General features: G+C 70.8%; 54 protein-coding genes, 1 other RNA gene and 3 pseudogenes (1 of these 58 only partly in view). 52 read left to right on the plus strand and 6 right to left on the minus strand.

Features of this window, described 5'->3' with window-relative positions; genetic code table 11:
• Nucleotides 1–146: 146 nt before the first annotated feature.
• Complete coding sequence (locus EFK10_RS31220) at nt 147–668, minus strand: ATP-binding cassette domain-containing protein (RefSeq protein WP_240677586.1); 522 nt, start codon at nt 666–668, stop codon at nt 147–149.
• A gap of 161 nt (nt 669–829) precedes the next feature.
• On the opposite strand from EFK10_RS31220, the pseudogene EFK10_RS53530 reads away from it, so the two are divergent.
• The 7 genes and pseudogenes from EFK10_RS53530 to EFK10_RS31255 all read left to right on the plus strand — a co-directional run.
• Nucleotides 830–1,003, plus strand: a pseudogene (locus EFK10_RS53530) (EamA family transporter); the annotation flags it as partial.
• A gap of 115 nt (nt 1,004–1,118) precedes the next feature.
• Nucleotides 1,119–1,524: RNase P RNA component class A (rnpB, locus tag EFK10_RS31230), an RNA gene on the plus strand.
• A gap of 300 nt (nt 1,525–1,824) precedes the next feature.
• Nucleotides 1,825–2,580 carry an HAD family phosphatase gene (locus tag EFK10_RS31235; RefSeq protein ID WP_206305653.1) on the plus strand — a complete coding sequence of 252 codons (756 nt, stop codon included), beginning with the start codon at nt 1,825–1,827 and terminating at the stop codon, nt 2,578–2,580.
• Nucleotides 2,570–3,340 (plus strand): glucose 1-dehydrogenase, encoded by a 771-nt coding sequence (locus EFK10_RS31240; RefSeq protein WP_127359010.1) that lies wholly within the window; start codon nt 2,570–2,572, stop codon nt 3,338–3,340. Before EFK10_RS31235 ends, EFK10_RS31240 begins: the two co-directional genes overlap by 11 nt.
• Before the next feature lie 136 nt (nt 3,341–3,476).
• Nucleotides 3,477–4,142, plus strand: a complete 666-nt coding sequence (locus tag EFK10_RS31245) for a ScbR family autoregulator-binding transcription factor (RefSeq protein WP_127359011.1) — start codon at nt 3,477–3,479, stop codon at nt 4,140–4,142.
• Between the two features lie 248 nt (nt 4,143–4,390).
• Entirely contained in the window at nt 4,391–4,981 is a 591-nt protein-coding gene (locus tag EFK10_RS31250; RefSeq protein ID WP_164836220.1) for a ScbR family autoregulator-binding transcription factor, read from the plus strand.
• Between the two features lie 263 nt (nt 4,982–5,244).
• Entirely contained in the window at nt 5,245–6,078 is an 834-nt protein-coding gene (locus tag EFK10_RS31255; protein ID WP_127359069.1) for an AfsR/SARP family transcriptional regulator, read from the plus strand.
• Between the two features lie 133 nt (nt 6,079–6,211).
• Here EFK10_RS31255 and EFK10_RS31260 read toward each other — a convergent pair whose 3' ends face one another.
• Entirely contained in the window at nt 6,212–7,153 is a 942-nt protein-coding gene (locus tag EFK10_RS31260) for a ScbA/BarX family gamma-butyrolactone biosynthesis protein (protein ID WP_127359013.1), read from the minus strand.
• Between the two features lie 758 nt (nt 7,154–7,911).
• Between EFK10_RS31260 and EFK10_RS31265 the strand changes: the two genes are divergently transcribed.
• The 16 genes from EFK10_RS31265 (at nt 7,912) to EFK10_RS31340 (ending at nt 23,085) form a co-directional block, all read left to right on the plus strand.
• Nucleotides 7,912–8,733 carry an AfsR/SARP family transcriptional regulator gene (locus tag EFK10_RS31265; protein ID WP_127359014.1) on the plus strand — a complete coding sequence of 274 codons (822 nt, stop codon included), beginning with the start codon at nt 7,912–7,914 and terminating at the stop codon, nt 8,731–8,733.
• Nucleotides 8,734–8,827: 94 nt separating this feature from the next.
• Complete coding sequence (locus EFK10_RS31270; RefSeq protein ID WP_127359015.1) at nt 8,828–9,565, plus strand: thioesterase II family protein; 738 nt, start codon at nt 8,828–8,830, stop codon at nt 9,563–9,565.
• Between the two features lie 77 nt (nt 9,566–9,642).
• Nucleotides 9,643–9,909 (plus strand): phosphopantetheine-binding protein, encoded by a 267-nt coding sequence (locus EFK10_RS31275; RefSeq protein WP_127359016.1) that lies wholly within the window; start codon nt 9,643–9,645, stop codon nt 9,907–9,909.
• Between the two features lie 202 nt (nt 9,910–10,111).
• Nucleotides 10,112–11,068, plus strand: a complete 957-nt coding sequence (locus EFK10_RS31280) for an aromatase/cyclase (RefSeq protein WP_127359017.1) — start codon at nt 10,112–10,114, stop codon at nt 11,066–11,068.
• Nucleotides 11,065–12,921 carry an acyl-CoA dehydrogenase family protein gene (locus EFK10_RS31285; RefSeq protein WP_127359018.1) on the plus strand — a complete coding sequence of 619 codons (1,857 nt, stop codon included), beginning with the start codon at nt 11,065–11,067 and terminating at the stop codon, nt 12,919–12,921. The genes EFK10_RS31280 and EFK10_RS31285 overlap by 4 nt, the downstream gene beginning before the upstream one ends.
• Nucleotides 12,918–13,805 (plus strand): 4'-phosphopantetheinyl transferase family protein, encoded by an 888-nt coding sequence (locus EFK10_RS31290; RefSeq protein WP_127359019.1) that lies wholly within the window; start codon nt 12,918–12,920, stop codon nt 13,803–13,805. Before EFK10_RS31285 ends, EFK10_RS31290 begins: the two co-directional genes overlap by 4 nt.
• Before the next feature lie 178 nt (nt 13,806–13,983).
• Nucleotides 13,984–14,202: a DUF6059 family protein gene (locus EFK10_RS31295; protein WP_240677587.1), complete on the plus strand. Its 219-nt coding sequence runs from the start codon at nt 13,984–13,986 to the stop codon at nt 14,200–14,202.
• The gene (locus EFK10_RS31300; RefSeq protein WP_127359020.1) at nt 14,199–15,767 is read left to right on the plus strand and encodes an acyl-CoA carboxylase subunit beta; all 1,569 of its coding nucleotides are present in this window, start codon (nt 14,199–14,201) and stop codon (nt 15,765–15,767) included. The genes EFK10_RS31295 and EFK10_RS31300 overlap by 4 nt, the downstream gene beginning before the upstream one ends.
• Before the next feature lie 20 nt (nt 15,768–15,787).
• Entirely contained in the window at nt 15,788–15,985 is a 198-nt protein-coding gene (locus tag EFK10_RS31305) for an acyl-CoA carboxylase subunit epsilon (RefSeq protein ID WP_127359021.1), read from the plus strand.
• 132 nt (nt 15,986–16,117) lie between these two features.
• Nucleotides 16,118–16,486: a hypothetical protein gene (locus EFK10_RS31310; RefSeq protein ID WP_127359022.1), complete on the plus strand. Its 369-nt coding sequence runs from the start codon at nt 16,118–16,120 to the stop codon at nt 16,484–16,486.
• 64 nt (nt 16,487–16,550) lie between these two features.
• Nucleotides 16,551–17,993: an FAD-binding oxidoreductase gene (locus tag EFK10_RS31315; RefSeq protein WP_127359023.1), complete on the plus strand. Its 1,443-nt coding sequence runs from the start codon at nt 16,551–16,553 to the stop codon at nt 17,991–17,993.
• On the plus strand, nt 17,990–18,763 hold the full coding sequence (locus EFK10_RS31320) for an SDR family NAD(P)-dependent oxidoreductase (protein ID WP_127359024.1): 774 nt from the start codon (nt 17,990–17,992) through the stop codon (nt 18,761–18,763). Before EFK10_RS31315 ends, EFK10_RS31320 begins: the two co-directional genes overlap by 4 nt.
• Nucleotides 18,764–18,827: 64 nt before the next feature.
• Complete coding sequence (locus EFK10_RS31325) at nt 18,828–20,081, plus strand: cytochrome P450 (protein WP_127359025.1); 1,254 nt, start codon at nt 18,828–18,830, stop codon at nt 20,079–20,081.
• 6 nt (nt 20,082–20,087) lie between these two features.
• Nucleotides 20,088–20,294: a ferredoxin gene (locus tag EFK10_RS31330; protein WP_127359026.1), complete on the plus strand. Its 207-nt coding sequence runs from the start codon at nt 20,088–20,090 to the stop codon at nt 20,292–20,294.
• A gap of 130 nt (nt 20,295–20,424) precedes the next feature.
• Nucleotides 20,425–21,387, plus strand: a complete 963-nt coding sequence (locus tag EFK10_RS31335; RefSeq protein ID WP_127359027.1) for a GNAT family N-acetyltransferase — start codon at nt 20,425–20,427, stop codon at nt 21,385–21,387.
• 81 nt (nt 21,388–21,468) lie between these two features.
• Nucleotides 21,469–23,085 carry an FAD-dependent oxidoreductase gene (locus EFK10_RS31340; RefSeq protein ID WP_127359028.1) on the plus strand — a complete coding sequence of 539 codons (1,617 nt, stop codon included), beginning with the start codon at nt 21,469–21,471 and terminating at the stop codon, nt 23,083–23,085.
• A gap of 18 nt (nt 23,086–23,103) precedes the next feature.
• On the opposite strand, the gene EFK10_RS31345 is transcribed toward EFK10_RS31340, so the two are convergent.
• Entirely contained in the window at nt 23,104–23,625 is a 522-nt protein-coding gene (locus tag EFK10_RS31345) for a MarR family winged helix-turn-helix transcriptional regulator (RefSeq protein ID WP_127359029.1), read from the minus strand.
• A gap of 137 nt (nt 23,626–23,762) precedes the next feature.
• Between EFK10_RS31345 and EFK10_RS31350 the strand changes: the two genes are divergently transcribed.
• From EFK10_RS31350 to EFK10_RS31370, 5 genes are all read left to right on the plus strand, one after another.
• Nucleotides 23,763–25,298 carry an FAD-dependent monooxygenase gene (locus EFK10_RS31350; protein WP_127359030.1) on the plus strand — a complete coding sequence of 512 codons (1,536 nt, stop codon included), beginning with the start codon at nt 23,763–23,765 and terminating at the stop codon, nt 25,296–25,298.
• 133 nt (nt 25,299–25,431) lie between these two features.
• Complete coding sequence (locus EFK10_RS31355; protein ID WP_127359031.1) at nt 25,432–26,409, plus strand: quinone oxidoreductase family protein; 978 nt, start codon at nt 25,432–25,434, stop codon at nt 26,407–26,409.
• A gap of 177 nt (nt 26,410–26,586) precedes the next feature.
• Complete coding sequence (locus tag EFK10_RS31360; RefSeq protein ID WP_240677588.1) at nt 26,587–28,182, plus strand: MDR family MFS transporter; 1,596 nt, start codon at nt 26,587–26,589, stop codon at nt 28,180–28,182.
• A 196-nt stretch (nt 28,183–28,378) separates the two neighbouring features.
• Nucleotides 28,379–29,413, plus strand: coding sequence for a methyltransferase (locus EFK10_RS31365; protein ID WP_127359032.1), 1,035 nt, complete (start codon nt 28,379–28,381; stop codon nt 29,411–29,413).
• Nucleotides 29,410–31,062: an FAD-dependent monooxygenase gene (locus EFK10_RS31370; RefSeq protein ID WP_127359033.1), complete on the plus strand. Its 1,653-nt coding sequence runs from the start codon at nt 29,410–29,412 to the stop codon at nt 31,060–31,062. Before EFK10_RS31365 ends, EFK10_RS31370 begins: the two co-directional genes overlap by 4 nt.
• A 74-nt stretch (nt 31,063–31,136) precedes the next feature.
• On the opposite strand, the gene EFK10_RS31375 is transcribed toward EFK10_RS31370, so the two are convergent.
• The gene (locus EFK10_RS31375) at nt 31,137–32,726 is read right to left on the minus strand and encodes an FAD-dependent monooxygenase (protein ID WP_127359034.1); all 1,590 of its coding nucleotides are present in this window, start codon (nt 32,724–32,726) and stop codon (nt 31,137–31,139) included.
• Nucleotides 32,727–32,956: 230 nt separating this feature from the next.
• Between EFK10_RS31375 and EFK10_RS31380 the strand changes: the two genes are divergently transcribed.
• The 15 genes and pseudogenes from EFK10_RS31380 (at nt 32,957) to EFK10_RS31445 (ending at nt 45,635) form a co-directional block, all read left to right on the plus strand.
• The gene (locus EFK10_RS31380) at nt 32,957–33,409 is read left to right on the plus strand and encodes an anthrone oxygenase family protein (RefSeq protein WP_127359035.1); all 453 of its coding nucleotides are present in this window, start codon (nt 32,957–32,959) and stop codon (nt 33,407–33,409) included.
• Entirely contained in the window at nt 33,406–33,957 is a 552-nt protein-coding gene (locus EFK10_RS31385) for a hypothetical protein (RefSeq protein ID WP_127359036.1), read from the plus strand. The genes EFK10_RS31380 and EFK10_RS31385 overlap by 4 nt, the downstream gene beginning before the upstream one ends.
• Nucleotides 33,954–35,831, plus strand: a complete 1,878-nt coding sequence (gene asnB / locus EFK10_RS31390; RefSeq protein WP_127359037.1) for an asparagine synthase (glutamine-hydrolyzing) — start codon at nt 33,954–33,956, stop codon at nt 35,829–35,831. The genes EFK10_RS31385 and asnB overlap by 4 nt, the downstream gene beginning before the upstream one ends.
• Nucleotides 35,832–35,922: 91 nt before the next feature.
• A complete protein-coding gene (locus EFK10_RS31395) occupies nt 35,923–36,294 on the plus strand; it encodes a TcmI family type II polyketide cyclase (RefSeq protein ID WP_127359038.1) in 372 nt (123 codons plus the stop codon).
• Nucleotides 36,291–36,722 carry a cupin domain-containing protein gene (locus EFK10_RS31400; protein WP_127359039.1) on the plus strand — a complete coding sequence of 144 codons (432 nt, stop codon included), beginning with the start codon at nt 36,291–36,293 and terminating at the stop codon, nt 36,720–36,722. The genes EFK10_RS31395 and EFK10_RS31400 overlap by 4 nt, the downstream gene beginning before the upstream one ends.
• Complete coding sequence (locus EFK10_RS31405; RefSeq protein WP_127359040.1) at nt 36,719–38,002, plus strand: beta-ketoacyl-[acyl-carrier-protein] synthase family protein; 1,284 nt, start codon at nt 36,719–36,721, stop codon at nt 38,000–38,002. Before EFK10_RS31400 ends, EFK10_RS31405 begins: the two co-directional genes overlap by 4 nt.
• Nucleotides 37,999–39,258: a ketosynthase chain-length factor gene (locus EFK10_RS31410; RefSeq protein ID WP_127359041.1), complete on the plus strand. Its 1,260-nt coding sequence runs from the start codon at nt 37,999–38,001 to the stop codon at nt 39,256–39,258. Before EFK10_RS31405 ends, EFK10_RS31410 begins: the two co-directional genes overlap by 4 nt.
• Before the next feature lie 71 nt (nt 39,259–39,329).
• Nucleotides 39,330–39,785 (plus strand): annotated as a pseudogene (locus EFK10_RS51105) (SRPBCC family protein); the annotation flags it as partial.
• A gap of 36 nt (nt 39,786–39,821) precedes the next feature.
• Nucleotides 39,822–40,538 (plus strand): annotated as a pseudogene (locus tag EFK10_RS31415) (SDR family NAD(P)-dependent oxidoreductase); the annotation flags it as partial.
• Between the two features lie 32 nt (nt 40,539–40,570).
• Entirely contained in the window at nt 40,571–41,320 is a 750-nt protein-coding gene (locus tag EFK10_RS31420; protein WP_127359043.1) for an SDR family NAD(P)-dependent oxidoreductase, read from the plus strand.
• 2 nt (nt 41,321–41,322) lie between these two features.
• Nucleotides 41,323–41,646, plus strand: coding sequence for an antibiotic biosynthesis monooxygenase family protein (locus EFK10_RS31425; protein ID WP_127359044.1), 324 nt, complete (start codon nt 41,323–41,325; stop codon nt 41,644–41,646).
• Entirely contained in the window at nt 41,643–41,951 is a 309-nt protein-coding gene (locus EFK10_RS31430; RefSeq protein WP_127359045.1) for an antibiotic biosynthesis monooxygenase family protein, read from the plus strand. Before EFK10_RS31425 ends, EFK10_RS31430 begins: the two co-directional genes overlap by 4 nt.
• A gap of 106 nt (nt 41,952–42,057) precedes the next feature.
• Nucleotides 42,058–43,056, plus strand: a complete 999-nt coding sequence (rfbB, locus tag EFK10_RS31435) for a dTDP-glucose 4,6-dehydratase (protein WP_127359046.1) — start codon at nt 42,058–42,060, stop codon at nt 43,054–43,056.
• Between the two features lie 110 nt (nt 43,057–43,166).
• A complete protein-coding gene (locus tag EFK10_RS31440) occupies nt 43,167–44,756 on the plus strand; it encodes an MDR family MFS transporter (RefSeq protein ID WP_206305654.1) in 1,590 nt (529 codons plus the stop codon).
• A gap of 42 nt (nt 44,757–44,798) precedes the next feature.
• On the plus strand, nt 44,799–45,635 hold the full coding sequence (locus tag EFK10_RS31445) for an NAD(P)H-binding protein (RefSeq protein WP_127359048.1): 837 nt from the start codon (nt 44,799–44,801) through the stop codon (nt 45,633–45,635).
• Nucleotides 45,636–45,717: 82 nt separating this feature from the next.
• Here the strand turns inward: EFK10_RS31445 and EFK10_RS31450 are convergent, their stop codons facing one another.
• Complete coding sequence (locus tag EFK10_RS31450) at nt 45,718–46,974, minus strand: glycosyltransferase (RefSeq protein WP_127359049.1); 1,257 nt, start codon at nt 46,972–46,974, stop codon at nt 45,718–45,720.
• Nucleotides 46,975–47,190: 216 nt separating this feature from the next.
• On the opposite strand from EFK10_RS31450, the gene rfbA reads away from it, so the two are divergent.
• From rfbA to EFK10_RS31490, 8 genes are all read left to right on the plus strand, one after another.
• On the plus strand, nt 47,191–48,081 hold the full coding sequence (gene rfbA / locus EFK10_RS31455; protein ID WP_127359050.1) for a glucose-1-phosphate thymidylyltransferase RfbA: 891 nt from the start codon (nt 47,191–47,193) through the stop codon (nt 48,079–48,081).
• A gap of 9 nt (nt 48,082–48,090) precedes the next feature.
• On the plus strand, nt 48,091–49,428 hold the full coding sequence (locus tag EFK10_RS31460; protein ID WP_127359051.1) for an NDP-hexose 2,3-dehydratase family protein: 1,338 nt from the start codon (nt 48,091–48,093) through the stop codon (nt 49,426–49,428).
• Nucleotides 49,429–49,507: 79 nt separating this feature from the next.
• Nucleotides 49,508–50,134: a dTDP-4-dehydrorhamnose 3,5-epimerase family protein gene (locus EFK10_RS31465; RefSeq protein WP_127359052.1), complete on the plus strand. Its 627-nt coding sequence runs from the start codon at nt 49,508–49,510 to the stop codon at nt 50,132–50,134.
• Entirely contained in the window at nt 50,131–51,132 is a 1,002-nt protein-coding gene (locus tag EFK10_RS31470; protein ID WP_240677589.1) for a Gfo/Idh/MocA family protein, read from the plus strand. The genes EFK10_RS31465 and EFK10_RS31470 overlap by 4 nt, the downstream gene beginning before the upstream one ends.
• A 172-nt stretch (nt 51,133–51,304) precedes the next feature.
• Nucleotides 51,305–52,825, plus strand: coding sequence for a peptide MFS transporter (locus EFK10_RS31475; protein WP_164836222.1), 1,521 nt, complete (start codon nt 51,305–51,307; stop codon nt 52,823–52,825).
• A 338-nt stretch (nt 52,826–53,163) separates the two neighbouring features.
• Complete coding sequence (pcaDC, locus tag EFK10_RS31480; RefSeq protein ID WP_127359054.1) at nt 53,164–54,429, plus strand: bifunctional 3-oxoadipate enol-lactonase/4-carboxymuconolactone decarboxylase PcaDC; 1,266 nt, start codon at nt 53,164–53,166, stop codon at nt 54,427–54,429.
• A 39-nt stretch (nt 54,430–54,468) separates the two neighbouring features.
• The gene (locus tag EFK10_RS31485) at nt 54,469–55,116 is read left to right on the plus strand and encodes an MBL fold metallo-hydrolase (RefSeq protein ID WP_127359055.1); all 648 of its coding nucleotides are present in this window, start codon (nt 54,469–54,471) and stop codon (nt 55,114–55,116) included.
• Between the two features lie 47 nt (nt 55,117–55,163).
• Nucleotides 55,164–55,943: an exodeoxyribonuclease III gene (locus tag EFK10_RS31490; protein ID WP_127359056.1), complete on the plus strand. Its 780-nt coding sequence runs from the start codon at nt 55,164–55,166 to the stop codon at nt 55,941–55,943.
• On the opposite strand, the gene EFK10_RS31495 is transcribed toward EFK10_RS31490, so the two are convergent.
• Nucleotides 55,910–56,698 carry a hypothetical protein gene (locus EFK10_RS31495; protein ID WP_127359057.1) on the minus strand — a complete coding sequence of 263 codons (789 nt, stop codon included), beginning with the start codon at nt 56,696–56,698 and terminating at the stop codon, nt 55,910–55,912. The two genes, EFK10_RS31490 and EFK10_RS31495, sit on opposite strands and share 34 nt — an antisense overlap.
• Nucleotides 56,699–56,797: 99 nt before the next feature.
• Between EFK10_RS31495 and EFK10_RS31500 the strand changes: the two genes are divergently transcribed.
• Nucleotides 56,798–56,841, plus strand: partial view of a DUF6278 family protein gene (locus EFK10_RS31500; protein ID WP_127359058.1) — the beginning only. The gene runs 406 nt beyond the window's last position; the window shows 44 of its 450 coding nt (coding positions 1–44); its start codon is at nt 56,798–56,800; its stop codon lies beyond the right edge, outside the window.

Genomic DNA, 56,841 nt, shown 5'->3' on the forward strand with positions numbered 1-56,841 from the left:
AGCAGGCATGATGGGACAGCGGGCACGGACCCTCCTGTGACTACGAAGCGTGAAGAACTCCATAGTCGCCAGGTTCGTGCCCGCGCCTATCAACACCCTTGCCTGCAAGTCGACTTCGGACACCTATCCTCGGTCGCTCTAAACGATCACGTTCGGAAAGCGGATGGCTTCTTAGCCAACAAGGTGTTCAAACCGCTGCGCAGCCCGTCGATGACCTCGTCGGCGCCTGCGGCATGCGCCGCGGCGAGCACCGCGGCATCCCCGTCCTCGGTGGCCTGGCCGAGGGTGATGTTCTCCCTCGCTGACAGGGGCCAGTTCGCGTAGGACTGCGGTACGACGGCGACACGCTCCCAGGTGGCATGCGCGTCCAGGTCTCTGGTGTCGGTGCCGTCCCAGGTGACGGCTCCTCCCTGATCGGGAAGGTAGAGAGCCGACAGGATCTTGCTGAGGGTGGTCTTGCCGGAGCCGTTCTCGCCCACCAGTGCGACGACTTCGCCGCGCCGGACCTCCAGGGAGACGTCGTTGAGGGCAGGGCGGTCGGCGCTCGGGTACTGGAAGGTGATGTTCTCGGCGCGTACGAGAGTGGGCGCGGCCGGCGTCCCGGGGCCGCGGTCGATGCGGTGGCCGCCGGCTTCGTCGATGAAGTCCGCCCAGTCGTCCAAGTACATGCCGGTACGGAAGAGTTGGGCTCCGTAGCCGACGATCCCGTCCAGTCCTGCGCTGACGCGGCCCAGGGCGAGGAACGCGGTGCCGAGGGCGGATCACGCCCTGCCTGACGCTGGCGGCCGTCGTCTACGCCCCGGCGGCCTTCCTGACCAGGCCGGCCACCATGCCGTCGGGCGAGGTCCTGGCAGCCCTCGCCGGCCTGGGAGTGGTCTGCACCGCGATCGCGTTCGTGGCCTTCCTGGAGCTGATCAAGGATATCGGCCCGACCCGGGCCGGCGTGATCACCTACGTCAACCCGGCGGTCGCCGTCGCCGCGGGCACCCTCTTCCTGGACGAGGAGCTGACCCTCGGCATCGGCGTCGCCTTCACCCTGATCCTGGTGGGCTCGGTGCTGGCGACGGCCGCGGCGCCGAAGCGGGACGCCCGCCGGGTACCATGGTCGACACGGCAGACAAGCCGGGCGGACGGCCGCGTGGAGTCCCCCTAATGGGGAGCTCCCCGAGGAACGTCCGGGCTCCACAGGGCAGGGTGGTGGCTAACGGCCACCCGGGGTGACCCGCGGGACAGTGCCACAGAAAGCAAACCGCCGGGGACCTCGGTCCTCGGTAAGGGTGAAACGGTGGTGTAAGAGACCACCAGTGCCTGGGGTGATTCAGGCAGCTAGGTAAACCCCACCCGGAGCAAGGTCAAGAGGGAGCACCTCGGTGCTCCTGCGCGGACGATCGAGGGCTGCCCGCCCGAGTCCGCGGGTAAACCGCACGAGGCCGGTGGCAACACCGGCCCTAGATGGATGGCCGTCGCCCCGGCTCCCGCGAGGGAACCGGGGAACAGAACCCGGCGTACAGCCCGACTCGTCTGCCGCCCGCATCGCCGCTGCGGGCGATGACCTCACCGGGATCTCCACTGCTGAGTGAAGAGATCGTGGACGTACGGTAAGGCAGAATACGTACCTACCGGTTTTCTTCTCAGCCAAGGCCAGGTCAAAGTACGTTAAAAAGCTCGGAGTCCGGCATTCCGAATATGGGGAAATGGTGATGCGTCTTGCGGCTGCTCCCATGATTCTCGAAGGCTTGGCCAAGCAGCCGTCGCAGCAGCGATATCGCTCCTGAAGATGTTCGTCCACTCCCCGAGTCCGCCGAGCAGAACGAAAGAGGGGGGATGGACGTGTCCACCGCCTTGAAGCACCTGCGTCTCGCGGCCGTCAACATCGACGGCGTCCTGCTCAACGACACCTTCAGTCCGGTGATCCGCGAGATGGTGATCGACCACGGCGGCGACTACACCTCCGAGGTCGAGTACGCACTCTTCTCCCAGCCGCAACTCGCCGCCGCCGCAGTCTTCGCCGAGGTGACGAAGACGGAAGTGACTCCTCGTCAACTGGTGGCCGACTACCTCGCCCGGCGGGAAGAGTACGTGGCACGACATCCGGTGCGTGTCCTCGACGGCGCGGGCGATCTGCTGCGGCTCCTGCGCCGCCTGGGCCTCCAGGTGGTGTGTTACGGCGGTTTGGACCGATCCCATTTCGACCGCCACCTCGACGAGTTCACCGACCTCTTCGACCCTCCCGGCTACGTGTGCACGGACGGCTTTCGCCCGGGCATCCACGAAATCATCCGCGACGTCTTCGGACTCGAGTACGACAGAGCGGTCTTCATCGACGACGTGGCGAAGGTGGCCGAGGTCGCTCGGTCCCTGGGAGTGCCGTTCATCGGGCATCCCAACACCGAGGCCCAGTACCAGCGGAGCCTCATGACCCGGGCGGGCGTACGGCACGTGGTCCGCGCCCTGAGCGACATCGACGAGGACCTCCTGCGAACCCTGGACCACGAGGCGTCGACCGGCGTCGTGTGGGACACCACCGAGTCCCCCGCACACGCCGGGACGCGACAGGAAGGAGTGAGCAATGAGCGATGAACGGGGGCCGTTGGCCGGGAAGATCATCCTCATCACGGGAGCCAGCAGCGGCATCGGCGCAGCGGCGGCCCGCGTCTTTACCCGGCAGGGAGCCGGCGTGGTCCTCGCGGCACGCCGCGAAGCCCGCCTGCGCGACCTCGTGGACGAGCTGCGGGACATGGGCGCCACGGCAAGCTTCTTCACCGCCGATGTCTCCGACCCCGCCGACGCCCGGGCGATGGTCGAATGCGCGGTCTCACGGCACGGCAGGCTGGACGCCGCCTTCAACAACGCGGGCACAGGTATCGAGAAGACCCCGCTGCACCTCACCGACGACGAGGCCTACAAGCGGGTCATGGACGTCAACGTGACCGGTGTCTGGAACTGTCTGCGACATGAGATCACGGCCATGCTGCCGACCGGGGGCGGCTCCATCGTCAATACCAGCAGTGTCGGGGGACTCGTCGCCACGTCGGTCGCGGCCCCGTACATCGCCTCGAAGCACGCCGTCGTCGGGCTGACCAAAGCCGCCGCCGTCGAGTACGCGGAGCACGGGATCCGGGTCAACGCGATTGCTCCGGGCCTGACACGCTCCGAGCTGGTGGACCAATGGTTCACGCTGCACCCCGAGGCCGAGCAGAGAGCCTTCCGCTCCGCTCCGCAGCAACGTGCGGCGGAACCCGAGGAGGTGGCTGAGGCAGCGGCGTGGCTGTGCAGCGACCGGGCCTCGTTCGTCACCGGATCCTGCCTCGCTGTGGACGGCGGGCGAACCGCTTGGTAGAAGTTCCGTACTCCTGCGAGGCAGGCCGCGAATCCGCACGAACGGCACAAGGGTCGGTGGAAGATCCCGCCTCGGAGAGAGTAGTCGTGCGCTAAAGTACGTCCCATTCGGTTTTGTTCTGTCTCTGGGGGGTTCCGTGGCTCAGCAGGAGCGCGGTCTACGGACCCGCCGTGCCGTCCTCGAGGCAGCAGCGGCCGTCTTCGCCGAGCGCGGTTACGCGGCAGCCACGATCAATGAGATCCACAGCCGCGCCAACGTGACCAAGGGCGCCCTGTACTTCCACTTCGATTCCAAGGCGGCCCTCGCCCAAGGCGTGCTCGAGGCGCAGATCAGCAGTGAGTACCACCTGCCCCGCGAACTCAAGCTGCAGGAATGGGTGGACGCGGGCCTGACGCTCGCCGCGCGGCTGCCGCGGGAACCTCTGCTCCTCGCCGGCGTCCGGCTCTCCGCGGACCTCCAGGGCCGTGATGTCTTCGGCAGTGCCTGGCCCGCCTGGACGGACCTCACGACGCAGTTCCTCTCCGAGGCCAAGGCGAGGGGCGAGGTCCTCCCGCACGTCGTGCCGGAAAGGACGGCCACGGTCTTCCTCGGTGCCTGGATCGGCGTCCAGTTCGTCTCGCAGGCCGCGTCCGACTGGGCCGATCTGAGCCTGCGCATGTCCGAGCTGTTCGACCACATCCTTCCGGCCATCACCGCCCCCGCCGTGCTGGTGCGGCTCGACACCGCCCCTGATCGGGGAGCCCGTGTCATGGCGGAGGCCAAGGCCTTGTCGGTGACGGCCGAAACCGGAGCCGACGTCTGACGTCTCCCCGTGGCGGGAGTACGACGCACGGCCGACGGTTTGTTTTCAACGCGCGCTGATTGAGCCGAAGCGCCACGCGGGTCCCTCCGTATCCCCTCCATCTCTGTTCAATCCCCTGTCCAGTTTCACTGAAGCACTTTCAAAACCGTCGCAACGGTTTGCTAACTTGGCCGCGAGCAGCAGGTGAGCTGAGGGGTGGACGAGGTGGTCGCGCCGGCCGTCGTCGTCAGATGTCAGTGGAGGCTTGGATGACCAAGCAGGAACGGGCGATCCAGACCCGGGAAGCATTGCGGCAGGCCGCAGCGGAGATCTTCACGCGAGAGGGCTTTCCACGCGCCTCGCTTCCCTCGATCAGTCATGCGGCCGGGGTGAGCAAGGGGGCCCTCTACTTTCACTTCCACAGCAAGGACGACCTCGCCACGGCGATAGAGGAAGAGGCCGAGGCGCGGGTGGAACTCATCCTGCAGCGCCTTCAGGCGCGGGAAGGGGTGACCTCACTGCAAACCGTCGTCGACGCCACCTACGCCCTCATGAAGAGCGTCGCGACCGACGCCGTCGTGCGCGCGGGCTTCCGGCTGGGCACGGAGGTCGCCCGGGAGAGCAGTGTCGATCTGTGGGGGCGTTGGCAGGCGTGGGTGCACGCCATGTTGTCGCGGGCCGAGGAATCGGCCGAGCTCGCGCCCGGAGTCTCGCGGAGTGCGGCGGGCGCGGTGATCGTGATCGCGGTGGCCGGAATGGAAGTGCTCGCGTCGAAGAATGCGGAGTGGATGACTCCGGAACACCTGAACCTGCTCTGGGAGGTGCTGCTGCCTCAGCTAGAAGCATGTCCAGTCGCATGAGAAACCCATCCGTTTGGTTTTTAATGGTGCGGCAAATTAATCTATGCCAAGTCATTGCCGCGGGTCTGCGTCCTCAATCGCATGGGGGTTTCCTCCGCATTTAGGTAGGTCAGTGGCATGACCCGCCTGGTTCCGCCCGGAGAATGCGGCCTCCGTGATCTTCCGTTGACAAACCGTCCGCAATGTTTTTTAATGAGCCGGTCACTGGGGACCCGTGGTTCAACGGGTGACCGCATAGCCGGCAGCGACAGGGGGACATGGCGGTGCACATAGGAATATTGGGGACATTGGCGGTATCGGTGAACGGGGTCTCGATCACGCCAACCGCACCCAAAGCGCGGCAGGTTCTCGCCCTCCTGGCCGTGCGTGCGGACCAAGTGGTTCCCGTGGACGCGTTGATCGAGGAGCTGTGGGACGCGGGCCCCCCGCGAAGCGCCCGGACCACGGTCCAGACGTACGTCCTTCAACTCCGCGAGCTGATCACGACAGCGCTGGAGAAGTCGGGGGAGGGTGAGGGGCCCACCGCCAAGGACGTCCTGATGACCCTCCCGGGCGGTTACCTCCTTCACAGCGGCGACGGCACCAGCGACATCCGTGAGTTCGAGCGACTGTCCGAGGTGGGGTACAGGGCCATGGAGGCCGGTGACTTCACGGAGGCGGCACGGTACCTGCGGGAAGCGCTCGCTCTGTGGAGCGGTCCCGCACTCGTCGACGTGCAGGCCGGCAAGCAGCTGGAGACCGAGATCAAGCGGCTGGAAGAAACGCGGCTGTGTGCGCTGGACCAGCGCATCGAGGCCGAACTGCGCCTGGGGCAGCACCGGTCCCTGCTCGCCGAACTGACCGTGTTGATCAGGCGCTACCCCACCCACGAGACGCTCTGCGGCCAGTACATGCTGGCCCTGCACCGATCCGGCCGCCGGGGTGAGGCGCTCGACGCCTATCAGCGGTTGCGCAACACCCTGGTGCGGAGCAAGGGGCTGGAGCCCTCCGCCTGGCTGCGGAAACTGCAGCGCTCCATCCTGTCGGCCGGCGAGAACGGCAACCAGGCGGTGCCTGCCGAGGAGCGCAAGGGTTTCCGGCTCAGCACGGCCTGCTAGATCGTTGAAGACCTCGGCGCCCGGGCGTCGAGCGAGCGGCCCGTGGCCCCTGCCGGATGATGCTGCCGGCAGGGGCCTCTGCTGTCCCCGCGTCCCGCCGAGGGGGCGCGGGGGCCGTGCCGGGATGCCCGGCTCACGCGCAGTGGAGCGGGCCGGTCAGCAGGGACGTGAAGACCTGCCGACCGTCCTGATGCCCCGTCACCTCGATGGCTGCCAGGTCCGGTTCCTGTGATTCGGCGGGTGTCGCCTCGATGACGCACGCCTCGTCGAACTCCGCGTAGCGGTGGAACACGGTGGAGATCGCGGAGGGCGTGATCGTGTACGGGCGCATGAGCCCGCACGCGGCCTGCCGGGCCGCCTCCAGGAGGACCATCCCCGGGTAGTGGTCCCCCTCGTGGTCGAACAGGACCGGATGGTCCGGATCCGGCTCCAGCAGCCAGCGGTTGGGCTGCCCGGTGGGCGAGAGCACCACGTCCTCCGGCCGGTCGCGTCCAACGGTGGCCGGTGGCATCGTGGCGCGCGGCAGGCCACGCCGGCCGCTCAGGGCGCAGCCGAGGCGATCGCCGCGCAGCCGCCGGTAGACGGCGGCCGAGATGCAGGTGAACCGGCCGCCGCCGACGGCGACAACGGTGCCGCCGCGCCGTATGGACAGCTCCATGCGGAACCCGGTGGCCCTGCCACCCCGCAGGGTGACGTCCGTGCACACGGCGCTCAGCTCGATGTCGGTGGGAGTGGAGCCGATGTGCAGCTGATCGGGCTCGGTGCTGAACCAGAGGTCCGACATGACGAAGTGATGCCCCAGCGGTACTCCCAGTTCGGCGTGGGCCAGGAACAGGCCGGCCTGGCGGAACGTCTCGGCGGTCAGCAGCGGGTCGTGACGGCTGCCGTCCGCGGCCCGGAAGAAGGTGTGCGCCCGCGGCCACTGGCCGAAGAGCGAGAAGTGGCCCTCGCTCTGCCTCGTGCACCTGGTGAGGAACACCTCGGCCAGGCTCGCGCGGTGGACGTACTCCTTCGGCACCGTGGTGGTCAGCCCGGAAACGTCAGGTGCCGGAACATGGGTATGCAGCGAAGCCATCTCGATCCCCCGTTGAGTGCGCTGAATGCGTGTCCGAACGCATAAGTTACGGACCTACCGGTTTGGTTCTCAATTGCGGCCTGGCAAAGGAACGGTCAAGCGTTCGGATTCCGTGGTCCGTATGCGGCGCCTCGGGCGGCACGGCTCCGGCATCGGGTGATGTCGGCCGACGGGCAGCGAAAGGCCCCCTTTCCGCTGGGTTCACGGGAAGCCGATCGTGTGAAGTGCGCGCCGCTCCGGCCCAGTTGGCCGGGAGGATGCGCCGGTCGCCGGGGATCTTCCCGGGGCCGATGGGGAACCGGTGGCCGGCCGGTCACCCGTGTTGCATGGAATCCCGGGGGCGAAGGCGTCGATCGACAGCGTTAAAAACCGCATGGTTCGTTTGTAATGAGGTTTTCACTTGCCACCGCGGTGAGAAATTCGACGACCGCCTCGGCGGAGGCGGGTGGAATGGGGGTGGACATTCAGGTACCGGGGCCCTGGAGCGCGAGAGAAGAAGGAGCGCTCGTCGATTCGAGTCGCGGAAGGTGTCCGCCGTGCCGGGGCCCGTGCGCCGGGGGGCGGCGCTCCCCGGCCGGCGGCGTCGCTCGCGGGACGCTATACCGCCACCCTGCCGCCGTTCTGAAGCGGCCGGAAGTCCGCTTGACGAGGGCTCAAGGAACCGCGCGTGGCCGATCCCCGGCCGTTACGGTGCAGCAGTACACCCGCTCCTCGAACACATGCTCGGGGAGAAGTAGACGCGAAGGGGGATCGGATACATGAGGATTCAGATACTGGGTCCACTCAGTGCCGAGATCGGTGGGGTGCCGATCGCGCCGACAGCGAGCAAACCGCGACAGATCCTGGCGCTGCTCGCGCTGTACCCGGGCCGTGTGATGCCCGTACCGACCCTGATGGAGGAGATCTGGGGCGGCGAATCACCGGTCAGTGCCCTGACCACCTTGCAGACCTACATCCTTCAGCTGCGCCGGCGGCTCGGCACGGCCATGGGGCCCGACTCCCCGCGCAACGCCAAGGACGTCCTGGCCACTCGGCACGGGGGATACGTGCTGCAGATCCCGCCCGAGAGCGTCGACGTGCACGCCTACGAGCAGCTCGTGGCCGCGGGGCGTGCGGCGTTCGAGGCCGGTGACGACGCGCGCGCGGCGGAAACGCTCCGCCGGGCGCTGGACCTCTGGCAGGGTCCGGCCCTGGTCGACGTACGCGTCGGATCGTTGCTGTCCATCGAGACCGTCCGCCTGGAGGAGAGCAGGCTCGGCGTGCTGGAACGGCGGATCGACGCGGAACTGCGCCTGGGCAGGCACACGGAACTGATCGCCGAACTCAGGGACCTCATCGCGCGCCACCCCCAGCACGAGGGGCTGCATTCGCAGGCCATGCTGGCGCTGTACCGGTCGGGCCGGCAGGCCGCGGCGCTCGACGTCTACCGGAAGCTGCGCGTACGGCTCATCGAGGAACTCGGCGTGGAACCGTCGCCTCAACTGCAGCGCCTGCACCAGGCCATGCTGAGCGTGGACCCCGCCCTGGACGTCGCCGCAGGCCCTCGCCGGGCCTCGACCTTCGACCTCTACACGACCTGACTCCGTCCGTCGTCGTGACTGCTTCGAGCCCGCCTCTAGCACCGTCGGCAAGGCTGATGGGGCCCGCTGAACCAGGGCCGAGGAGGGGGCGGACATGGCGGACAGAGCGGCACCCGTACGGCTGTACTGCTTCGCGCACGCAGGAGCCGGAGTCTCCGCCTTCCGCGGGTGGGCGCGCCCGCTGGGTCCCAGCGTCGAGACGGTGCCCGTGCTGCTGCCGGGCAGGGAGAGCCGACGGCGTGAACCGCGTCTGACGGACCGGACGGCACTCGTCGCCGATCTGCTGGAACGCGTCAGGCCCGAGCCGGACCAGATGTACGTCCTGTACGGGCACAGCCTGGGCGCCATGGTGGCCCACACCCTCACCCAGGCCCTCCGGGAACGGGGCCTCCCGCTCCCCGCCCTGCTGGCCGTCGGCGCTTGCCCGCCGCCGGACCAGGCCAGCGATCTGTCCGACAACCACACCGTCGACGCCACGTTGACGGACCGGCTCCGCACCATGGGGGCCGTGCCCGACGGCGCGGTGCCGGGCGACTACTGGCACCGGGCGTTGCTGCCCGTGCTGCGCGACGATCTGCGCCTGGCGCACGCGCTGCGCGTGGCGGCCCGCCGCACCGCGGCACTCGACGGCCGGGTGCCGGTGCCACTGCTCGCGGTCTCCGGCAACCGCGACCCGCTGGCCCCGCCTTCCGTGGTCGACGGCTGGCGCCGATGGAACGCCGGTCCGGTGGTGACGCGCACCGTCGCCGGCGACCACTTCTTCGTACGGGACGACGCGCTGCCCCGCCTTCTGGGTCGTGCGATCCGTGTCGTACGGCGCCTTGCCGCGTGAGCCAGGCACCGCTGATGACCTGTCACCGATCAACTCACCGCTGTACGTGCTCGGCACGAGAAAAGGGAGAGCCACCGATGCAACCGCTCGACATCAAGGATCTGGTCGTCCTGCTGCGCACCAACGCCGGTGACAGCGACACCTACGACCTGGACGGCGATGTCCTGGACGTTCCGTTCTCCGACCTCAACTACGACTCGCTGGCCCTGCTTCAGGTCACCGGTGCCATCGAGCGCGACAACGGCGTCGCCCTCGACGAGGAGGCCCTGGAGGAGGCTGAGACCCCGCGTCAGTACCTCGACGTCGTCAATCAGGTGCTCGCAGACGCTTCCCGCGCGGCCTGAGCGACGGATCCTCGGGCATCCGCACGCGCAGGGGGGCGTCCCATGTGCCGCCCACCTGCGCGTGTGGCCGGACCCGGCAGGCGGTGGGGCCGGGGCCGAGTGCGGCTCCCACGTCGCCACCACCGTTCTCGACTCCCGCTCCACCGGCGCTCGAGGGGTGGCGCATACGGTCGTCGCCCGCAACGAGAAGGGGAGAACACCGATGCCCGCACCGGCCGTGCACCGCACAACGCATCGGATCGAGGTGGCCGCACCCGCCGGAGTCGTCTACGGGTTCATCGCAGACGCCGAGCGCTGGCCGCTGTTCTGCGCCCCGAACGTGTACGTGGAGCAGCTCGACCTGGAAGGCCCCGAACAGCGCCTGCGCATCTGGGCACTGAACAGTGACGGCATGACGTCCTGGGTCACCCGGCGCACCCTCGATCCCGCCTCGTGTCGCATCGAGTTCCGCCACGAGGCGGGCCCGGGAGCCGTGGACGGCATGCTCGGCGTCTGGAACGTCGAGCAGTTGCCCGGCGGTTCCTCGGTGCTGACGCTGGTGCGCGAGTTCCCGACGGCGGACGGCCGTCTCCCGGCGGACCCGCTCGACGACGCCCTGATCCGCAGGCACATGGCCGACCTGAAGCGCCTCACGGAGAGCTGGACCGTCCTCGACGAGCTGGTCCTGACCGTCGAGCACGCGGTACGCGTCGACGGACCCGCGGAACTGGTCTACGGCTTTCTGCACCGGGCGGGTGCCTGGACCGGCGGTATTCCAGGGCTGACGGAGGTCCGGCTGGACGAGGACGTCCCCGGCATCCAGATGGTGCGCACCACGGCCGAGGGTGCCGAGCAGAGCCGCGCCGTACGCCTGTGCTTCCCCGGTGCCGGTCTCATCGTCTACAGCCTCACCGAGCCGCCCGCTCTGATCGCCGGGCAGGCCGGCGAGTGGTCGGTGGAGCCCGACCCGACGGGAGTGAGCGTGCGCGTCCGGCACCAAGTGGTGCTGAACGAGAAGGATGTCGCCCGCGTCCTGGGGGAGGAGGCCGACCTGTCCGACGCCCGCCGCCATGTCCGCGAGATCATCACCAGGGACAGCGCCGCGCTGCTCGGACTGGCACGCAGGCACGCGGAGGACGCGGCCGACGCGCTCGGGCTGCCCGTCCCAGGAATGTCATGACCACTACCGCAGAGGCGCGCACCGCCGACCAGAGCGCAGACCGGCGCACCCCCGACCGGAGCACAGACCGGCGCACCCCCGCCTCCGGCACCGCCGACGAAGACGGCCCCCGGGACGGCACGGTCACCGGCGCCCGGCGCCGGGCCGCTCGTCTGGACGCACTGCTCGGCGACCCGTACGACCCGGCCAACGCCCACGGTTTCGCGGCGTTCGTCACCGCCGCACAGGACCGCCGGCCCGCGTGGGCCACCGAACGGCTGCTCGCCGAGGCCGGATTCGCATCCGAGTTCGTCCCCGCCGGGCACGGCGGCACCCTGACCCGGGCCGACCTGCTCCTGAAGGTCCTGCGGCCGGTGTTCCGGCGCGATGTGGCGCTCGGTTTCGCCGGCGGCATCACCTCGCTGTTCGCCTCCTCCGCGGTATGGGCTGCCGGAAGCGCCGAACAGCGGCGCACCATGGCTCGGCTGCTCCTGAGCGGCGGACGCGCCACTGTGGTGCATCCGGGGCTCGCGCCGGCGGGCGGGGTGCGACGCGAGCGGATCACCGCCCGGCGCCGGACCGACGGCACGGGCATGCTCCTCAGCGGCAACAGCGCCGTCGTCCCGGACGCGGCCCGAGCGGATGTCCACCTGGTCCACGCCCGCACCGCCGCCTCCGGCCCCCGCACCCACTCCGTGCTGCTGGTGGACCCCGCGCGGCTGCCCCCCGGGCGGATCCACCGGTTGCCCCGCGTGGCGACCGAGGGGATGCGCGGAGCGCTCTTCTCCGGGCTGGCGTTCACCGAGTGCCCGGTACCCGACGACGCCCTCGTGGGCGCTCCCGGGGACGGGGCCGCCCTGGCGCTGCGCATGAACCAGGTCAACCGCTGCCTGGTCGCCGGGGCCATGACCGCGGCTGTCGACCCGGTCCTGCGGTCCGCGGTGGGCGCGGCCACCGACGGGCGCCGCGGGCCCCCGGCCCGCCGCTGGCACCGGCCGCTCGCCGGAGTCTTCGCCGACCTGCTCGTCTGCGACGCCGTGACCACGACGTGCCTGCGGGCGGCCGGCGCGCTGCCCGGCCGGACCCATGCGCCGACGGTCGCCGCGACCTACACGGTGTCCACGCTGCTCCAGGACGGCCTGGAGGAACTGGCCGCCGTGCTCGGCTCGCACCGTCGGCCCGGTGACGACCCGCTGCACGGCATCCTCGCGAAACTGGTGCGGGACCTGCCGGCCGCGGGGCTCGGCCGCGAGGGCGCCGCCGCCTGCCAGGCGGTCATCGTGCCTCAGTTGGGCGGCCTCGCGAACCACTCCTGGTTCATCGAGGAGGAACCGCCCGCCGCACTGTTCAGCGGCCGCGCGGACGTGCCGCCGCTTAACCACCGGGCGCTGGCCTTCGCCGGCGGCGGGGACTTCCTCGCCGCCTCCCTGGTCGGCGCCGCCGAAAGGCTCGCCCGGCCGGGCCGCGGCGGAGGACGCACCGGGCTGCTCGCACGAATGGCGCGAGCCTTCGGCACGGAACTGCGTGTGCTGCGCGACCAGTGCGCCCCGCTGCCGGGCGGGTTCGGCGAAGCCCTGTCCGGCCCCGCGGCCTGCGCCTTGAGCGACCGCTACGGACTCGTCGTCGCGGCCGCCGCCGTGCTCGCCGTCCGGGAGGGGCAGGAGGGCGACGATCCCTTCCTCGCCGACGACGGCTGGGCCGTCCTCGCCCTGTCCCGGCTCGGCCGCAGGCTGGGGCTCGCGCTGCCGGACCCACCTCAGGACTGTGTGACCGGCGTCCTCGACGAACTGCTGTGCCGCCATCGCACCGGGCGCGGCCTCGACCTCGACGGCATCGCGCTCACGCCGGGAGCCCGGGAGGAGCCGTCCGGATGACGCCAGGGCCTCGCATCACCCCACCCGTGCACGTGGCGGGACCGGCCGGACCGTGGGACGAGGTTCGGGACGGGATGCACCGCCGCGGCAACGCGGTGGTGTTCACCACCTGGGGGGAATGGCTGAGCGCCGTCGGCACCGGGCCCCGGCTGCGCCTGTTGCTCGGCCGGGACTGGCCGCGTTACCGGCGTACCGTCGATCCCCGGGCGCGCGACCGGTTCGCCGCCGCGCGGCTGGTGCTGAAGCACACGGCGGCGGCCGCGCTGGGCACCGACGCCGCCGAACTCGACCTCGCCTACAAGATCGGCGGGCGGCCCCATCTGCGCGGGCTGGGGCAGGTCGATGTGGGGATGTCCCACACCGGCGAGCTCATCGTGGTCGGCATCAGCCGCGGCGGACGGATCGGCGTCGATGCCGAACCGCTCTCGCGCACACTGAGCGTGGACGTGCTGCGCCGGCGCGTGTGCACGCCCGCCGAACGGGCCTCCCTGAGTGCCCTGGACGGCCCGCGGCAGACAGCCGCCCTGCTGCGCCTGTGGACCCTGAAGGAGGCGTACACCAAGGCGCTCGGGCAGGGACTGAGGCTGAGGTTCGACGAGTTCGGATTCCCCCCGGGCGTCGAGGGAGAGTTCCCCGGCCCCGACAGCGGGCTGCTCGCACCGGAGGGCGGCCTCGCGGAACGCGGAGCCTGGGCGTTCGGCACCTACCGGGCACTGGAGCGCTATCTGGTCACCGTGGCCCGCTACGACCAGGCCCCCCGCGCGACGCCCGGGGCTGCCGGGCGGACCGTGGCGGACGAGAGCTCCTTGAGCCTCGTCGCGCAGTTGCTGCCTGTGGAGTGGACCGCCCCGACAGCACAGCGGCCGCGCCCGGTGGGCGCTTGACCCCGCTTGGGACGCGGCCGGTTCTCGAGCGCACCTCCACGTGCCGTTGAGCCCCTCCTGTGAATGTGGGCGAGTTCGACACCGCGTATCGGGAAGTGAGGAGGACGGTCATGCCGTTGCTGACAGTTACGTCCTCGGTGACGGGGGACTCGTGGATGCCTGGTCGATAACCACCGCGTTGACGCGAGCCATCTTCCGGTCGCTGGTGGCGGCGGGCGCCATCTGGGTCTACATCCCCCCTCCGGAGGAGCCGGGGCAGGAACTGGTCCCGGAGCAGAAGCGGGCCCTTCTCAAACCCCCGCCGGGACACCCCGAGCGCCTTCGCCCCGACATCCCGCTCAGCGCGGTCGAACGGAACCTTGCACGCTCGCTGTCGCACCCGGAGGACACCGAATGAGCATCGCCACCGAGGGTCCGGTACGTGACCGGCTGACCGAACTCACCGAGATCAAGGCGCTGGCGGCCGGCGGCCCCGACGACCAGGCCACCGCACGGCAGCATGCCAAGGGCAAGCTGACCGCCCGCGAACGCGTCGACCTCCTGCTGGACGAGGGTTCGTTCCAGGAGATCGAGGCGCTGCGACGGCATCGCGCGACCGGGTTCGGGCTGGAGGCCAAGCGGCCCTACACCGACGGTGTGATCACCGGCTGGGGCACCGTCCACGGCCGTACCGTCTTCGTCTACGCGCACGACTTCCGCATCTTCGGCGGCGCCCTCGGCGAGGCCCACGCGGCCAAGATCCACAAGGTGATGGACCTGGCGCTGGCGGCCGGCGCCCCCCTGGTCTCCCTCAACGACGGCGCCGGCGCCCGTATTCAGGAAGGTGTCACGGCGCTCGCCGGCTACGGGGGCATCTTCCAGCGCAACACGAAGGCCTCGGGCGTCATCCCGCAGATCTCCGTGATGCTCGGCCCGTGTGCGGGCGGCGCCGCCTACTCGCCGGCGCTGACGGACTTCGTGTTCATGGTGCGCGAGACCTCGCAGATGTTCATCACCGGGCCGGACGTCGTCAAGGCCGTCACCGGCGAGGAGATCACGCAGAACGGGCTCGGCGGCGCCGACGTCCACGCCACCGTCTCCGGCGTCGCGGCCTTCGCCTACGACGACGAGGCCGCCTGCCTCGAGGACGTGCGCTACCTGCTGTCCCTGCTGCCGTCCAACAACCGTGAGACGGCGCCGCGTCACCCGTCGCAGGACCCGGCCCGTCGGCCGACCGAGAGCCTGCGCGAGATCGTCCCGGCCAACACCAACCAGGCGTACGACATACGCGCGGTCATCGAGGAGATCGTCGACGACGGGGAGTACTTCGAGGTTCAGCCAGGCTGGGCGACCAACGTGGTCTGCGCGCTCGTGCGTCTCGACGGCCACGTCACAGGCGTCGTGGCCAACCAGCCCTCCGCCTTCGCCGGGGTCCTCGACATCCACGCCAGCGAGAAGGCCGCGCGTTTCGTGCAGTTCTGCGACGCCTTCTGCATTCCCCTGGTGACCCTCGTGGACGTACCCGGCTTCCTGCCGGGCGTGGACCAGGAGCACGGCGGAATCATCCGGCACGGTGCCAAACTGCTGTACGCCTACTGCAACGCGACAGTCCCGCGGGTACAGCTGATCCTGCGCAAGGCGTACGGCGGCGCGTACATCGTCATGGACTCGCGGTCCATCGGCGCCGACGTGTCGCTGGCCTGGCCCAGCAACGAGATAGCCGTCATGGGTGCCGAGGGCGCCGCCAACGTCATCTTCCGCAGGGAGATCGCCGCCGCGGACGATCCCGACGCCGTGCGAGCGCGGAAGATCAAGGAATACCAGTCCGAGCTGATGCACCCCTACTACGCCGCCGAGCGCGGTCTGGTGGACGACGTCATCGATCCCGCCGAGACCCGCTCGGCGCTGATCGGCGCGCTCGCGATGCTGCGTTCCAAGTACGCGGACACCCCTGCCCGCAAGCACGGCAACCCGCCGGTGTGACGGGCGAGGGGACGAGACCCATGACCGCCTGGCAGATCACCGGCGGCAGTCCCTCGGCAGAGGAGACCGCCGCCCTCACCGTGGTCCTGACGGCCCTGCTGGCGCAGCGGGCCGCCACCGGGGAGCCGGCGGAGCAGCGGGAGACCGCCGGCACCGGCTGGTACCGCCGCGACGACCGGAACTCATATGTCGCGGCCGGGACATGGCGCGGCAGGTGACCGAAGCCCGTCCCGTGCGATGCGGGGCTCTTCAAGTGCCCGGTGCAGGGCTGTTCAAGTGCCGCTCCAGCCGGGGGCGGCACCGTGATGACGACACACGACACACACGAAGACCACGTCTGGAGTATCGCCATGACCGACGCAAGGCTTGTCGGAACCTGGACCACGGAGCTGGTGGACGATGGCAGGTCCGTGTTCGGACTGGCGTCCTTCTCGGGTGACGGCGGCGTCACCTGCTACCAGGTCAACGCCAAGAACATCGGCCTGGGCAACTGGGAGTCCACCGGTCCGGACTCCTTCACCTACAACTTCCACATCCTCGCCGTGAGCCCCGAGGGCGAGCACGTCGGCGAGGCCCATGTTTACGTGACCGGCGAGTTCATCTCCGACGACCACTGGGAGGGCGTCGGCGGCGGCAACTTCTACTCGCCGAAGGGGGAGTTGCTGCGCGGCCACGAAGGCAACCGGGTCATCGCCCGCAAGTTCGGCATCGACAAGTAGGCCGGACGGCGAGCTGCGCATTCGCCGGTACCCCGGATCGGGAAGCCACGGAGGAAGAAGCCCCATGCCAAGCGTTGAACTCAAGGGTGAGCTCGTTCTCCCGTCAGATCCGGGGTACCCGCTCGCCAAGCAGCTCCAGAACACCGAGTACGACACCGTCACGCCGCACGGCATCGCCTATTGCGAGTCCGTCGACGACGTCATCGCCTGCGTGCGCCACGCCCGGGAGACCGGCATCGCCGCGCACGTCCGCGGCGCCGGGCACAGCTTCAACGGCTGGTCGACCGGTGCGGGCCTGGTCATCGACCTGTCCCGGATGAACCACGCCGTCGCCGACGGCCCCACCGTGCGCATCGGCGCCGGCATCCAGTCGCTCGACGCACTCGACACCCTCGAGCCGCTGGGCCGCCAGATCATCACGGGCACCTTCCCCACCGTCAGCCAGGGCGGCTTCCTGAGCGGCGGCGGACTGGGCTGGCAGACCCGCAAGTTCGGCGTCGGCAGCGACCGGATCGTCTCCGCCCGCGTCGTCCTCGCCGACGGCCGGACCGTGCGCGCGTCCGCGGACGAGCACCCCGACCTGTACTGGGCGCTGCGCGGTGGTGGCGGCGGGAACTTCGGGATCGTCACCGAGTTCGAGCTGCGCCCGGTCGACGCCCCGCGGCTGATCGGCTTCGAGACGCTGTGGCCGCACGAGGACGCCGCCGACGTGCTGGTGGCCTGGCAGGCCTGGGCGGCTGAGGCATCCGATGACCTCGGCACCTCCCTCGTGGTGCTGCCCGGCATCTTCGGACCCGGCGGCAAGCCGGTCATCAAGATCTGGGGCGTCCACCACGGCGCACCCGAGGATCTCGAACGTGCCCTCGACGAGCTCACCGAGCGCACCGGCGGCAAACCCCTGCACCGCGAGGTCGGCACGCCCGGGCGGTACGCCGACGTCATGCACGAGGCGTTGTGCGGCTCCAAGACCGTTCAGCAGTGCCACCGCACCGGCACCCGTCCCGACGCCGTCGGCCACCGCCACCCCTATACCCGGCAGGCCTACCGGCTCACCGGCCGGCCCGTCACACGCGTCGAGGCGGACGCCCTGTTGCAGGCCTGGAACCCGGACCTGGACAACGAGCGCTATCTGCTGTGCATCGCGCTCGGCGGCGCCGCCAACCGCGTCGGTCGCACCGAGACCGCGTACGTGCATCGTGACGCCCAGTTCCTGACGGGTTTTCAGATCGCGATCCGCGACGAGGAGGCGGCGGTCCGGCGCCCGGCCGAACTCGACGCGTGGGCCGACCGGTGCGGCGCCGCCCTCGCCCCGCTGGCCACCGGCTCGTACATCAACTTCCCCAGCTCCCGGGTGCCGGCGCAGTGGGAGAGCGACCACTACGGGGAGAACGCGGCCCGGCTGCGCGCCGTCAAGCGGGCCTACGACCCCGACGGCTTCTTCCGGCACGGCCAGAGCATCGGCACCGGACCGGACGGTGCCCACCAGACGACGAAGGCAGGACGATGAAGACTCATCTCACGGACAAGGTGGTGCTCGTCACCGGAGCCTCCCGGGGCATCGGCCGGGCCACCGCCCTCGCCTACGCGGCGGAGGGCGCGCGCGTCGCGATCACCTACCACTCCGACGAGGCGGGGGCGAAGGAGACGGCCGAGCAGGTCGCCGCCGCGGGGGGCACCCCCTGTGTGGTCCGCTACGACCTCGCAGACGAGGACTCCGCCCGCACCGCCGTCGCCGCGGTCGTCGCCGAGTGGGGTGGCATCGACGTGCTGGTCGCCAACGCGGTCGAGTGGGGTGACGCGATCCCGCGCCCCGGCCGGCGGATGCCCGCCTTCGAGGACGTCCCGGCACAGCAGTGGCAGCGCGTCCTGCGCACGGGCCTGGACGCCGTCTTCCACACCGTGCAGGCCGCCCTGCCCCACATGCGCGACCGCGACTGGGGCCGCATCGTGCTGGTCGGCGCCGGCCTGGCGGACACCGGCATGATCGGCGCAGGTGCCTACGGCGCCGCCAAGTCCGGCCTGTACGGGCTGGTCCGCAGCCTCGCCTGGGAACTGGGGCCCGCCGGGATCCTGGTGAACCTCGTGGTCCCGGGCCAGTCCCTCACCGAGAACGTCCTCGCCCACGCCTCGCCCGCCTTCCTGGAGAACAAGGCCGCGTCCCTGCCGTCGGGCCGGATGAACACTCCCGACGACGTGGCGCGCACCATCGTCTTCCTCGGCTCCGCCGCCAACGGCAACGTCCACGGCGAGGCGCTGCGCGTCACCGGCGGCCTGTGAAAGCCGCCCCGCCCTCCGACCGCCCCCACTTCGCTGCCCCACGGCCGCTCACCCGGGAGAACCCATGACCGACACACTCGACACGCCGCCGAAGACGCTGGAGGACGGGAACGAGGACGCTCCCGCCTACCCGATCAAGCGCGGCTGCCCGTACCAGATGCCGCCCGGGTACGAGCAGCTGCGCGAGAAGGGGCCGATCTCCAGGGTCACCCTCTGGAACGGCCGGGTCGTCTGGCTGGTGACCGGCAACGAGCTCGGCCGCAAGCTGTTCCCGGACGCCCGGCTCTCCTCGGACGTCCTGGACCCGAACTTCCCGCTGCTCGCCCCGCGGATCGAGGCGCAGCGCCAGCAGGCCGCCGCGCCCCCGCTGGTCGGGGTCGACGACCCGGTGCACGCCCGCCAGCGCCGCATGGTGCTGCCCAGCTTCGGCGTCCGGCAGATCAACGCCCTGCGCCCGGTGATCCAGCGGTACGCCGACGAGCTCCTCGACACGATGCTGGCCAAGGAACCGGGCACGACAGTCGACCTGCTGACCGAGTACGCGCTGCCGATGCCGTCCGCCGTCATCTGCGAGCTGCTGGGCGTCCCCTATGAGGACCACCGCTACTTCGACGAGCGCTCCCGGCACGTGCTGTCCTCCTCCGGCCCCGAGCAGGCCGCGCAGGCGCAGCAGGCGTTCACCGAGATCCTCGCCTATCTGGACGACCTGATCAGCCGCAAGCAGGCCGAGCCGGGCGACACACTGCTGGACGAGCTGATCGCGCGTCAGATGGAAGAGGGCAAGGTCGACCGGCAGGAGCTGGCGATGCTCGCCACCGTCCTGCTGGTCTCCGGGCACGAGACCACGTCGAACATGATCGCGCTGTCCACGATGGCGCTGCTGGCTCACCCCGAGCAGCTGGAGGCGCTGCGCGCCGACGAGTCCCTGATGCCCCGGGCCGTGGACGAACTGATGCGATACGCCTCCATCGGCGACATGCTGATGCGGGTCGCCAAGGAGCCCATCGAGATCGAGGGGCACCTCATCAAGGCCGGTGACGGGGTGATCCTGTCGACGATGCTGATGAACCGTGACCCGGAGTCCTTCGGCCGGCCCGACGACCTGGACATCTTCCGGCCGGCCGGCCGTCACGTCGGCTTCGGCTACGGCATCCACCAGTGCATCGGCCAGAACCTGGCCCGCGCCGAGATGGAGATCGCCCTCACCACCCTCTTCCGCCGCGTGCCCACGCTGCGGCTGGCGGTCCCCGCCGACCAGGTGCCCGTCAACGCGCCGTTCGTCCTGCAGGGAGTCTCCGAACTCCCCGTCACCTGGTAGTCCGCCGTGCGTATTTCCATCGACACCGACCGGTGCATCGGCTCCGCCCAGTGCGCGGTCGCCGTGCCCTCCGTGTTCGAACAGGACGAGGACGGCTTCTCCACCGTGATCCCGGGCAGCGAGAACGCCGGCGACGAGCCGCCGGGTCTGCGCGAGGCCGTACGGGCCTGCCCGGTGCAGGCCATCACGCTCACGGACGCGGGAGAAGCGTAAACGCTCCGGCCAGGCCCCGGCGGGAGCGCAAGCGCTCCGGCCGGGCCCCCGGCGGTTCGGGCAGCGGCGGTGCGGCGCCCTGCCCGAACCCGCCACGACGGATCCCACCGGCGTACAACAGAAGGAAGCCATGGACATTCGCAGCCTCGACGGCGACGACCCGGCGACGATCGCCCTGCTCCTCCCCGGCTTTCAGGAGACGATGAGCCTCGAACTGCCCGGTGACCCGCCCGTGTCGGAGGGTCTGCTGGCCCGGCTGATGCAGCGCCGGCACGGTGCCGACCGGATCGTCCTGGTGGTCTTCGACGGCGACCGGCCCGTCGCCTGTTCCAAGCTGGGCCTCGACCTCGGCGACCCGGACGGCCCCGGACACGGCTCGCTGTGGGTCTTCCCCTCGTTCCGCGGCCGCGGCGCCGGCACCGCCCTGGTCGACGCCGCCCGCGCCGAACTGCGCCGCCGGGGGCGCAGTCACCTCGTGGTCGACGCCCCCCACAGCCCTGCCGCCGAGGCGTTCGCCGCCACCTGTGGCGCACGGCTGCGCGGTACCGGTCTGCGCAATCGCCTCTTCCTGCGGGGCCCTGCCCGCACCGGACTCGACGAGCTCGCCGCCCGGGCGGTGCCCGGTCACCATCTGGTGCAGTGGACCGACCGCTGTCCGGACGGACTCCTCGACTCCTATGCACGCGCCTGGAGCACCCTCGACACGCCGGTCAACGGCCAGGCACAGGTGCGCGCCCCCACCGGCGACGACGTACGAGCGCGCGAGGCCGAGGCCGGCCGCGCCGGGCACCGCCAGTACGTGACCGCCGCCGTCGCCGACGACTCCGGCGAAGTCGCCGGGTACGCCACGCTCTTCGTCCGCGACAGCCCGATGGCGGATGCGGGCGAGACTCTCGTGCTCGCCTCCCGGCGCCGCCGGGGACTGGGCACCTGGCTCAAGGCGGGCCTGCTGGCCCGGGCCGCCCGCGAGAACGGTGACCTGGCGCTGGTGCAGGCCTGGAACGACGTGCGCAACGACGCCGTCATCGCCCTCAACCGTCGCCTCGGGTTCAGGGCGGACAGCTCCTGGTCCACGTACTCCCTCGAGGTCTGATCACACCAGCCGCGTTCGAGTTCGGGTCCACCGGCCGCTGCCACGATCCGCAGCAGATGGCAACCGCGAGAGGGGTTCTTTGTGACTACCAGCGACACACCTGTACTGATCGTCGGCGGCAGCCTCGTCGGCCTGTCCACCGCGGTGTTTCTCGCGCATCACAAGGTGCCCTGCACCGTCGTCGAGCGGCACCCGAGCACCTCCGTCCATCCCCGCGCGGTCGGCTACTACCCGCGCACCGCCGAACTCCTGCGCACCGTCGGGGTCGAGGAGGCCGCCAAGGAGGCCGCGTCCGGATTCGAGAAGCACAAGACACGCGCCGGTGTCGTCTCGCTCGCCGGCGAGGTCCTCTTCAGCAAGGAGGAGCTGGAGGGCGGGGACGAACTCTCCGATCTGACCCCCTCCTCGTTGCTGCTGCTGCCCCAGGACCGGCTGGAGCCGATCCTGCGCGCCCGGGCCGAGAAGCTCGGCGCCGACCTGCGGTTCGGCACCGAGCTTGTCTCCTTCGAGCAGGACGACGACGGAGTCACCGCCGTCCTCAGGGACGCCGAGGGCGCCGAGAGCACCCTGCGGGCCGGCTACCTGGTGGCCGCCGACGGGCCGCGCAGCACGGTGCGCGAGTCCCTCGGCATCGCGCGCGAGGGCCGGGGTGTGCTCTCCCGGCACGTCAGCATCGCCTTCGGCGCCGACTTCCGCGCGGTTCTCGGCGACCGCCGCTACAGCGTCGTACACGTCAAGAACGACGTGGTCACCGGCATCCTGGTGCACGACGACACCCTCACCGAGGGCACGCTGATCGTCGGCTACGACCCCGACAAGGGCGAGAGCCTGGAGGACTTCACCGACGCGCGCTGCGCCGAACTGGTCTCCGCGGCGATCGGCTCGGACGAGGTCGAGGTCACCGTCCGCTCCCGCTTCCCCTGGGACATGGCCGAGCTGGTGGCCGAGACCTTCGTCCAGGGGCGCGTGCTGATCACGGGCGACGCCGCCCACCAGATCCCGCCCACCGGCGGGTACGGGGCCAACACCGGCATCGCGGACGCCTTCAACCTGGCCTGGAAGCTGGCCCTGGTGCTCGACGGGACCGCGGGCTCCGGCCTGCTGAGGACCTATGAGGAGGAGCGCCGGCCCGTAGGCGTGTACACCGCGCGGCAGGGCTCACTGCAACTGGCCATGCGCTCGGGCACCGCGACCGAGGAGCAGCGGGCCGCCACCGACGACGCGATGACCGTGACGATGGGCCAGGCCTACCGCTCCGGCGCGTTCGTTCCCGAGACCGGGGCGGAGCAGCTGCCGCTGACCTCCGACCCGCGCACGTTGCGCGGCGAGCCCGGCACCCGCGCTCCTTACGTGGTGCTGGAGCCGGAAGGCGCCGCGCCGGCCACCCTCGATCTGTTCGGCTCCGGGTTCGTGCTGATGGCCGGTCAGGACGGCGGTTCCTGGGCCGAGGCGGCCGAGGCGGCCGCCGCCGAGGTCGGCGTCGACCTCGCCTTCCACCGCGTCACCACGACCGCCCGGGCCGACGGGGCACCGGCCGATTCCGAGGACCGTTGGGCCGCCGCGTACGGTGTGCGCGCCGACGGCGCGGTCCTGGTGCGCCCGGACGGGATCGTCGCCTGGCGCCGTCCCGACGGTGGGCCGGTCGGGGACCGACGCGCAGCGCTCGTCGCGGCGCTGCGCCGGATCCTGGCGCGCTGAGGGACCGGCGGCCGGCGGTCAGCCGTCGGCCGACGACTCGCGCGCCTCGGCCACAGAGTCGACGTACTTGATCAACAGCCGGGCGAACTGCAGGCGATCGTCCTCGGGCCACTCCCGGGTGATGAACTCGAAGGCCGCCCGCTGGTGGCGCCGGAAGGCCGCCAGCATCTCCAGGCCCTCGTCGGTCATCTGCAGGATGGTGCGCCGCCCGTCCTGCTGGGACGCGGCGCGGATCAGGTAGCCCGCGGAGATGCAGTCGGTGACCATGCGGCTGGCCACGGAAGGGTCCACGGCCAGCCGCTCCGCGACGACTCCGACGGTGATCTCCTGGCCGTCGTGCTCCGGTCCCTCTTCCACGATGTTGAGCACCAGGGTCCGGCTCATGTCCTTGCGGGACACCGGTTTCCCCACGTTCAGCGCAGAGGCGCGGCGCAGCCGCGAGAACGCCGGCCCCACCGCGTCCAGCGGGTCCGCGGCGTCGAGGGGGCCCCGCTCGGACGGAGGCTGCTCGCTCTTCTGCCCGGTGGTCGAAGTCTTCATGGCAAACATCCTAGGCGCGCGATTAACGACAAGCGGCATGTGTATGCTTACAACTTGTTGCATGATTACATGCATATGCTGACGAGTCAATGAAGCCACTCACCCGTCAACGACCCCATTCCCCTGGAAGGACCGCAATGCCGAACACCAAGGACTTCGACTTCGACGTCCTCATCGTCGGAGGAGGCCCGGTGGGCATGCTGCTCGCCTCCGAACTCCGCATCTCCCGCGCCAAGCCGGTCGTCCTGGAGCGCCTCGCCGAGCGGACCCCCCACTCCAAGGCCTTCGGCCTGCACGCCCGTTCGCTCGAGTCGCTCGACCGCCGCGGCCTGGTCGAGCGCTTCCGTGACGGCGCCCGCTCGTGGAGCAACGGCCACTTCGCCGGACTCGACGTCTGGGTCGACTTCTCCCTCCTCGACAGCACCCACAACTACGCGTTGCTCTCCGAGCAGACCCGCACCGAGCGCCTGCTCGAGGAGCGGGCCGAGGAGCTCGGTGTCCCGGTCCGCCGCGGCCACGAGGTGACCGCCGTCCGGCAGGACGCGGACGGCGCCGAGGTCGACGTCACCGGCCCCGAGGGCCCCTACACGCTGCGCGGCCGCTACGTCGTCGGCACCGACGGCGGCCGCAGCCTGGTCCGCAAATCCGCCGGCATCGGCTTCCCCGGCACCGGCGGGCGCGTCACCGCGCGCCTGGCCGACGTCGTCCTGGCCGACGGCGAGAAGGCGCCGATGGGCATGGAGCGCACCGAGCGCGGCCTGCTCTTCTGCGTCCCGCTCGACGAGAAGTACCACCGCGTCGCCACCTTCGACTTCCAGCAGGGCAAGGAGGCGGGCTCCGAGCTGACGATGGAGGAGTTCACCGAGAGCCTGCGCGAGATCTGGGGCGACGACCTCGGCGCGAGCGAGCCGCGCTGGCTGTCGTGGTTCACCGACTCCGCCTGCCAGGCCGAGCGCTACCGCGAGGGCCGGATCTTCCTGGCCGGTGACGCCGCGCACACGCATTTCCCCGTCGGCGGCCAGGGCGTCAACCTCGGCCTGCAGGACGCCCTCAACCTCGGCTGGAAGCTGGCCGCGGAGATCAACGGCTGGGCCCCGGAGGGTCTGCTCGACACGTACGACAGGGAGCGCCAGGCGCCGGCTCGCAACGTGCTGGCCAACACCCGCGCGCAGATCGCGCTGATGAACCCCGACCCGTACGTCACCCAGCTGCGCGAGCTCTTCCAGGAGCTCATGACCAAGGAGCAGGTCAACCGTCACGTCGCGGAGATGCTCAGCGGTGTCGGGGTCCGCTACGAGCTGGAGGGCCCCGAGCACCGGCTGCTCGGCGACTTCGCCCGCGACCTGACGCTGGAGACCGAGGACGGCACCGTCACCCTCCCGAAGCTCCTGCACCGCGGCACCTTCGCCCTGCTGGACCTGGGCGGCCGCCCGGAGATCACCGAGGTGTACGAGGAGTGGGGGGCGAAGCTGGGCTGGGCAGGACGGGTGCGGCACGTCGTCGCCCGGTGTGCGCAGGAGCCGGACCTCGCCGGTGTGCTGGTCCGCCCCGACGGCTACGTCGCCTGGGCCGCCGACAAGGACGCCTCGCCCGCCGAGGTGGCCGACGGCCTGCGCGCGGCCCTGGCCGCATGGGCCGGCACCGGGGACCCCGCCCGGCCGGTCTTCAAGTAATCGGCAAAGAAGTCCACGGGCTCATATTCATGTGGACTTACATGCAAATACATGACAACATGCATACTCATAAGCTCGTGAAGGCACATCGGCGACGCGGCGGCTCGACGGAACCCCCTGTTTGGAGACATCAATGCGAATCATCCGCCACTACGAGCACGGCGATCCTTCGGTACTGCGCCTCGAAGAGGCGGAGAAGCCGCAACCCGGTCCGGACCAGGTTCTGATCCGCGCCGAGGCCATCGGCGTCACCTTCGCCGAGGTGCAGCGCCGCCAGGGCATCCCGATCGGCGGCCACGCCGGTCTCCCCGGCGCTCCCGGCGGCGACGTCGCCGGCACGATCGAGGCCGTCGGCGAGGCGGTCACCGGCTTCGCCGTCGGCGACCGTGTCGTCGGCGACCTCGACCACAGCGCCTACGCCGACTACGTGGTCACCGGCACCGACTGGCTCATCAAGCTTCCGCAGGGCCTGGACGCCGCCGAGGCGACCCTCCTGCCCAGCCCGGCCCAGACCGCCTACCACGCGATCAGGGAGGCCGGCCGCCTGCAGCCCGGCCAGACGATCGTGATCGACGCCGCCTCCGGTGGCGTCGGACACCTCGCCGTCCAGATCGCCAAGGCGCTCGGCGCGGGGAAGGTCATCGCGACCGCCGGCAGCCAGGCCAAGCTCGACTTCGTGCGCGAGCTCGGTGCCGACATCGCCATCAACTACACCGACGACGACTGGACCGACCGGGTCCTCGCCGCCACCGACGGCCGCGGCGCCGACGTGGTCCTGGAGACCGTCGGCGGCGAGGTGCTGCTCAAGTCCCTGGACATCACCGCCACGTTCGGCACCCTCGTCTTCTACGGCTCGGCCTCGGGCGACATCCCGCCGATCCCGACGCTGGCCCTGGCGCGCATGAAGAACGTCGCGGGCTTCAGCCTCTACGCGATGCTCTACAACAAGCCGGACGCGGTGGCCGAGGGCCTCCGCCACCTGCTGGAGCTCGTCGGCTCCGGCCAGGTCAAGCCGGTCGTCCACCAGCGCCTCGCGCTCGAGGACGCCGTCAAGGCCCACGAGCTCATGGAAGCGCGAGCCCAGCTCGGCAAGGTCGTCCTCGTTCCGTGACGGCCCGCTGAGCAGGCGGCCGGCCCGGCCCTCCCGGCCGGGCCCGCCGCCCTCTTCACACCCAAGAAGTGACCATCCCCTAAGCCCACTCGGGCCCGGAAGAAAAGTGACATCGCCCGCCCACCGGCGGTCGGTGCAAGGGGGGATCGCACACCGACCCTGAAAGGCGGCCCCTCCGTGTCCGCTCCCACCGCCCAGGAGGCCGGAGGATTCCCCTCCGCAGGCCTCAGGACCACCCCGGTACTGATCGCGTGCATGCTCTCCGCGTTCCTGGCCATGCTCGACATGCAGATCGTCACCACCGCCCTGCCCCGCATCGCGGGCGACCTCCACGGCATCGGGCTCTTCGCCTGGGTGACCATCGCCTACGTCATCGCCAGCAGCGTGACCACGCCCATCTACGGCAAGCTCGGCGACCACTTCGGCCGCAAGGCCACCCTCCTGTCCGCGCTGACCCTCTTCCTGGCCGGCTCCGCCCTCTCGGGCATGGCCGGCTCGATGGAGCAGCTGATCGCCTTCCGCGCCGTACAGGGCGTGGGCGCCGGAGGCATCTTCGTCTCCGTCCTCGCCGTCATCGGTGAGCTGTACACCCCGCGCGAAGGCGCCAAGTACTACGGCATGCTCAGCATGATCTTCGCCGGTGCATCCCTGCTCGGCCCCGCCATCGGCGGCGTCCTCACCGAGGTGCTCAGCTGGCACTGGGTCTTCCTCGTCAACCTGTCCCTCGGCAGCGCCATCGTCGTCCTGTTCGCCAGGTACCTGCACCTGCCGCACACCGTCCGCGAGTCCAAGCTCGACTACGCAGGCATCGCCACCCTCTCCGCCGGCATCGTCGCGCTGACGCTCCTCACCTCGTGGGGCGGCGTCGAGTACTCCTGGACCTCCCCGCAGATCCTGGGACTCGGCCTTGGCGCGCTGCTGAGCCTGGGCCTGTTCGTCAAGGCCGAGTCCACCGCCGCCGAACCGATCGTGCCGCTGCGCCTGCTCAAGGACTCCACGCTGACCCTCTCGGTGCTCGCCACCATGATCTGCGGCGTCGCATTCGTCGGCTCCGTCAACTTCCTCGCCCTGTACATCCAGGTGGTCACCGGAGCCGGCCCCACCACCTCCGGGTTCGCCCTGCTGCCGATGATGCTCGGCCTCGTGCTCTCCTCCGTCGTCACCGGCAAGATCATCGGCAGGACCGGCAAGTACAAGATCTTCACCGTTCTGAGCATGGCCCTCGGCATCGTCGGCGCCCTGCTGCTGTCCACCATGGACGCCGGCACCCCGCGCACCGTGGCCGTCCTCTACATGGCCCTCTTCGGTCTCGCCTCGGGCCTGTCCGCCCAGGTCTTCACCCAGGCCGCCCAGAACACCGCGCCCCGACAGGACATGGGCGCCGTCTCCGGCACCGTGACCTTCGGACGCTCCTTCGGCACCTCGATCGGCATCTCCCTCTTCGCCGCGATCTTCTACAGCCGGCTCACCGACGAGCTCTCCGCGCGCGTCCCGGCCGGTGCGCTCAAGGGCATCGACCAGGACTCGCTGTCCTCGCAGCAGGTCCTGAACTCGCTCGCCCCACCGGTGCGCCACGCCGTCGAGGAGTCCTACGCCGCCGCGCTCAGCCCGGTGTTCCTCACCACCGTGCCCATCCTCGTGCTCGGCCTCGTCCTCGCCCTGTCCCTCAAGAACGTCAAGCTCCGCTCCGGCCACCACGGTGGCCACGACGGAGAGCGGACCGGTCCCGCCGATGACCGCACAACGGTCGGCAAGTCCCCCGGAACGGCCTGATCGCACGAATCCCCCACGTGTGATCCATGGCCGAAGGGCTGTCCTCCCACCGTGTTTCTCGGTGAGGGGACAGCCCTTTCCCGTGCCCGGGGCGTGGTCGGACCCGCTTCAGGCCGGTTCGAGCGGGACTCCATGCCCACCGGCCATTGTCGGGAACGGGACCGTGGCGGTCCCCATGGCTCGCTAGGAGGCTCGCGTGACAACGACCGATGACCGTACGAAGGCCGCGGCGGTCGACCCCGGACCGCTGATCAAGCTGACCATCGCGGACTGCGCGGCCAAGGTGCTGCACAGCGCCGTGACACTCGGCGTGTTCGGTGCGCTCGCCGAAGGGCCGGCCGACGCCGACCGGATCGTCGCCGCCACCGGTCTGCACCCGCGGATGGCCGGCGACTTCCTCGACGCACTCGCGGGCCTCGGCCTGCTGGAGCGTACCGGCGATGATCGGTACACCAACGGGCCGCTGGCGAAGGCCTACCTCGTTCCGGGCACCTCCACCTATCTCGGCGGCTTCGTGGAGCTCACCAACGAGACGCTGTACGGCACCTGGGGGCGGCTCACCGAGGCCCTGACCACCGGTACCCCGCAGCACCTCGACCCCGACAAGGGCGGGTTCGTCGGGGACAAGCACAAGGACCCGGAGAAGATGAAGCGCTTCTTCGCCGGTCTCGACGCCTACAGCGACCGGATGGGCGTCGAGATCGCCGGACGCGTCGACTGGTCCCGCCACTCCTCCTTCGTCGACCTCGGCGGCGCACGCGGCAACCTCGCCTCCGTTCTGGTCAAGGAACACCCCCACCTCAAGGCGGGCGTGTTCGACCTGGAGCGCACCCGGCCGCTGTTCACCGAGCACGTCGGCCGCCTCGGGTACGCCGACCGCATCGAGTTCACCGGCGGCGACTTCTTCACCGACGACATCCCCCGGGCCGACGTCATCGTGCTCGGCCACATCCTGCACGGCTTCGACACCGACCGGCGCCGGGAACTGCTGCGCAGGGTCCACGCGGCCGTCAACCCCGGCGGACGGATCCTCGTGTACGACCGGATGATCGACGACGAACGCCGCGACGCCGAACGCCTGCTCTCCAGCCTGCACATGCGCCTGGTCAGCCCCGACGGCTCCGAGTACCGCGTCGGGGACCTGTACGCCTGGCTGCGCGAGGCCGGATTCACCGACGCCGTCGCAGAGCCGCTGCTCGGCACTCACACGCTGGTGACGGCGACCCGATGACCGACTCGGACGGCACGGCCGCCCCGACCACCCAAGGAGTCAACATGAGCCAGGAGAAGGTGCCCGTTCTCATCGTCGGCGGTGGCCTCACCGGACTGTCCGCCGCGGTCTTCCTCGCCCACCACGGTGTGCGGGCCACGCTGGTCGAGCGCCACCCGAGCACCTCGGTCCATCCCAAGGCCCGTGCCATCAACCCGCGCACCATGGAGCTGTACCGCGCGGTCGGCATGGAGGAGCGGGTCAGGGCCGGCCGTTCGCCGATCTCCGGCAACACCGACCTGGTGCACGTCGAGACCCTCGCCGGCAACGAGCGGGTCCGCATGCCCAACGCCTCCATCGAGGACATCAGCCGGATCAGCCCCACCCAGTGGACGCTGATCGACCAGAACCAGCTCGAGCCGATCCTGCGCAAGCGCGCCGAGGAAGTCGGCGTCGACCTGCGCTTCCACACCCGCCTCGACGCCGTCGCCGAGGACTCCGACGGGGTGACCGCCACCCTCACCGACGTCGGCACCGGCGAGAGCTCCCAGCTGCGCGCCGAGTACGTCGTCGCCGCCGACGGCAGCCGCAGCCCGCTCCGTGAGCTGCTGGGCATCGGCGCCCACGGCCGCGGGACCATCACCAACCTCGTCAGCTTCTTCTTCGACGCCGACCTGACCGAGGCCCTGCGCGGCCGCAAGATCATCGCTGCCTATGTCAACAACCCCGCCGTGCGCGGCACGATCATCCCGATCGACAACGACCGCAAGTGGGTCATCAACGTCTCCTTCTTCCCGGAGAAGGGACAGAGCGCCGAGGACTTCACCGAGGAGCGCTGCGTCGAACTGGTCCGGGCGGCCGTCGGCGTCCCCGACCTGCCGCTGACCATCGAGTCGGTCGACATGCCGGCCTGGGACATCTCCGCGCGGATCGCCGACACCTTCGCCACCGGCCGCTTCCTCGTCGCCGGCGATGCCGCCCACGTGATGCCGCCCACCGGTGCCTTCGGCGCCAGCACCGGTATCCAGGACGCCTACAACCTGGCCTGGAAGCTGGCCCTCGTGCTGGACGGCAAGGCCGGACGGGACCTGCCGGCCACGTACGACTCCGAGCGCCGCCCGGTCGCCGAGGAGACGGTGCGCCAGGCGATGCTGCGCTTCGCCGTCCGCGAGGGCAAGCAATTCCAGGACGTCGCCGAGGACCTGGTCGACGAGACCACGATGACCTTCGGATTCGCCTACCCGGCGGGCGCGTTCGTCGGTGAGGACCCCCAGCTGTGGACCGTCACCGAGAACCCCGACAAGCCCAGCGGCCGGCCCGGTACCCGCGCCCCGCATGTCACCGTCGAGGGCGCGCACGGGCCGTTCTCCACGGTGGACCTCTTCCCGGTCGGTTTCACCCTGCTGACCGCCGGGGCCGTCGGCCCGTGGGCCGCCGCCGCACAGGCCGGCCGGGACCTCGGCCTGGTGATGACCGTGCGCGGCATCGGCGAGGGCGGCGACTACACCGACACCGAGGACACCTTCACCGAGCGCTACGGCATCGCCCCGGGCGGCGCGGTACTGGTCCGCCCCGACGGCTTCGTCGCCTGGCGCTCGTCCGGCAGCCCCGAAGGGGACGTCGCCCACATCCTGACCACGGTGCTGCGCCGCGTCCTCTGCCTGGACTGACCGGCCCCCCACATGACTGGGCGCGCCTCCCGAACGGGGAGACGCGCCCAGTCGTATGCGGGACCGCCGGTCGCTCAGAGCGTGCGTGACAGCAACCGGTGGACGACCGCCGACAATTCGACCGCCGGGTCCGAGGGCTGCTCGGCCGAGCGCCAGGCCAGGAACCCGTCGGGGCGGACCAGCACCGCACCGGAGGCCGTGATGCCGTACTTCTTGAGGAAGTCCTCGACCACCGGCGCCGGTTCCTCACCGCCCAGCCGGTGGAAGGCGATGTCGACACCGGTCAGCCGGGACACACCGGACGCCGCCCGCTCCCACAGCCCGTCGTCCGGCCCGGCCAGCAGGAGCCAGCCGCCCGTCAGCGTGTCGTGCAGGGCCGTGTCCGCACCGGCCGTGCGCAGTACGACGTGCGGGGCCCGGGTGCCCGGCCGGCCCGAGGGCTGGGTGGGGTCCTCCACCGGGGCGCCGTCGTCCCCGCCGGGCTCGGCCAGCACCGCGCCCGAACGGTAGACATGGCCGAACAGCACGGTGGTCTCCGGCCGATGCCGGGCTGCCACCTCCTCGTCCAGGCCACTGCGCTGCAGGTAGCGGATCACCCCCTGTTCGACCGTGAACTCGGCGACCGGGAGCCGCTCCTCCTCGTACGAGTCCAGGAGTTCCACACCGGCCTGCCCGCGCAGCACCAGCGCCAGCTTCCATGCCAGGTTGTGCGCGTCCTGCAGCCCCATGTTGCCGCCGAACCCGCCGGTGGGCGGCATGACATGGGCGGCGTCACCGGTGAGCAGCACCCGGCCGGAGCGAAAGCGGTCGGCGATCCGTGCCGCGATCTCCCAACTGCTGCTCGACTCCACCGCCACGTCCAGGTCCGGCACACCGACCGCGGCCCGCACCATCGCGACGCAGTCCTCGTCGGAGTACTCGGCGTGGGTCTCCTGAGGCGGCAGGCTCGGCGCCAGCACCCAGCGGTCCGCGTCGTCGAGCCGGCCCAGCACGCCCTTGACCTTGTCGTTGCTGACGAAGCACAGGAAGAACTCGCGGCCGGCGACGTACTCGTCGAGCGCGGCATGGAAGATGATGTTCATCTGGCGACCGAAGACGCCCTGGCCGTGCGTGCCGATGCCCAGCTCTTCACGGATCGGGCTGCGGAACCCGTCCGCGGCGACGAGGTACTTCGCGCGGACCGTGGTCTCGGTGTCGTGCCGCAGGTCCCGCAGCACCGCGGTGACCCCGTCGGCGTCCTGCTCGTAGCTCACCAGCTCGGTGGCGAACCGGATGTCCGCGCCCAGCTCCTCGGCCTTCGCGCGCAGGACCGGCTCGAACCGGTCCTGGCCGATCAGAGTCCACCCGGTGGTGCTGACCTCGTTCGGGTCGTGCCGGAAGGGCCCGTCGAAGCGGCCCAGCTCGGCGCCCGTGAGCGACTCCACCTGCAGGATGTCGCCGTACTGCGCGTGCGGGTTCTCCTGCCTGCGCACCTTCTGCTCCAGGCCCAGCGCGCGCATCAGCTCCATCGTGCGGGGACTGGCCGCCTGCGCCCGCGGGTGCGCCGAGATGTGCGTGTGCCGCTCGACGAGCACCGGCCGGATGCCCTGCTGGGCGAGGAACAGGGCCTGGGCGAGGCCCACCATGCTGCCGCCCACGATCAGTACGTCGGTTTGCTCCGCCACCGGATGTGCTCCCTTGTCTCGATGCCGTTTCAGGTCCTCATGCGGTTCGGGACTCCCGGCCAGCGAACAGGGCCCGGCTAGAGGGCCGCTCGGGCTGCGCACGCGCCCCGTGCCGTGGTTGCCGGGACCCGCCCGCCCGTCAAGACCGCTTCGAGCGGCACACGAGGCACCGCTGGAACCGTCGCCCTCATCGCTGTTGACGATCCGTGAGGGACGGGAGGCCTTGGGCCGTGGTGGAAACCCTGAGTGTGCTGGTGCTGTTGGGCACCGGGCTGGTGGCGGGGGTGCTGTTCGCCGTGGCGATCAGTGTCATGCCCGCCCTGATCGCGATGACCCCCGACCGCTATGTCGACACGCACAAGCTGCTCGGTAAGCGCTACGACCGGATCATGCCGTTCATCGTGTCCGGCAGCGTCGTCGTCGACGCGGCGTTCGCCGTGCGCGCCGAAGAGGCCGCGCCGCGCGGGCTGTTCATCGCCGCGGCACTCGCCATGACCGGTGTCGCCGTCGTCTCCCAGACCAGGAACGTCCCCATCAACAACCGGGTCAAGACGACACAGCCCGAGGACATCGGCCCCGGATGGGACGACCCGCGGATCCAGTGGCGCGACTGGCACCTGCTGCGCACCTGCTTCGCCGTCGCCGGCTGCGCCCTGACCGCGGCCGCGGTGGTGCTGTCATGACCGCGATCGAGCAGACCGCGGCGGCCGGCGCGCGCATCACCCGACCGCTGCCCGGCGGCGAGGACCGCGCCGCCACCAACGCCCGGATGACCGCGCTCCTGTCCAGCCCCGACCCCGGACCGGTCGCGGCCCACCTCGCACTGGTGCACTTCACCGGCCGCCGCACCGGGCGCGCGTACACCGTGCCCGCGGGCGTCCACCGCCTCGGCGGCGCCCTGTACATCGCCACCGGCAGCTCCTGGCGCCACAACTTCCGCACCGAAGCCGCCGGTGAGCTCACCTGGAACGGCAGGCGCACGGCGGCCCGCTTCGCACTGGTCACCGACCCCGAGACGACCGCCCGCGGATACCTGGAGCTGTACGAGCGCTACGGGGCCGAAGCCGCGCAGCGCCGCCTCGGCATCAGCGTGAGCGACGGGCCCGCGCCCGGCCTGGACGACTTCCGCGCCGCCGTCACCGGCATCCCGCTCACCCTCGTCGCCGTCACGCTCGCCACCGAGCCCGGCGACACCACCGAACTCGCCGTGAACGAGAGGACCTCCCGATGAGCGCAATCGCCGGCTGGGTCGACTTCGAGCGGGACCTGTCCCCGCGGGCCGACGTCGTCGAGGCCATGGCGGCCACCCTCACCCACCGCGGCCCGGACGGCCGGGGCACCTGGGCCGAGGGCCACGCCGCTCTCGCCCACCGGCGCCTGGCGCTGCTCGACGTGACGGAGTCCGGGACACAGCCCGCCGTCCACATCACCGAAGGCGGCACCACGGTCGCGGTCCTCACCCTCGACGGGGCCATCACCAACCACACCGAGCTGCGCACCGAACTGGCGGCCAGAGGCCACCGGTTCACCGGTGGAGGCGACGGTGAGACCGCCCTGCGCGCCTACCTGGAGTGGGGCGCCGACTTCCTCACCCGCCTGGAAGGCCTCTTCGCGATCGCCGTGTGGGACGTCCGCAGCCAGGAGCTCCTGCTGGCCCGCGACCGCCTCGGCGTCAAGCCGCTCAGCTACCACCCGACCCCCACCGGCGTCATCTTCGGCTCCGAGGCCAAGGCGATCCTCGCCCACCCCGACGTGGAACCGGTCGTGGACGCCGACGGCCTGCGCGAACTGTTCGCGCACAGCCGCAAACCCGGCACGGCCGTCTACCGCGGCATGCGCGAGGTCGTTCCCGGCCACGTCCTGGTCGTGCGCCGACCGGGCAGCCACGACAAGCGCTACTGGTCGCTGCCCGCACGGGAGCACACCGACAGCCTCGAGGACACCGTCGCCACCGTGCGCGGCCTGCTCGCCGACGCGGTCGCCTCCCACCTGCGCGCCGACGTGCCGGTCGGCGCGATGCTCTCCGGCGGCATCGACTCCAGCGCCCTGACGGCCCTGGCCCACCGGTCGCTCACCGCCGAAGGCGCCGGCCCGCTGCGCAGCTTCTCGGTGAACTTCACCGGCTACACCGAGAACTTCGAACCGCACCCCACGATGCGCGCAACACCGGACGCGCCCTTCGCGGCCCTCGCCTCGCAGCACATCGGCTCGCGGCACACCGAGATCCTCCTCGACACGGCCGCGCTCACGGACCCCGAGGTGCACGCGGCCTCCCTGCGCGTGCAGGACGCCCCGTCCCCGCTCGGCGACATGGACGTCTCCCTCATCCAGTTCTTCGCCCGGCTGCGCGCGGAAGGCTTCGCCGCCGTGCTCTCCGGCGAGACCGCCGACGAGGTCTTCAACGGCTACTTCTGGGCCTACGACCCGCAGCACAGCAACTCTCAGACGTTCCCCTGGGTCTCCTTCGAGCGTGGCCACGACGCCGCCGCAAGCGGCCTGGGCACCTCCATGATCGACCGTCGGCTGCGCAAGGACCTCGACTTCATCGGCTACGCCGACCAGCACTACCGCGACGCCCTCACCGAGGTCCCGCACATCGACGGGGACACTCCCGCCGAGCGCCGGGCCCGCGAGGTCACCTACCTCGCTCTCACCCGGTGGGCACCCACCCACCTCGACCGCGCCGACCGCATGAGCATGGCCCACGGTGTGCAGCTACGGCCGCCGTTCTGCGACCGGGCGCTGGTCGAGTACGTCTACAACGTGCCGGCCGCCATGAAGCGCGTGGACGGGGTCGAGAAGAGCCTGCTGCGCTCCGCGGTGGCCGACCTGCTGCCCGAGGCCGTACTGCAGCGCAAGAAGAGCGCCTACCCCACCACCCAGGAAGCGGCCTACGGGGACTTCGTGCGGCGCCGGTTCACCGAGCTGGCCGGCGACCGCAACGCCGCCGTCGCGCCTCTGCTCGACACCTCGGCGACCGCCGACGCAACCACCGCCGGCAGGTCCCCGCAGGGTGCCTTCGCCTGGGTCGAGCGGGCCAGCATGGAGATGGTGCTGCAGCTCGAGACCTGGCTGACCGAGTACCGGATCGACCTGCGGCTGTGACCGCCCGGTCGGCCGTTCCAGACCGGTTCAAGACAGCTTCGAGAGCCCCCCGCGAGGGTGGGGTCACGACCGAAGAAGCCAGGAGGGCAACGTGCACCGCACACTGATCGTGGCGCGGATGAATCTCGCCGACGCCGAGGGCGTCGCCAAGGTCTTCGCGGACTCGGACAGCACCGACCTGCCGCACATGGTGGGCGTCTCCAGGCGGACCCTGTTCGCCTTCCACGACCTGTACTTCCACCTCGTCGAGGCCGAGCAGGACATCGGCCCGAACCTGTACAAGGCGCGCAGCCACCCGCTGTACAACGACATCAACACCCGTCTGCAGGAGTTCATCTCTCCCTACGACCCGAACTGGCGTGAGCCGCGCGACGCGATGGCCGTGCCGTTCTACACCTGGACCCCGCAGGACGGTCCCGTCACCACCAAGCCGTCCGGTCCGACCCTGGGCGGTGCCCGATGACCACAGCGGCGAACCGCAGCAAGGTCAACTTCGAGGACGTGGCCTCCAACCGCAAGCGCGGCGGCGACATCCGGATCACCCTCAGCCCGCGCACCGTCGGCTGCACCTCCGGCTTCGGCGGGACGCTCAGGCTGGCCCCGGGGGAGTACGTCACCGAGCACCTGCACCCGTACTCCGAGGAGTTCCTGCACGTCGTCTCCGGTGATCTGGAGATCAGCCTCGACGGGGAGCCCGTACGCATCGGCCCGGGCGACTCCCTGCTCGTCCCGATCGGCGTGCGCCACCGCCTAGTCAACGCCGGCCAGGAACCGGCCCACGTGGTGTTCCACCTGTCCCCGCTGGCGCCGCGCCCGGAGCTCGGGCACGTCGACACCGAGACCCCGCTCGTCGAGGGCGGCGCCAACCCGGACGTCGGAGGGGCCCGATGAGCCGTCGTGCCGTCATCACCGGGGTCGGAGCCGTCGCCCCCGGCGGCATCGGCCGGGACGCCTACTGGGATCTGCTGTCCAACGGCCGCACGGCCACCCGGGACATCACCCTGTTCGACGCGTCGGACTTCCGCTCCCGGGTCGCCGCCGAGTGCGACTTCGACCCGGTGGCCGCGGGCCTGAGCGACCAGGAGGTCCGCAGGATGGACCGGGCCGCCCAGTTCGCGGTCGTCGCCGCCCGCGAGGCCGTCGAGGACAGCGGCATCGACCTCGGGGCCGGGGACCCGGGCCGGGTCGCCGTCAGCATCGGCAGTGCCGTCGGCTGCACCACCGGCCTGGAGGACGAGTACGCGGTCCTCTCGGACGGCGGCAGGAACTGGCTCGTCGACCACACCTACGGCGTCCCGCACCTGTACGGCTACATGGTTCCCAGCACCCTGGCGGCCGAGGTCGCCTGGCAGACAGGGGCGGAGGGCCCCGTCGCACTGATCTCCACCGGCTGCACGTCCGGCCTGGACGCGGTCGCCCACGGCGTCCAGCTCATCGAGGAGGGCACCGCCGACATCGTCATCGCGGGCGCCACCGACGCCCCGCTGTCGCCGATCACCTCCGCCTGCTTCGACGCCATCAAGGCGACCACGCCCAACACCGGCGGGGACGCCGCCGCGGCCTCCCGGCCCTTCGACGGCCGCCGTGACGGGTTCGTCCTCGGCGAGGGCGCCGCGGTCATGGTCATCGAGGACGCCGAGTCGGCCCGTCGCCGCGGTGCCACCGGCTACGCCGAGGTGGTCGGCTTCGCCAGCCGCTCCAACGCGTTCCACATGACCGGGCTCAAGCCCGAGGGCCGCGAGATGGCCGAGGCCATCCGCGTCGCCCTGGACCGCGCTCGCCTCGACCCGGAGGACATCGGCTACATCAACGCGCACGGCTCGGGCACCAAGCAGAACGACCGGCACGAGACCGCCGCGTTCAAGCGGAGCCTGGGGCAGCGCGCGTACGAGGTCCCGGTCAGCTCCATCAAGTCGATGATCGGGCACTCGCTGGGTGCGATCGGCTCCCTGGAGGTGGCCGCGTGCGCCTTGGCGCTGCGGCACCAGGTGGTGCCGCCGACGGCGAACCTGTCGGTCCCGGACCCCAAGTGCGACCTCGACTACGTGCCGGTGACCGCTCGGGAGCACCGGATGGACCACGTACTCAGCGTCGGCAGCGGATTCGGCGGCTTCCAGAGCGCCATGATTCTCGGCCGTCCCGGCGCCGGGACCGGAAGGACGGCGGCATGAGCGCGCTCGGCATACCCGAAGGGCGACGGCGCGCCGCGGTCGTCACCGGCCTCGGCGTGATCGCCCCCACCGGCATCGGGGCCCGCCGGCACTGGGAGTCCGTGCTGTCCGGCAAGAGCGGACTGGGCCGCATCACCCGCTTCGACCCGTCCTCGTACCCGGTGAAGGTGGCGGGGGAGGTGCCGGGCTTCGACGCCCGCGACCACGTTCCCAGCCGTCTCATCATGCAGACCGACCGCTACACGCATGTCGCTCTCGCGGCAGCCGAGGCCGCGCTCGCCGACGCGGGCGCCGACCCGGCGCAGCTGCCCGAGTACGAGATGGCCGTGGTCACCGCGAGTTCGTCCGGCGGCACCGAGTTCGGCCAGCACGAGATGGAGAACCTGTACCAGCGGGGACCGGCCTGGGTCGGCGCGTACCAGTCGATCGCCTGGTTCTACGCGGCCACCACCGGCCAGGTGTCCATCCGGCACGGCATGCGCGGCCCCTGCGGTGTCATCTGCGCCGAGCAGGCCGGGGGACTGGACGCGCTGGGCCAGTCCCGGCGGCTGCTGGACACCGGTTCCCGGCTGGTCCTGTCCGGCGGTACGGACGCCTCGCTGTGCCCGTACGGCCTGACCGCCCAGCTGTCCACCGGCGCACTCTCCACCGAGGACGACCCGACCCGCGCCTACCTGCCCTTCGACGAGGCCGCCCGCGGCTACGTACCGGGCGAAGGCGGCGCCATCCTGGTCGTGGAGACGGAGGAGGGTGCCCGCGAGCGGGGCGCCTCCCACTACGGCCGGATCCTCGGCTACGCCGCCGGGTTCGACCCGCCCGCCGGCTCCGGGCGCCCGCCCGTGCTGGCCGCGGTGATCCGGCGCGCCCTCGCGGACGCCGGGATCACCGTCGGCGCCGTGGACGTCGTCTTCGCCGACGCCGTCGGCGTCGCGGACCTCGACCGGGCCGAAGCCGCCGCGATCAACGAGGTGTTCGGGGCCGGCCGGGTGCCGGTGACCGCGCCCAAGACACTCACCGGCCGGCTGTACGCGGGCGGTGCGGCCCTAGACGTGGCGACCGCCCTGCTGAGCCTGACCGCCGGAGCCATCCCCCACACCGCCGGCACCGGCGGAGCCGGGCACCTGGGCCTCGACCTCGTCGTCGAACGCCCCCGGCACACACCGCTGCGTACCGCCGTGGTGCTCGCCCGCGGACACGGCGGCTTCACCTCCGCGCTCGTGCTGGGCGCCGGCGACCGCACCGACCACCTCACCTGACCCCGCGAAACCGAAAGGCAGGACGTCATGCGCGCACAACTGAACGTACGGACCGGGGAGGGCGGACGCTGATGGCGGGGCACACCAGCAACTCCATCGTCATCGACGCCCCCATGGACTTCGTCTGGGAACGCACCAACGACGTGGCGTCGTGGCCCGAGCTCTTCAACGAGTACTCCCTCGCCGAGATCCTCGAACAGGACGGGCCGACCGTCACCTTCCGGCTCGCCCTCCACCCCGATGAGAACGGCAAGGTATGGAGCTGGGTCTCCCAGCGCACCATCGACGCCGCCACCCGGACGGTCCGCGCGCACCGGGTGGAGACCGGGCCGTTCGAGTACATGAACATCTCCTGGGAGTACACCCAGACGGACAAGGGCGTCCGGATGCAGTGGACCCAGGACTTCCACATGAAGGAAGGGGCCCCGCTGGACGACGCCGGCATGACCGACCGCATCAACCGCAACAGCGTCGTCCAGATGGGCATCATCAAGAGGAAGCTCGAGACCGCGGCGCATGCGCTGCGGGCCCCGTTCGCGGATCTGGCGGGCAAACGCATCCTGGTCACCGGTGGCTCCCGGGGCATCGGGCGGGGCATCGTGCTCGCCGCCGCCCGCGCCGGCGCCGACGTCATCACCTGCTACCGGCAGGAGAACGACTACGTCGCCTCGCTGGGCAAGGAACTCGCGGGGCTGTCCGGCACCGGGCACCTGGTACGCGCCGACGCGAGCGACGCCGACGGCGCCCGCCTGCTGGCCGAACGGGCCCGGGACCTGTTCGGTGGGCTCGACGCGGTCGTCAACAACGCGGGCGACTTCTCCCCGGCCCCGTACGCCGAACTCACCGACGCCGCCTGGGCCGCCAGCGTGCAGTCCAACCTGACCGGCACCCACCAGGTCACCCAGGCCGTGCTGCCGCTGCTCGGTCAGGGTGCCTCCATCGTCAACCTCGGCTCGACCGTGGCCCGCATCGGCATGGCCGGCGGCGCCCACTACACGGCCGTCAAGCAGGGCCTGGTCGGTCTGACCCGCTCCCTCGCCCGCGAACTCGGCCCCCAGGGCATCCGCGTCAACACCATCTCGCCCGGCCGCATCGACACCGAGGCCCTGGACGAGCTGCCGGCCGAGGCGGCAGCCCAGCAGCGCGCGATCTTCTCCAAGTTCGCCGCCCTCGGCCGCCTCGGCACCCCGCAGGAGATCGCCGACGTCACGCTGTTCCTCATCAGCGACCAGGCCTCCTACATCACCGGACAGAACATCCACGTCGACGGCTGCGTGTGAACCGCCCGTCGCTCCACGGAAGGACATCCCAGGTGGAACTCGGACTGCAGGGCAAGAAGATCCTGGTCACCGGTGGCTCCCGGGGCATCGGGCGGGGCATCGTGCTCGCCGCCGCCCGCGCCGGCGCCGACGTCATCACCTGCTACGTGCAGGAGAGCGAGTACGTCGAGAGCCTGCGCCGAGAGCTCAAGGAGACCGGCGGCGACCACCACGTCATACGCACCGACGTCGGTGACCTGGCCCAGGTCGACTCGCTGATCGAGACCGTCAAGGAGAAGTACGGCAAGCTCGACGGCATCGTCAACAACGCCGGTGTCATCAGCCACATCCCGTTCGCGGAGCTGGCTCCGGAGGAGTGGTCGCGCGTCCTGGACACCAACCTGACGGCGACGTACCGCGTCATCCAGCAGGCGCTGCCGCTGCTCGGTCAGGGCGCCTCCGTCGTCAACATCGGCTCCCGCGGTGCCGCCGCGGGCATCCCGCTGCGCGCCCACTACACCGCCGCCAAGGCGGCAATGATCGGCCTGACCCGCTCGCTGTCCAAGGAACTGGGCGGCAAGGGCATCCGGGTCAACGTGGTCGCCCCCGGCGTCATCGAGACGGAGGCGTTCGACACGCTGCCGGCCGAACGCGCCGAGGGCCTGCGCGCCACCTACTCGCAGAAGACCGCCCTGGCCCGGCTCGGCCGCGTCGACGAGCTGGCCGCCCCGGTGCTGTTCCTCCTCAGCGACCTGTCGGCCTACGTCACCGGCGAGACCCTCAACGTGGACGGAGGCATCTGACCATGACCGACGCGACGTTCCGGGTCATGCTGCGCATGCAGATCAAGCAAGGCATGGAGGCCGACTTCGAGCGGGTGTGGCAGGAGGTCGGTGACTCGGTCACCGGCCATCCGGCCAACCGCGGCCAGTGGCTGGCCAAGAGCACCACCGAGGACGAGGAGGGCATCTACTACATCGTCAGCGACTGGGTCGACGAGCCGCAGTTCCGCCAGTTCGAGACGAGCGACACCCACCTTCAGCACCGCACCAGGCTGCACCCCTTCCGCAGTGGCGGCTCCATGGCCACGATGCGGATCGTGGCGAGCCTGGCGGGAGCGGTGGCATGACGACCGCACCGGCCGTGGAGGTGGTGCTGTACCACCTGTCCGACCGGGGCGAGGACGTCCTGGCGGCCTACCACGAGGCCAGCCGCCGCATGGCCGGCACACCCGGCCTGCTGGGCAACCAGCTCATGAACGAGCAGGGGCGCCCCGACAGTTACGTCGTGGTCAGCCACTGGGACAGCTGGGAGTCCTTCGAGACATGGGAGCGCGGCGCGGCGCACAAGGACCAGACGGCTCCTCTGCGTGAGTTCCGCGACACCGAGCGGGACCGCCCGTTCGAGATCTACCGGGTCCTCGCCCGCTATTGAGATCGCACGGGACCGGGGCGCCGTGGGCGCTTTCCCGCCTGTGCGGGCTCCCTCCGCGGGAACTCTCGCGGCCCCGGTCGCCGTGCCTTCAAGAGGAGACAACCACGTGGCGCAGCAACGCATCCTGGTCACCGGCGGAGCCGGATTCATCGGGTCCCACTACGTCCGGCACCTGCTCGGTCGGGAGCACGACGGCGGTCTGCTGCTGACCGTCCTCGACAAGTTCACGTACGCGGGCAATCCCGCCAACCTCGATCCGGTGAGGGGGCACCCCTCACTGCGGGTGGTCCACGGCGACATCGCGGACGCCGCTCTGGTCCGCCGGTTGCTCGCCGGCCACGACCAGGTCGTGCACTTCGCCGCGGAGACGCACGTGGACCGCTCCATCGAGTCGGCCGACGCCTTCGTGCGCACCAATGTCCTGGGCACCCAGACGCTGCTGGACGCCGCACTGCACACCGGGGTCCGTACGTTCCTGCACATCTCCACGGACGAGGTGTACGGCTCGGTGGAGCACGGCTCGTCCAAGGAGGACGCTCCGCTCGCCCCCAACTCGCCGTACGCCGCGTCCAAAGCCGCTTCCGACCTGCTGGCGCTGGCGCAGCACCGCACCCACGGACTGGACGTGCGGATCACCCGGTGTTCCAACAACTACGGGCCGCGGCAGCTGCCCGAGAAGCTGATCCCGCGGTTCGTGACCACGCTCATGGAGGGCCGGCACGTGCCGCTCTACGGCGACGGACTCCATGTCCGGGACTGGTTGCACGTCGACGACCACGTGCGCGGCATCGAGTCGGTGCGCACCCTGGGACGGCCCGGCGAGATCTACAACATCGGCGGCGGCACGGAACTGACGAACCGTGAGCTGACCGGGCAGCTCCTGGCGGCGTGCGGCGCCGACTGGAGCCGGGTCCGTCATGTCACGGACCGCAAGGGGCATGACCGCCGCTACTCCGTGGACTGGTCCAAGGCTCACGAGGAGTTGGGGTACGCCCCGGGACGGGACTTCGCCGAAGGCCTGGCTGAGACCGTCGCGTGGTACCGGGACAACCCCTCGTGGTGGGAGGCGTCGGTGCCGCACCGTGAGGTGGGCTCCGCGGTGTGAGGGGCCGTTCCGCCGGGTGCAAAATCATGTCGCTCCACAAATGCATGCAGTCTTGCAATTAAGTGCGTGCTAGTATGCAACTCGTCCTCGCTCAGTCCGCAAGGAGTGCCGTGAAACCCTCCAAGGCGCGCACGAGCCGCGTCTCACCCGCCGATCCGCCACCGCCCACGCAGCGGATCGGCCTCGTCATGACCGGCCTGCTGCTGTCCGTGTTCCTCGCCATGCTCGACGCGCAGATCGTCGCCACCGCCATCCCGCGCCTCGTCGCGGACCTCGGCGGACTGGACCAGCTGGCCTGGATCACCACGGCCTACGTCATCTCCTCCACGGTCATGACGCCCATCTACGGCAAGCTCAGCGACCTGTTCGGTCGCAAAGAGGTCTTCCTGCTGGCGATCCTGCTCTTCGTCGTGGGATCGGCGGCCAGCGGTGCGGCGCAGAGCATGGGGCAGTTCATCACCTTCCGCGTCGTGCAGGGCATCGGCGCGGGCGGCCTCTTCGTGTCCGTGCTGTCGATCATCGGCGGCATGCTGAGCCCGCGTGCGGCGGCGCGGTACTACGGGTACTTCTCGCTCGCCTTCGCGGCCTCCGCGCTCGCGGGCCCGCCGCTCGGCGGGCTGCTGACCGATCTCGTGGGCTGGCGCTGGGTCTTCCTGGTCAACGTGCCCATCGGCGTGGGCGCGCTGCTGCTGGTGGGCCGCCACCTCAAGCTTCCCCGGACGGTACGCCCGGTCCGCATCGACTACGCGGGGGTGCTGCTGCTCAGCACCGCGGTCGTGGCAGCCTCCCTCGTCGCCACGTGGGCAGGCACGAAGTACGAGTGGTCCTCGCCGGTCATCGTCGCACTGATCGCGATCGCCCTGGTCGCCACCGCGGCTTTCGTGCCCGTGGAGCGCAGGGCCGTGGAACCGGTCATCCCGCCCCACCTCTTCCGCAACCCCACGTTCACGGTGTGCGCGCTGGTCAGCTTCGCCGCCGGCTTCGTCTTCCTGGGCGCGGTGAACTTCCTGGCCCTGTTCACCCAGGCGGTCACCGGCGCCAGCCCGATGGTCTCGGGTCTGCTGCTGCTGCCGATGATGGCCGGCCTGGTCGCCTCATCCATCGTCAGTTCCAAACGCATCTCACAGACCGGCTCCTACCGCTGGTACCCGGTGCTCAGCATGGCCCTCGGCATCATCGCGACGGCCGCCATGGCCACCATGAACGCCGACACCTCGCGACCGCTCGCCGCCGTCTACATGTTCGTGCTGGGTGTGGCGGCCGGTCTGAACATGCAGGTCCTCACCATGGCCGCGCAGAACACCGCCTCGCCCGAGGACATCGGCGCGGTCTCGGCGACCATCACCTTCAGCCGCGCGATCGGCACGTCACTGGGCATCTCGATCTTCGCGGCCGTCTTCTACGGGCCGCTGCACGACCACCTGGCACGCCGCCTGCCGGCCGCCGCGCTGCGCACGTTCGACCTGGATCGTGCCGCCGACGCCGAGAAGGTCCGGCAACTGCCCGCCGACGTGCGGCACGGACTGGCCCAGGCGTACGCCGACTCCCTGAGCCCGGTCTTCCTGCTCGCCGCGGTCGTTCTGGCCGGCGGACTCGCGTGCGCGCTCTTCCTCAAGGACATCCCCCTGCGGAGCAGGGACGAGGACGCCCAGGAAGACGACGGACCGGCCGCTGACACGACGAACGACCAGCTGGCCTGAGCAAGGCCGGCTCCTCCCCCCTCGAACGGAGATCTCCGCATCATGATTCTGGTAACCGGTGCCACCGGCACTGTCGGCAGCGAGCTCGTGCGACAGCTGGTCGACAAGGGCGAGCAGGTCCGGGCCCTGACCCGAAACCCGGAGCGGGCCGCCTTCGACCCCGCCGTCGAGGTCGTCAAGGGCGACCTCTCCCAGCCGGAGACCCTGCGACCGGCCGTCGCCGGAGCCGACCGGGTCTTCACCCTCGCGTCGAGCGACGACGGCATCCTGGAACGCAACCTCGCCACCGCCGCCCTCGAGGCCGGAGTACGGCACCTCGTCAAACTGTCGACCAACGGTGTCCACTTCGGCCTGGACGACCCCATCACCAGCATGCATCGCGCCGGTGAGCAGGCCGTCATGGAGTCCGGTGTGCCGTGGACGACGCTGCGCCCGGGCACCTTCATGTCCAACCGGGGTGCCTGGCGGGCGTCGGTGCCGTCGGAGGGCATCGCCTACGTGACCGTGGGCGACCCGACGTCGGCGCTCATCCACCCGCGTGACATCGCCTCCGTCGCGGCGGTCGTGCTCACCACCGAGGGACACGAGGGCAAGGCGTACCCGCTGTCGGGGCCCGAGCCCCTCACTCCCGCGGAATCCCTCCAGATCCTCGCCGAGGCCCTGGGACGGCCGCTGAAGCTGGTGGAGGAGACCGAGGAGCAGACCGTCAAGCGGTTCGCCGCCTGGGTTTCCGCCGAGGACCTGGCAGCCGTCTTCGAACTCAAGCGCCAGTCCGCGCCCTACGACGCCGAGGTCTTCGACACGGTCGAGCGGATCACCGGCCGGGCCCCGCTCACGTTCGCGGCCTGGGTCGCGGAGAACGTCGACTCGTTCCGCTGAGCCCGCGGGCGCCCTGTTCGCGTGGTGCGCCATACATGTGGACCATCGGGTCCGGACCACACGGTCCGGACCCGATGCGGCGTTATACCGGCTGCCGGGGCAGGGCGCCGGTGGCCAGTTCGATGAGCAGGTCCGCGGCTTCGGCGGCACCTCCGTGGCCGGCGAAGTCGGCCCTCACCCCGGCGGCCCGGTCTCGGTACGACGGGTCCGCGAGGACCTCCGCGACGGCCCGGCTCAGCTGATCGGGCTTCGGCCGGCCGGTGTGCAGGTCGATGCCGACACCCGCGAGCCGGACACGGTTGGCCACCTCCGGCTTGTCGTCGGTGTCGCCGGCCACGACCAGCGGGACACCGTGGCTCAGGGCTATCTGCACGCCGTTGAAGCCGCCGTTGGTGACCATGACCTGTGCCAGCGGGAGCACGTCCTGGTAGGGGACGTACGCCGCGGCCCGTACGTTCTCCGGCAGCGGGCCCAGGCCCCGGGGATCGGGCGTCGAGACCACCAGCAGGACGTCCTGCCCGGCCAGGGCGTCGATCGTGGGCAGGACGAGGTCGCCGGGATCGGTGGCCAGAGTGCCCTGCGAGACGAAGACCACCGGCCTGTCACCCCGCAACTCGCCCCACCACGGCGGCAGATCGGCGGTGGCGCCGGGCTCGGTCGCCACGGTCGCACCGACATAGCGGATCGCCGGACTCAGGCCGGGGCGCGGATAGTCCAGGGACCGGGTGCCGCACTGCAGGTGCAGGAACGACGAGCAGAGGATGTCCCAGATCGACACCTCCGGCTCCAGGGGAGCGAGCCCGAGACCGGTCCGCAGCGCGTTCAAGCCCCGGGTCACCCCCGGTGTCCGGACATGGGCGTGCTCCCAGTGCATCCGGCGGTAGCGCTCACGGTCCTCGGCCGTGGTGGCCGGTGGTAGTCCGGACCGCCACGGCGGCGTCTCCGGGCTCGGCAGCGCCAGCGGGCTGACGCCGAGAGTCGCCCAGGGGGGCCCGCCGAGTTCGTGCAGGATCATCGCGCCCAGCCCGGACGTGGAGTCGGTGATGACGGCCGACGCCGGAAACTCCTCCAGACAGGCGCGGTAGTCGGCGAGCTGGCCGGGGATGAGGTCGACGAACTGGGCGTTGAGCGGGTCGCTGCCCGCCTCGATCAGGTTCGCCAGACTGGGCGTGTGCGCGGGCGTGACATGCCGCGCGCCCGCGCGCTCCACCATCTCGGCGAAGTCGTCCTCGACGATCCATCGCACCCGGTGACCTCGCCGTACGAGCTCGGATGCAACGGGCAGTCCCGGTGTGATGTGACCGGAGATGGGCTTGGTGCAGAACAGGAAGTTCGTCAACGGATCTCCTCCCGGAGAGTGCGGGGCGCGTACGCGCAGACATCGCTCGGAAGTGTCCGGCAGGCCACTCGACCCCGGCTGGAAGCAGGGTGAACGCACGGTCCGGGCGGCGGAACGCCGGCGGTCTCCCGGACCCACCTGCGCACCCAAGCGGGGCTCGAGCCGGGACCGCCAGCATGGGGCCGTCCGCCCTCGCCCACGTCGAAAGAGGGAAAAGTGAAAGGGATCGTTCTCGCGGGTGGAAGCGGCACCCGACTGAATCCGATCACCGTCGGTGTGTCGAAGCAGCTCCTGCCGGTCTACGACAAGCCGATGATCTACTACCCGATGTCGGTGCTGATGCTGGCAGGCATCCAGGACATTCTGATCATCTCCACACCGAGGGACCTGCCGGGATTCCGCCGGCTCTTCGGAGACGGCAGCTCCCTCGGGCTGTCCATCAGCTACGCCGAGCAGGCGAGCCCGCGGGGAATCGCCGAGGCGTTCCTGATCGGTGGCGATCACGTGGGGACGGATTCCGTGGCACTGGTGCTCGGGGACAACATCTTCCACGGCCCCGGCTTCGCGCGCCTGTTGCAGCGCAACGCGCGTGCCCTGCACGGCTGCGTGCTGTTCGGATACGAGGTGACGGATCCGCACCGCTACGGCATCGGTGAGGTCGACGAGCTGGGCAGACTGATCTCGCTGGAGGAGAAGCCCAAGCGTCCCCGGTCCAACCGGGCCGTCACCGGGCTCTACTTCTACGACAACGACGTCCTCGACATCGCGCGCGACATCCGGCCGTCACCCCGCGGTGAGCTGGAGATCACCGATGTCAACCGGGTCTACCTGGAACGCGGCGCGGCCAGGATGGTCGATCTCGGCCGCGGCTTCGCCTGGCTGGACACCGGCACCCACGACGCGCTGCTCACGGCAGGCCAGTACATCCAGACCCTCGAGCACCGCCAGGGCGTCCGGATCGCCTGCCTCGAAGAGGTCGCCCTGCGGATGGGATACATCGACCGCGAAGCGTGCTGGGAGTTGGGACAGGGGATAGGAAACACCCGCTACGGGCAGTACGTGCGCCAGATGGCGGCGCCGCGCGCTCTGCTGCGTGCGATCGACTGAGGGGGACGAGTGTTCCGCGATCTGTCGGACTTCCACGCCTGGTGGGCAGAACGAACCCGGGCCAACGACTACCGCGTCACCAGGACGCCGCTGGAGTCGATGCCCGGCTGGGCCCTCGAACCCGGCACCGAAAACATCGTCCATGACAGCGGCAGGTTCTTCTCGGTCTGCGGGCTGGAGATCCGCACCGATCACCGCGAAGTGGCGAGCTGGTCCCAGCCGATCATCGTGCAGCCCGAGATCGGCATCCTCGGCATCCTCGTCAAAATGATCGACGGCCGGCCGCACTGCCTGCTGCAGGCCAAGATGGAGCCGGGCAACGTCAACCTGCTCCAGCTGTCGCCGACGGTACAGGCGACCCGCAGCAACTACACCCGGGTGCACCGGGGAAGCGCGGTGCCGTATCTCGACCACTTCGTCGCCCCGCGGGGCGGCCGGGTCGTCTTCGACGCCCTGCAGTCCGAGCAGGGTTCGTGGTTCCTCGGCAAGCGGAACCGCAACATGATCGTCGAGGTGACGGGCGAGGTGCCGGTGCGCGACGACTACTGCTGGCTCGACCTCGAGCAGATCGCCGTGCTGCTCAAGGAGCCCAACCTGGTCAACATGGACACCCGTACGGTGCTGTCCGGCATGCCGTTCCTCCTCTCGCAGTACGGCGGTGCGCCACGGCACGAGGAGAGCCCGGGAGGGGCCCTCCACGCCTACGGGGAACTGCTGAGCTGGCTCTCCGAGATGAAGTCGAGGTACGTCCTGACCCGCCGAACGGTGCCGTTGGCGCAGCTTGCGCGGTGGAAACGCACGGGCGGCGAGATCGTGCACGAGGAGAGCCGCTACTTCTCCATCGTCGGCGTGGACGTGCAGGCGACCAACCGTGAGGTGGCGCAGTGGTCGCAGCCGATGCTGAAACCGGCCGGGCGCGGGGTGATCGGCTTCCTGGGCCGGACGATCGACGGGGTCTTCCATGTGCTGGTCCGCGCGAAGACGGAGGCCGGCACGCACGACGTGCTCGAACTGGCACCGACGGTGAGCTGCAACGCGGCCAACTACGCCTGTCTGTCGCCCGAACTCCGGCCCCGCTACCTGGACGACCTCGAACGGGCGGCTGCCACGCGGGCCCTGGTCGACGTCGTGCACTCGGAGGAGGGAGGCAGGTTCCTCCACGCGGAGAACCGCTACCTGGTGGTCGATGCCGGCGAGGACTTCGGGCTGGACGTCCCGGACGACTTCCGCTGGATGACGGTCGATCAGCTGACCGCGTTGCTGAGGTACGGCAATCACGTCGACGTCGCCGCCCGCTGCCTGCTCAGCTGCCTCGCGGCCGTCCCCGCCCCGGTGGCGGTCGGATGAGGGCGGAGGCACCCGGCGGCGGCCGGCCCGGCATCCGGCACCAACTGACGGCACTCGAAGGCGAACAGGAGCGAAAGTGATGGAGATCAGCGAAATGGCGGTGCGGGACGCGTACCGGATCACGCCGGAGCACCTGCCCGACCGGCGCGGCCTGTTCTTCGAGGCCTGGCGCGCCCGTGCGCTGACGGAGGCACTGGGGCACGAGTTCACGGTCTCCCAGGTGAACTACTCGGTGTCGGGGCGCAACACGTTGCGCGGCATTCACGGTACGACAGTCCCGCCGGGCCAGGCCAAGCTGGTCACTTGCGTACGCGGTGCCGCGCTGGACGTGGTGGTGGACCTGCGGATCGGGTCACCCACCTTCGGCATGTACGACGTCACCCTTCAGGAAGCGGGCTCCGGCATCGGCGTCTACCTCGCCGACGGACTCGGCCACGCCTTCCTCGCGCTGGCCGACGACACCTGCATGAACTACCTGTGCTCCGAGGAGTACGTCCCCGGAACCATGATCGACATCCAGGCGCTCGACCCGGAGCTGGCCATACCCTGGGGCCTGACCGAACCGCCGATCCGGTCGGACAAGGACGCCGCGGCTCCCACCCTGGCCGAGGCCGCGGAGAGGGGACTGCTGCCGGTCTACGAACAGCTCGTGCCGACGGCCGCTCGGGGCACGCGGACCTCCGCCGAAGGAGAGGTCCGGCTGTGACGGGCGCGCGGGTCACAGGCCTTCCGGTGGTGCGGATGGGGGTCATCGGCTGCGCCGACATCGCCTGGCGGCGGACCCTGCCCGCGATGCTCGACGAGAAGACGATCGACGTCGTCGCCCTCGCGAGCCGGGACGGGCAGCGGGCGAAGCGGTTCGCGGACCGGTTCGGCGGTGAGCCGGTCGAGGGCTACCAGGCCCTGCTCGAACGCGACGACGTGGACGCCGTCTACGTCCCGCTGCCCGCGATGCTGCACGCCGAGTGGATCGAACGGGCCCTGGACGCGGGCAAGCATGTGCTGGCGGAAAAGCCGCTGACGACCGACGCCGCGGCGACGCGGCGCCTGCTGGAGCTGGCGGCCGCGCGCGGCCTGGTACTCCTCGAGAACTTCATGTTCCTCCATCACGCCCAGCACACGGCCGTGGACCGGCGGCTGGCCGACGGCGCGATCGGCGAACTGCGCCACTTCACCGGCGTGTTCACCATTCCGCCCAAGCCCTCGGACGACATCCGCAACTTCCCGGCGGTCGGGGGCGGAGCACTGTTCGACATCGGGGTCTACCCGCTGCGCGCCGCGGGGCGTTTCCTCGGTCCCGACCTGCGGCTCTCGGGCGCGGTGCTGCGCGTGGACAGACAGCGTGACGTCGTGGTCTCCGGATCGGTACAGCTGTTCCGGCAGGACGGGGTCACGGCCCAGCTGAGATTCGGCATGGAGCACGCGTACCGCACGCACTACGAACTCTCCGGCTCACACGGCAGGCTGTGGCTGGACCGGGTGTTCACTCCGCCGGACTCGTACCAGCCGGTGCTGTACGTGGAGCGGCAGGACCACCGCGAAGAGCTGACCCTGCCCGCCGACCGGCAGTTCGGCAACGTCGTGCGAGCCTTCGCCGAGGCGGTCCTCACCGGCGACACGCTCGATGAGCAGGCGCAGGCCTCCAAGCGGCACGCGCAGCTCGTCGAGGAGGTGAACTCCCGGGCCCGGCGACAGTACATCTGACGCCCCGGCACGAGGTCACCGGCGTCACGCGCCGCCCCAGCCGTACACCAGGCCCGCTCCAGACGGCCCTTGCAGGGTGGGACACATCACGCGCACCGGGCATCGCCGCCGTGCGGCCGCCCGGCGTGACCGGACGTCCTCGTTCGAGGACCGGATGAAGGAGACAGCCACGGTGAGCCGGAGCAGGCCGGAGGACCTCACGCATCCCGCGCCGCCACGCCCCGAGGAGGACGGCGAGCAGTCCGGCCCGCTGCGGCCCGGCGCGTGGGCGGACGACCCCGCCGTACCGCGTAACGGGGCCGCGGGCCCCGGGGCCCGCCGTGGTTTTCTCACCCTGCTCGGCGTCGACCTGTGGGAACGCTTCAGCTTCTTCGGCATGGCGGCGATCCTCGTCCTCTACCTCACCGCCGCCCCCGCCGACGGCGGCCTGGGCATGTCCCAGCAAACGGCCACCGCGCTCTTCGCGACCTACATGTCCCTGAACTTCATGGCCGGGCTGCCCGGGGGCTGGCTCGCGGACCGGGTCCTCGGGGCCCGCCGGGCCGTACTGGCGGGCGGCGCGCTCATCGCCTGCGGCCATGCCGTGCTCGCGATCGCGGCCGTCCCGGCCCTGTACGCCGGTCTGGCACTCGTCGTCGTCGGCACCGGCCTGGTCAAGCCGTCCCTGGCCGCCATGGTGTCCGCGGTCAGCGGCACGGCCAAGCGGGAGGAGGCCTTCTCCCGCTTCTACATGTGCATCCAGGTCTCCGCACTGCTCGCCCCGCTCGTCACAGGACTGCTCGCGGAGAAGGTCACCTGGCACCTGGGCTTCGCCGCGGCCGCCTTCGGCATGGCGGCGGGCCTTGCCCAGTTCCGTCTCGGCCTGCGCGTCCTCGACGGCGTCGGCAGCGCCCCCACCTGCCCCCTGACCCGCGCGGAGGCACGCACGGCCGCTCGGCGCGCCGCCGTGGTCGTCCTGGTCGGCGCCGCCGCCGCGACCGCGGTCGTCCTCGGCCTGCTGCCGCTGCTGGCGGTGCTGGCCCTGCTGGGCCTGGCCACGGTGTTCCTGCCGTTTCTCCATCTGCGCGCCCTGGGCCGCCGCAGTGCGGTCGACCGGCGTCGGCTGACCGCCTTCGCCGCGGTCATGGCAGCCTCGGCGGCCTTCTGGATGATCTTCGCGCAGAGCGGTTCCGTCCTGTCCCTGTTCGCCGCGCACCACACCGACCGCGACGTCCTCGGCTTCACGGTCCCCGCGAGTTGGCTGCAGTCCGTGCACCCGCTGTTCATCCTGCTCCTGGCGCCCTTCGCCGGCCGGCTGCGTGCTCGGACGACCACCAAGTTCGCCGGAGCCCTGGCCGCGGCCGGGCTGAGCTTCATCGTCATGACGGCGGCCGCCCTGCTGGCCCGCACCGGCGATGTCTCGGTGGCGTGGCTGATCGCCGTCTACCTGCTGTACTCCCTGGGTGAGGTCGTGCTCGCCCCGGCCGGCCTGGCACTGGCCGCCGCGACCGCCCCACCCGGCTACCTCAACCGGTTCCTGGCGCTGAACGGCATGTTCGCCGCCGTCGGAGTCGTCCTCGGCGGCCAGTTCTTCCGCCTGACCGCCGTCCTGCCCCTGCCCTTCTACTTCCTGGCGCTGGCCGGGATCGCCCTGGCAGCCGGCGCGGCCGTGGCTGCCGCCGCCCGCCGTCTGCGCCTCCACCTGCCTGCCTGACCGCCTGACACCGAGCCGGAGCCGGGGCTTTCCCGTCTGCGATCCGCCCCCCGAAGGCGGTCAGCCCGGCGACCTCAGCGACCGCTCCCGCACCCGCTCCACATGCCCCCCGAACACCTCCCGAGCTGTGACTGAGAGGTTCTTAGGTCGAAGGGACTGGAACCGGGCGCGCGCCCGCAGGACCCACTGCCGACACGGCCACGAGTACACGTCGGAGAACACGTACCTGGACCCTCGAGGCTTCCGGCAGTGCCGGGCCTGTCGTAGCGAGAAGAACAAGAGCCGTTAGGTTGGGACCGGCCGTGTGAGATCCCGTGAGAGATGAGAGGGTCAGAAGGGTGAGCGAGACACCAGCGAAAACCCTGCAATACCGCTTTGACGGGCCAGAAGACGCACCTGTCCTGATCTTGGGGCCCTCACTGGGTACCACATGGCACATGTGGGACCGCCAGGTGCCCGAGCTGACCCGGCAGTGGCGCGTCCTGCGCTACGACCTCCCCGGCCACGGCGGAGCACCGGCGGAGCCGGCCAACGCCACCGCCGAACTGGCCGACCGGCTGCTCGCCACCCTCGACGGGCTCAGCATCGAGAGCTTCGGCTACGCCGGCTGCTCCATCGGCGGCGCCATCGGCACCCAGCTCGCCCTGCGCGCCCCGCACCGGGTCGCCTCCCTCGCCCTGATCTCCTCCTCCGCCCGCTACGGCACCCCCGACGAGTGGCGGCAGCGCGGCGTGATCGTACGGGCCAACGGGCTCGGCCAGATCGCGCATAGCGCCCCGGAGCGCTGGTTCGCCGACGGCTTCCGGGCGACGCAGGGTGCCATCGTCGAGTGGGCGGTGCAGATGGTGCGGACCACAGAACCGGGCTGCTACATCGCCGCCTGCGAGGCCATGGCCGCCCACGACCTGCGCGAGGAGCTGGCCCGCATCACCGTGCCGACCCTCGTCCTCGGCGGCGCGGAGGACCCAGTCACGCCCCCGGCCGACGCGCGGGTCCTGGTCGCCGGAATACCGGACGCGCGGCTCGCCATCGTGCCGGGCGCCTCGCACCTCGTCCCGGTCGAGCAGCCCGCCGCCGTCACCGACCTTCTCGTACGGCACTTCGGCACCGCCTGGGCCGGGCCGCCGGTGCTCGTGCCGGTGCCGGTGGCCGAACCGGTCGCCGCCCCCGTTTCCGTCGCCGTCCCCACCGCGCCCGAACCGGCCGGGCCGGCGGGGGAGGTTCTCCCGGACCCGTACGACGCCGGGATGAAGGTGCGCCGCGAGGTGCTGGGCGACGCGCACGTGGACCGGGCCGGCGCGGGCGCCGACGAGTTCACCGAGGACTTCCAGGAGTTCATCACCCGCTACGCCTGGGGTGAGATCTGGACCCGCGAGGGCCTCGACCGCCGCACCCGCAGCGTCGTCACCCTCACCGCGCTCGCCGCCCGGGGCCACTACGACGAACTGGCCTTCCACACCCGCGCCGCACTGCGCAACGGACTCAGCCCCGCCGAGATCAAGGAGGTGCTGATGCACACCGCCGTCTACTGCGGGGTGCCGGCCGCGAACTCCGCCTTCGCGGTGGCCCAGCGTGTTATCCAGGAAGAAACTGCACCACGTTGATGATCGGCGGGCGGGCCCCGGTCGGCCATCATGGTTCGTATGAAGCTGACCAAGAAGGGCCACGCCTGCGTCCGGCTGGAGAAGGACGGGCGCACGCTCGTCATCGACCCCGGTACTTTCAGCGAGGAGGACGCCGCCGTCGGCGCCGAGGCCGTCCTCGTCACCCATGAACACCTCGACCACTTCAACGAGGACCGGTTGCGGGCCGCGCTGGAGGCGAACCCCGAGGCCGAGATCTGGACGCTGAGCAGCGTCGCGGAGAAGGTCGCGGCGGCCTTCCCGGGACGGGTGCACACGGTGGGGGAGGGCGACACCTTCTCCGCCGCCGGGTTCGACATCCAGGTGCACGGAGAGCTGCACGCCGTGATCCACCCGGACATCCCGCGCATCACCAACGTGGGTTACCTGGTGGACGGCAGCCTCTTCCACCCCGGCGACGCGCTCACCGTCCCGGACAGCCCGGTCGACACCCTGCTGCTGCCGGTGCACGCGCCGTGGAACAAGGTGGCGGAGGTCATCGACTACGTACGCGAGATCAAGCCGCAGCGCGCGATCGACGTCCACGACGGGCTGCTCACCGACATCGCGCGCATGGTCTACGACAACCTGCTCGGCCCCAACGGCCCGGGCGTCGCCGGAGCCGACCACGGCCGACTCGCGCCGGGCGAGAGCCTCGACCTGGGCTGAAGCGCTGCTCCCTCCGGCTGTCAGAGGCGGGCGGTACATTCGAGGGCATGCGCATCGCCACATGGAACGTCAACTCGATCGCCGCCCGCCTCCCCCGGCTGCTGGCCTGGCTCGAAGCCTCGGGCACGGATGTGCTGTGCATCCAGGAGACCAAGTGCACCGAGGAGCAGTTTCCCTTCGACGAGCTCCGGGCGATCGGCTACGAGGCCGCCGTCAACTGCACCGGCCGGTGGAACGGGGTGGCGCTGCTCTCCCGCGTCGGCCTGGAGGACGTGGTCGTCGGCCTGCCCGGTGGCCCGCTCTACGAGGAGGTGGACGAGCCGCGCGCGGTGTCCGCCACCTGCGGTCCGGTCCGGGTCTGGTCGGTCTACGTACCCAACGGCCGTGAGGTCGGGCACGACCACTACGCCTACAAGCTCCGCTGGTTCGAGGCGCTGCGGTCCGCCGTCGCCGAGGACGCGGCCGGCGAGCGCCCCTTCGCGATCCTGGGCGACTACAACGTGGCGCCGACCGATGAGGACGTCTACGACCCGGCGGTCTTCGAGGGCCTGACCCATGTCACCCCCGCCGAGCGGGCCGCCCTGGCCGCGCTGCGTGAGGCTGGGCTGAGCGACGTGGTGCCCCGCCCGCTGAAGTACGACCGCCCGTACACCTACTGGGACTACCGCCAGCTCGCCTTTCCCAAGAACCGGGGCATGCGCATCGACCTCGTCTACGCCAACCAGCCCTTCACCAAGGCCGTCGGCGACGCCTATGCGGACCGCGAGGAGCGCAAGGGCAAGGGCGCCTCGGATCACGCGCCGGTCGTGGTCGACCTCGACGTCTGAGCCGGCCGGGGGAAGCCCACGGCGAACCGCCCGCCCACCCGGCGCTGGAACTCCATGTAGCCGCCCCGGAGCGCGGGCGGGCACGGCAGGTGCAGGGTGGCCGGGGCCCGGACCTCGCGCAGGTCGACCACGAGCGCGTCGTCCGGCAGCCCGGCGAGCACGGACGCCAGCTCCGGGTCCGAGCCCGCGTCGGACCCGGCGCGGGCCTGCGGCACCGGCGTGCCGCGCAGGTCGGGGCGGTACGACATGACGCGCGAGGCCTCGGTCAGGCGCTCCAGCAGCAGGCCCTCGTCGTCGGCCGCGCGCAGCGCCGCCAGCCCCGCCCGGGCCAGCGCGGAAACCCAGGCGACCAGGGACGGGGCGGCGTAGGCCCACGTCTCGTGGAAGACTCCGGCCGCCGACGCCGCGAACACCCGCCCCCACGCCCCGGTCGTACAGTCCACGTCCACGAACAGCGCGTCCCCGCCCGCCTCACGGATCAGGTGGGCCGATCCCGGCGGCCCTGTCGCCCACCCGCCCGACGCCAGCCCCCGCTCCGGCGCGAGCCGGTACTCCTCGCTCTCCGCGATCCGGAACGCCCGCACCCGCCGCGCGAGCTGCCGTACGCCGGCCGGCAAAGGCACGCCCCACGCGTCGATCTCGGCGTCCTTGGCCCCCGATGCCAGCCGCACCGCTCCCGGGGCGCGTTCGGCGAGCTGCGCCAGTAAGCGCCAGGCGCGGTCGGCGGCCTCGCGCTCGTGGTGTTCGTCGCACATTGCATGCCCCTTCAATCGCCGGGCATCCTTACGCAACGTATTGTGCGGCAACAGAACGTATACAACGTGTCGTTCCCCGGCATGTGCCAGGCTGAGCGCATGGACATCCCGTTCCTGGACAAGTGGCTCAAGCGGCGCGCGGG

This window comes from Streptomyces soli (assembly GCF_003999195.1).
In the GTDB taxonomy this organism is placed as follows: Bacteria; Actinomycetota; Actinomycetes; order Streptomycetales; family Streptomycetaceae; genus Actinacidiphila; species Actinacidiphila soli.

Bases quoted from the DNA above. Each gene is read 5' to 3' on its own strand.
- EFK10_RS31220 (WP_240677586.1), bottom strand. From the start codon at position 668: ATGTACTTGGACGACTGGGCGGACTTCATCGACGAAGCCGGCGGCCAC.
- EFK10_RS31235 (WP_206305653.1), top strand. From the start codon at position 1,825: ATGGACGTGTCCACCGCCTTGAAGCACCTGCGTCTCGCGGCCGTCAAC.
- EFK10_RS31240 (WP_127359010.1), top strand. From the start codon at position 2,570: ATGAGCGATGAACGGGGGCCGTTGGCCGGGAAGATCATCCTCATCACG.
- EFK10_RS31250 (WP_164836220.1), top strand. From the start codon at position 4,391: ATGACCAAGCAGGAACGGGCGATCCAGACCCGGGAAGCATTGCGGCAG.
- EFK10_RS31260 (WP_127359013.1), bottom strand. From the start codon at position 7,153: ATGGCTTCGCTGCATACCCATGTTCCGGCACCTGACGTTTCCGGGCTG.
- EFK10_RS31265 (WP_127359014.1), top strand. From the start codon at position 7,912: ATGAGGATTCAGATACTGGGTCCACTCAGTGCCGAGATCGGTGGGGTG.
- EFK10_RS31270 (WP_127359015.1), top strand. From the start codon at position 8,828: ATGGCGGACAGAGCGGCACCCGTACGGCTGTACTGCTTCGCGCACGCA.
- EFK10_RS31275 (WP_127359016.1), top strand. From the start codon at position 9,643: ATGCAACCGCTCGACATCAAGGATCTGGTCGTCCTGCTGCGCACCAAC.
- EFK10_RS31280 (WP_127359017.1), top strand. From the start codon at position 10,112: ATGCCCGCACCGGCCGTGCACCGCACAACGCATCGGATCGAGGTGGCC.
- EFK10_RS31285 (WP_127359018.1), top strand. From the start codon at position 11,065: ATGACCACTACCGCAGAGGCGCGCACCGCCGACCAGAGCGCAGACCGG.
- EFK10_RS31290 (WP_127359019.1), top strand. From the start codon at position 12,918: ATGACGCCAGGGCCTCGCATCACCCCACCCGTGCACGTGGCGGGACCG.
- EFK10_RS31300 (WP_127359020.1), top strand. From the start codon at position 14,199: ATGAGCATCGCCACCGAGGGTCCGGTACGTGACCGGCTGACCGAACTC.
- EFK10_RS31305 (WP_127359021.1), top strand. From the start codon at position 15,788: ATGACCGCCTGGCAGATCACCGGCGGCAGTCCCTCGGCAGAGGAGACC.
- EFK10_RS31310 (WP_127359022.1), top strand. From the start codon at position 16,118: ATGACCGACGCAAGGCTTGTCGGAACCTGGACCACGGAGCTGGTGGAC.
- EFK10_RS31315 (WP_127359023.1), top strand. From the start codon at position 16,551: ATGCCAAGCGTTGAACTCAAGGGTGAGCTCGTTCTCCCGTCAGATCCG.
- EFK10_RS31320 (WP_127359024.1), top strand. From the start codon at position 17,990: ATGAAGACTCATCTCACGGACAAGGTGGTGCTCGTCACCGGAGCCTCC.
- EFK10_RS31325 (WP_127359025.1), top strand. From the start codon at position 18,828: ATGACCGACACACTCGACACGCCGCCGAAGACGCTGGAGGACGGGAAC.
- EFK10_RS31335 (WP_127359027.1), top strand. From the start codon at position 20,425: ATGGACATTCGCAGCCTCGACGGCGACGACCCGGCGACGATCGCCCTG.
- EFK10_RS31345 (WP_127359029.1), bottom strand. From the start codon at position 23,625: ATGAAGACTTCGACCACCGGGCAGAAGAGCGAGCAGCCTCCGTCCGAG.
- EFK10_RS31350 (WP_127359030.1), top strand. From the start codon at position 23,763: ATGCCGAACACCAAGGACTTCGACTTCGACGTCCTCATCGTCGGAGGA.
- EFK10_RS31355 (WP_127359031.1), top strand. From the start codon at position 25,432: ATGCGAATCATCCGCCACTACGAGCACGGCGATCCTTCGGTACTGCGC.
- EFK10_RS31370 (WP_127359033.1), top strand. From the start codon at position 29,410: ATGACCGACTCGGACGGCACGGCCGCCCCGACCACCCAAGGAGTCAAC.
- EFK10_RS31385 (WP_127359036.1), top strand. From the start codon at position 33,406: ATGACCGCGATCGAGCAGACCGCGGCGGCCGGCGCGCGCATCACCCGA.
- asnB (WP_127359037.1), top strand. From the start codon at position 33,954: ATGAGCGCAATCGCCGGCTGGGTCGACTTCGAGCGGGACCTGTCCCCG.
- EFK10_RS31400 (WP_127359039.1), top strand. From the start codon at position 36,291: ATGACCACAGCGGCGAACCGCAGCAAGGTCAACTTCGAGGACGTGGCC.
- EFK10_RS31405 (WP_127359040.1), top strand. From the start codon at position 36,719: ATGAGCCGTCGTGCCGTCATCACCGGGGTCGGAGCCGTCGCCCCCGGC.
- EFK10_RS31410 (WP_127359041.1), top strand. From the start codon at position 37,999: ATGAGCGCGCTCGGCATACCCGAAGGGCGACGGCGCGCCGCGGTCGTC.
- EFK10_RS31425 (WP_127359044.1), top strand. From the start codon at position 41,323: ATGACCGACGCGACGTTCCGGGTCATGCTGCGCATGCAGATCAAGCAA.
- EFK10_RS31430 (WP_127359045.1), top strand. From the start codon at position 41,643: ATGACGACCGCACCGGCCGTGGAGGTGGTGCTGTACCACCTGTCCGAC.
- EFK10_RS31445 (WP_127359048.1), top strand. From the start codon at position 44,799: ATGATTCTGGTAACCGGTGCCACCGGCACTGTCGGCAGCGAGCTCGTG.
- EFK10_RS31465 (WP_127359052.1), top strand. From the start codon at position 49,508: ATGGAGATCAGCGAAATGGCGGTGCGGGACGCGTACCGGATCACGCCG.
- EFK10_RS31485 (WP_127359055.1), top strand. From the start codon at position 54,469: ATGAAGCTGACCAAGAAGGGCCACGCCTGCGTCCGGCTGGAGAAGGAC.
- EFK10_RS31490 (WP_127359056.1), top strand. From the start codon at position 55,164: ATGCGCATCGCCACATGGAACGTCAACTCGATCGCCGCCCGCCTCCCC.
- EFK10_RS31495 (WP_127359057.1), bottom strand. From the start codon at position 56,698: ATGTGCGACGAACACCACGAGCGCGAGGCCGCCGACCGCGCCTGGCGC.